Source organism: Microscilla marina ATCC 23134, assembly GCF_000169175.1.
In the GTDB taxonomy this organism is placed as follows: domain Bacteria; phylum Bacteroidota; class Bacteroidia; order Cytophagales; family Microscillaceae; genus Microscilla; species Microscilla marina.
Genome location: NZ_AAWS01000013.1, coordinates 1 through 57,671 on the forward strand (window position 1 = coordinate 1; position 57,671 = coordinate 57,671).

At 40.2% G+C, this 57,671-nt stretch carries 47 protein-coding genes and 1 tRNA gene (1 of these 48 running past the window's edge); 22 read left to right on the forward strand and 26 right to left on the reverse strand.

Annotated elements, in window-relative coordinates:
- Positions 1-426: 426 nt before the first annotated feature.
- Positions 427-2,214, reverse strand: coding sequence for an ABC transporter ATP-binding protein (locus M23134_RS13495; RefSeq protein ID WP_002696953.1), 1,788 nt, complete (start codon positions 2,212-2,214; stop codon positions 427-429).
- Positions 2,215-3,065: 851 nt separating this feature from the next.
- Between M23134_RS13495 and M23134_RS13500 the strand changes: the two genes are divergently transcribed.
- The 12 genes from M23134_RS13500 (at position 3,066) to M23134_RS13555 (ending at position 20,730) form a co-directional block, all read left to right on the forward strand.
- A complete protein-coding gene (locus tag M23134_RS13500; RefSeq protein WP_002696959.1) occupies positions 3,066-4,157 on the forward strand; it encodes a Glu/Leu/Phe/Val family dehydrogenase in 1,092 nt (363 codons plus the stop codon).
- Positions 4,158-4,237: 80 nt separating this feature from the next.
- Positions 4,238-5,659, forward strand: a complete 1,422-nt coding sequence (nusB, locus tag M23134_RS13505) for a transcription antitermination factor NusB (RefSeq protein WP_082226565.1) — start codon at positions 4,238-4,240, stop codon at positions 5,657-5,659.
- Positions 5,660-5,684: 25 nt separating this feature from the next.
- Positions 5,685-5,981: a YtxH domain-containing protein gene (locus M23134_RS13510; RefSeq protein ID WP_045113550.1), complete on the forward strand. Its 297-nt coding sequence runs from the start codon at positions 5,685-5,687 to the stop codon at positions 5,979-5,981.
- Positions 5,982-6,781: 800 nt separating this feature from the next.
- Complete coding sequence (locus M23134_RS42065) at positions 6,782-7,363, forward strand: DUF1573 domain-containing protein (protein ID WP_002696966.1); 582 nt, start codon at positions 6,782-6,784, stop codon at positions 7,361-7,363.
- Between the two features lie 72 nt (positions 7,364-7,435).
- The gene (gene yajC / locus M23134_RS13520) at positions 7,436-7,777 is read left to right on the forward strand and encodes a preprotein translocase subunit YajC (RefSeq protein ID WP_002696968.1); all 342 of its coding nucleotides are present in this window, start codon (positions 7,436-7,438) and stop codon (positions 7,775-7,777) included.
- An 11-nt stretch (positions 7,778-7,788) separates the two neighbouring features.
- Positions 7,789-8,799 carry a YbbR-like domain-containing protein gene (locus tag M23134_RS13525; protein WP_157558477.1) on the forward strand — a complete coding sequence of 337 codons (1,011 nt, stop codon included), beginning with the start codon at positions 7,789-7,791 and terminating at the stop codon, positions 8,797-8,799.
- The gene (gene coaE / locus M23134_RS13530) at positions 8,777-9,382 is read left to right on the forward strand and encodes a dephospho-CoA kinase (protein ID WP_002696970.1); all 606 of its coding nucleotides are present in this window, start codon (positions 8,777-8,779) and stop codon (positions 9,380-9,382) included. The genes M23134_RS13525 and coaE overlap by 23 nt, the downstream gene beginning before the upstream one ends.
- On the forward strand, positions 9,379-9,822 hold the full coding sequence (locus M23134_RS13535) for a hypothetical protein (RefSeq protein ID WP_053337304.1): 444 nt from the start codon (positions 9,379-9,381) through the stop codon (positions 9,820-9,822). Before coaE ends, M23134_RS13535 begins: the two co-directional genes overlap by 4 nt.
- 147 nt (positions 9,823-9,969) lie before the next feature.
- The gene (locus M23134_RS13540) at positions 9,970-12,912 is read left to right on the forward strand and encodes a CHAT domain-containing protein (protein ID WP_002696972.1); all 2,943 of its coding nucleotides are present in this window, start codon (positions 9,970-9,972) and stop codon (positions 12,910-12,912) included.
- An 18-nt stretch (positions 12,913-12,930) separates the two neighbouring features.
- Positions 12,931-15,522 carry a CHAT domain-containing protein gene (locus M23134_RS13545; protein ID WP_002696974.1) on the forward strand — a complete coding sequence of 864 codons (2,592 nt, stop codon included), beginning with the start codon at positions 12,931-12,933 and terminating at the stop codon, positions 15,520-15,522.
- Between the two features lie 18 nt (positions 15,523-15,540).
- Positions 15,541-18,129 carry a CHAT domain-containing protein gene (locus M23134_RS13550; RefSeq protein WP_045113553.1) on the forward strand — a complete coding sequence of 863 codons (2,589 nt, stop codon included), beginning with the start codon at positions 15,541-15,543 and terminating at the stop codon, positions 18,127-18,129.
- An 18-nt stretch (positions 18,130-18,147) separates the two neighbouring features.
- A complete protein-coding gene (locus tag M23134_RS13555) occupies positions 18,148-20,730 on the forward strand; it encodes a CHAT domain-containing protein (protein WP_002696978.1) in 2,583 nt (860 codons plus the stop codon).
- On the opposite strand, the gene M23134_RS38075 is transcribed toward M23134_RS13555, so the two are convergent.
- From M23134_RS38075 to M23134_RS13635, 16 genes are all read right to left on the reverse strand, one after another.
- Positions 20,727-21,878 carry a site-2 protease family protein gene (locus M23134_RS38075; protein ID WP_002696979.1) on the reverse strand — a complete coding sequence of 384 codons (1,152 nt, stop codon included), beginning with the start codon at positions 21,876-21,878 and terminating at the stop codon, positions 20,727-20,729. The two genes, M23134_RS13555 and M23134_RS38075, sit on opposite strands and share 4 nt — an antisense overlap.
- 63 nt (positions 21,879-21,941) lie before the next feature.
- Positions 21,942-22,433 carry a hypothetical protein gene (locus tag M23134_RS13565; protein WP_002696980.1) on the reverse strand — a complete coding sequence of 164 codons (492 nt, stop codon included), beginning with the start codon at positions 22,431-22,433 and terminating at the stop codon, positions 21,942-21,944.
- A 23-nt stretch (positions 22,434-22,456) separates the two neighbouring features.
- On the reverse strand, positions 22,457-24,586 hold the full coding sequence (locus M23134_RS13570) for a penicillin-binding protein (RefSeq protein WP_045113554.1): 2,130 nt from the start codon (positions 24,584-24,586) through the stop codon (positions 22,457-22,459).
- 12 nt (positions 24,587-24,598) lie between these two features.
- Complete coding sequence (locus tag M23134_RS13575; protein ID WP_002696982.1) at positions 24,599-25,000, reverse strand: FtsL-like putative cell division protein; 402 nt, start codon at positions 24,998-25,000, stop codon at positions 24,599-24,601.
- 185 nt (positions 25,001-25,185) lie between these two features.
- A complete protein-coding gene (locus M23134_RS13580; RefSeq protein ID WP_045113555.1) occupies positions 25,186-25,578 on the reverse strand; it encodes a DUF7009 family protein in 393 nt (130 codons plus the stop codon).
- Positions 25,579-25,989: 411 nt separating this feature from the next.
- A complete protein-coding gene (locus tag M23134_RS13585) occupies positions 25,990-26,739 on the reverse strand; it encodes a shikimate dehydrogenase family protein (RefSeq protein ID WP_002696984.1) in 750 nt (249 codons plus the stop codon).
- Positions 26,740-26,771: 32 nt separating this feature from the next.
- Positions 26,772-27,695 carry a DUF368 domain-containing protein gene (locus M23134_RS13590; RefSeq protein ID WP_002696985.1) on the reverse strand — a complete coding sequence of 308 codons (924 nt, stop codon included), beginning with the start codon at positions 27,693-27,695 and terminating at the stop codon, positions 26,772-26,774.
- Between the two features lie 127 nt (positions 27,696-27,822).
- On the reverse strand, positions 27,823-28,584 hold the full coding sequence (locus M23134_RS13595; RefSeq protein WP_002696986.1) for a phosphosulfolactate synthase: 762 nt from the start codon (positions 28,582-28,584) through the stop codon (positions 27,823-27,825).
- A 15-nt stretch (positions 28,585-28,599) separates the two neighbouring features.
- On the reverse strand, positions 28,600-30,000 hold the full coding sequence (locus tag M23134_RS13600; protein WP_002696988.1) for a tetratricopeptide repeat protein: 1,401 nt from the start codon (positions 29,998-30,000) through the stop codon (positions 28,600-28,602).
- A 432-nt stretch (positions 30,001-30,432) separates the two neighbouring features.
- Positions 30,433-31,419 carry an NAD-dependent epimerase/dehydratase family protein gene (locus tag M23134_RS13605; protein ID WP_002696990.1) on the reverse strand — a complete coding sequence of 329 codons (987 nt, stop codon included), beginning with the start codon at positions 31,417-31,419 and terminating at the stop codon, positions 30,433-30,435.
- Between the two features lie 37 nt (positions 31,420-31,456).
- Positions 31,457-32,197, reverse strand: coding sequence for a tyrosine-protein phosphatase (locus M23134_RS13610; RefSeq protein WP_002696991.1), 741 nt, complete (start codon positions 32,195-32,197; stop codon positions 31,457-31,459).
- Positions 32,198-32,208: 11 nt separating this feature from the next.
- Entirely contained in the window at positions 32,209-34,662 is a 2,454-nt protein-coding gene (locus M23134_RS13615; protein ID WP_002696992.1) for a polysaccharide biosynthesis tyrosine autokinase, read from the reverse strand.
- A 29-nt stretch (positions 34,663-34,691) separates the two neighbouring features.
- Positions 34,692-35,483 carry a polysaccharide biosynthesis/export family protein gene (locus tag M23134_RS13620; RefSeq protein WP_002696993.1) on the reverse strand — a complete coding sequence of 264 codons (792 nt, stop codon included), beginning with the start codon at positions 35,481-35,483 and terminating at the stop codon, positions 34,692-34,694.
- Positions 35,484-35,574: 91 nt separating this feature from the next.
- Positions 35,575-36,705 carry a glycosyltransferase family 4 protein gene (locus M23134_RS13625; RefSeq protein WP_002696994.1) on the reverse strand — a complete coding sequence of 377 codons (1,131 nt, stop codon included), beginning with the start codon at positions 36,703-36,705 and terminating at the stop codon, positions 35,575-35,577.
- Positions 36,706-36,886: 181 nt separating this feature from the next.
- On the reverse strand, positions 36,887-38,929 hold the full coding sequence (locus tag M23134_RS13630) for an OmpA family protein (RefSeq protein WP_002696995.1): 2,043 nt from the start codon (positions 38,927-38,929) through the stop codon (positions 36,887-36,889).
- 89 nt (positions 38,930-39,018) lie between these two features.
- A complete protein-coding gene (locus tag M23134_RS13635; RefSeq protein ID WP_002696996.1) occupies positions 39,019-39,996 on the reverse strand; it encodes a hypothetical protein in 978 nt (325 codons plus the stop codon).
- A 462-nt stretch (positions 39,997-40,458) separates the two neighbouring features.
- On the opposite strand from M23134_RS13635, the gene hflX reads away from it, so the two are divergent.
- The 7 genes from hflX (at position 40,459) to M23134_RS13680 (ending at position 47,387) form a co-directional block, all read left to right on the forward strand.
- A complete protein-coding gene (gene hflX / locus M23134_RS13640) occupies positions 40,459-41,604 on the forward strand; it encodes a GTPase HflX (RefSeq protein ID WP_002696997.1) in 1,146 nt (381 codons plus the stop codon).
- 41 nt (positions 41,605-41,645) lie between these two features.
- Positions 41,646-41,717, forward strand: a tRNA-Arg gene (locus tag M23134_RS13645).
- Between the two features lie 44 nt (positions 41,718-41,761).
- Positions 41,762-41,965 (forward strand): hypothetical protein, encoded by a 204-nt coding sequence (locus M23134_RS39825; protein WP_002696998.1) that lies wholly within the window; start codon positions 41,762-41,764, stop codon positions 41,963-41,965.
- 385 nt (positions 41,966-42,350) lie between these two features.
- Positions 42,351-44,420 carry a DUF262 domain-containing protein gene (locus M23134_RS13655; protein ID WP_002697000.1) on the forward strand — a complete coding sequence of 690 codons (2,070 nt, stop codon included), beginning with the start codon at positions 42,351-42,353 and terminating at the stop codon, positions 44,418-44,420.
- Between the two features lie 894 nt (positions 44,421-45,314).
- The gene (locus tag M23134_RS13670) at positions 45,315-45,770 is read left to right on the forward strand and encodes a helix-turn-helix domain-containing protein (RefSeq protein ID WP_002697005.1); all 456 of its coding nucleotides are present in this window, start codon (positions 45,315-45,317) and stop codon (positions 45,768-45,770) included.
- Between the two features lie 191 nt (positions 45,771-45,961).
- On the forward strand, positions 45,962-46,303 hold the full coding sequence (locus M23134_RS42070; protein ID WP_232296805.1) for a PIN domain-containing protein: 342 nt from the start codon (positions 45,962-45,964) through the stop codon (positions 46,301-46,303).
- Between the two features lie 685 nt (positions 46,304-46,988).
- The gene (locus tag M23134_RS13680) at positions 46,989-47,387 is read left to right on the forward strand and encodes a hypothetical protein (RefSeq protein WP_198145017.1); all 399 of its coding nucleotides are present in this window, start codon (positions 46,989-46,991) and stop codon (positions 47,385-47,387) included.
- Between the two features lie 72 nt (positions 47,388-47,459).
- Here the strand turns inward: M23134_RS13680 and M23134_RS13685 are convergent, their stop codons facing one another.
- Positions 47,460-48,242: a M48 family metallopeptidase gene (locus M23134_RS13685; RefSeq protein ID WP_002697009.1), complete on the reverse strand. Its 783-nt coding sequence runs from the start codon at positions 48,240-48,242 to the stop codon at positions 47,460-47,462.
- 333 nt (positions 48,243-48,575) lie between these two features.
- On the reverse strand, positions 48,576-49,580 hold the full coding sequence (moaA, locus tag M23134_RS13690; RefSeq protein WP_002697010.1) for a GTP 3',8-cyclase MoaA: 1,005 nt from the start codon (positions 49,578-49,580) through the stop codon (positions 48,576-48,578).
- A 373-nt stretch (positions 49,581-49,953) separates the two neighbouring features.
- On the opposite strand from moaA, the gene moaD reads away from it, so the two are divergent.
- Positions 49,954-50,196, forward strand: coding sequence for a molybdopterin converting factor subunit 1 (moaD, locus tag M23134_RS13695; RefSeq protein WP_002697012.1), 243 nt, complete (start codon positions 49,954-49,956; stop codon positions 50,194-50,196).
- 104 nt (positions 50,197-50,300) lie between these two features.
- The gene (locus M23134_RS13700) at positions 50,301-50,714 is read left to right on the forward strand and encodes a molybdenum cofactor biosynthesis protein MoaE (RefSeq protein WP_002697014.1); all 414 of its coding nucleotides are present in this window, start codon (positions 50,301-50,303) and stop codon (positions 50,712-50,714) included.
- A gap of 61 nt (positions 50,715-50,775) precedes the next feature.
- On the opposite strand, the gene M23134_RS13705 is transcribed toward M23134_RS13700, so the two are convergent.
- From M23134_RS13705 to dxs, 7 genes are all read right to left on the reverse strand, one after another.
- Positions 50,776-51,513, reverse strand: a complete 738-nt coding sequence (locus M23134_RS13705) for a 3'-5' exonuclease (protein ID WP_002697018.1) — start codon at positions 51,511-51,513, stop codon at positions 50,776-50,778.
- Between the two features lie 57 nt (positions 51,514-51,570).
- Complete coding sequence (locus M23134_RS13710; protein ID WP_002697020.1) at positions 51,571-52,179, reverse strand: DUF502 domain-containing protein; 609 nt, start codon at positions 52,177-52,179, stop codon at positions 51,571-51,573.
- A gap of 259 nt (positions 52,180-52,438) precedes the next feature.
- Positions 52,439-53,236 carry an alpha/beta fold hydrolase gene (locus M23134_RS13715; protein WP_002697024.1) on the reverse strand — a complete coding sequence of 266 codons (798 nt, stop codon included), beginning with the start codon at positions 53,234-53,236 and terminating at the stop codon, positions 52,439-52,441.
- On the reverse strand, positions 53,237-53,623 hold the full coding sequence (locus M23134_RS13720; protein WP_002697026.1) for a RidA family protein: 387 nt from the start codon (positions 53,621-53,623) through the stop codon (positions 53,237-53,239).
- Between the two features lie 103 nt (positions 53,624-53,726).
- A complete protein-coding gene (locus M23134_RS13725; protein WP_002697029.1) occupies positions 53,727-54,149 on the reverse strand; it encodes a helix-turn-helix domain-containing protein in 423 nt (140 codons plus the stop codon).
- Positions 54,150-54,580: 431 nt separating this feature from the next.
- A complete protein-coding gene (locus tag M23134_RS42490; protein WP_002697033.1) occupies positions 54,581-54,715 on the reverse strand; it encodes a hypothetical protein in 135 nt (44 codons plus the stop codon).
- A 239-nt stretch (positions 54,716-54,954) separates the two neighbouring features.
- Positions 54,955-56,877 (reverse strand): 1-deoxy-D-xylulose-5-phosphate synthase, encoded by a 1,923-nt coding sequence (dxs, locus tag M23134_RS13730; RefSeq protein ID WP_002697037.1) that lies wholly within the window; start codon positions 56,875-56,877, stop codon positions 54,955-54,957.
- Between the two features lie 510 nt (positions 56,878-57,387).
- Here dxs and M23134_RS13735 point away from each other — a divergent pair.
- On the forward strand, positions 57,388-57,671 hold the beginning of the coding sequence (locus tag M23134_RS13735) for a segregation and condensation protein A (protein WP_002697038.1). It continues 478 nt past the right edge of the window; the window shows 284 of its 762 coding nt (coding positions 1-284); its start codon is at positions 57,388-57,390; the stop codon falls past the right edge of the window.

Below are 57,671 nucleotides of genomic sequence, written 5' to 3' on the forward strand. Positions count from 1 at the left end.
CTTCGCCCAGCAACGAGCGTAGCAACAACAATTATCAATCATTGCTCACAAAACGGGTTAGAAGGGCTTCGCCCAACAATGAGCCACAGGCGACAACAAGCATAACAATCAGCGAAGCGGAACAATAGAATTACTAGTTTTCGGTTAACCATGCGGTAGTTATATCAATACTCCGCAGTGATTTTAGTCAAAGTTGTTTGCTGGTTATCAGTTATTTACGAATTTAAAAACTATTTAATTGGGTGTTTGGGCGTAAAACCGACACACTTTTAAAAATAAATTGAGTAAGCAATCTTAATATAAAACACTGATTAACTTCGTTGAGCTCACAAGTTCGGTTTACAGCATTTAACAAGGTAAACATTTACTCGAATCAGCTATCGACTATCGACTAAATACTATGGACTATTGTATATATAACACCCACTACTTCACTCCCTCTTCAGTTTGCAATTGCTTGTCATACAGCTCCTTATAAGCTCCATTTTGTTTAATCAACTCTTCGTGGTTGCCCTGTTCTACAATGACCCCATCGTCGAGCACCAAAATTTTATCGGCAAGCTTTGCCGATGACACCCGGTGCGAGATAATGATAGAAGTACGGTCTTTCATAATGCGTTTGAGGCTGTTCAAAATAGCGTTTTCGGTCTTGGTATCTACTGCCGAAAGGCTGTCGTCCAAAATCAAAATCTTGGGCTCGCGTACAATGGCGCGGGCAATAGACAAACGTTGTTTTTGTCCTCCCGAAAGGGTAATGCCCCGCTCGCCAATGCGGGTGTCGTATTGATGCTTGAAATCTAAAATATTATGGTGCAAGTCGGCATCTTTGGCAGCTTGTTCTACTTGCTCTTGGGTGAGTCCGCTGGTGCCAAAAGTAATGTTGTCTTTGATGCTGTCAGAAAACAAAAACACATCTTGTGGCACATAGCCAATTTGTTGGCGCAAAGTGGGTATGTTATAGTCTTTGATGTTGCGCCCGTCTATCAACACCTCGCCCTGGTGGGTGTCGTACATACGGGTAACCAGCGCCGCTACCGTACTTTTGCCCGACCCAGTAGTACCCAAAATAGCCAGCGTTTCTCCACTTTTGATGTCAAACGATACTTTTTTCAAGGCATTGATGCCCGAATCGGGGTAAATAAAATCAACGTTTTTAAAACTAATTTCACCCACTAATTCAGCTTCTATATTTTTTTCTGAGATAATATCCGTTTTGGTTTTCAAAAACTCATTGATGCGTTTTTGCGATGCTGCCGCCCTTTGGGTAATACTGGTGATCCAGCCCAAGGCTGCCACTGGCCAGGTAAGCATATTGACATACATAATAAACTCTGCCACATTACCCGCCGTAATAGAACCGTTCATTACCCCAATGCCCCCAATATATATGACCAATACACTGCTGAGCCCGATCAGACTTATAATCAAAGGGAAAAATAAAGCCTGTACCTTGGCTAACCCCAAACTCTTTTGACGGTAATCTTCGCTGGCAGCGTCAAAGTTTTTGGCCGAATCCTGCTCTCTTACAAATGCTTTGAGTACCCTGATTCCAGAAAAAGCTTCTTGCACAAAAGTAGACAAGCCCGAAAGACTTTTTTGAATTTCTTCGGAGCGTCGGTTAATAATATTATTGACATAATAAATACTGATAGACAGAAAGGGGAGGGGCAATAAAGTAAATAAGGCAAGTTTGGTGTCTACCATAAACATATAGGTGATGACCATAATACACAATGTACTTAGGTTGATGCCATACATAATGGCAGGTCCCAGATACATCCTTACCTGGCTTACATCCTCTGAGATACGCGCCATCAGATCACCCGTATTGTTTTTGCGGTAAAAGCTCAGGGGCAGAGTTTGGTAGTGCTCGTAAATCTCATTTTTAAGGTCATACTCTATATGGCGTGACATCACGATCATAGTTTGGCGCACCAAAAACAAAAAGAACCCGCGAATAAGTACCATCACCAAAATAAGTGCCCCATACAGCAATACTGTAGAGGCAAACATCCCATACATTTGAGTTTGGGCGTCGAACCCACTATACAATATATAAATGTCAATAGACTCTTTGATCAGGTCAAAGGCATGCCTTACAATTTGGGCAGGTAGAATGCTAAAAAAATTGGAGATGATTATAAAGATAGTACCTAGTATGAGGTGGTACTTATATTTAAGCAAATATTTGTTCAGATAGCTTAATTCTTTCATTCTTATACAAATGATTAATTACGAGTTGCGAATGAGCGTGAATTGCTGATAAATACGCAGTGATACCCACTCATTAGTTGTATTTGGTCAAGTAAGGGTGGGTTTTATAGTTCTTTGCCTTGCGGCAGATTGCAAGCACACCAAGTATGGTTATACATGATAAAACCAGCATCACACCCGTTAATTGAATGTTGTATGCATGCCCAACCAAGATCAAATTTAGACTTATAATCTGATATAATAAAGTAATTGGGTTGAGACTTACACTATAACCCGGTATGGCTGAGAATGGTTCATACAAAAGGCGCACGACTCTACCTGGTTTTTAATTTCATTGAACTTAGCACCGTAAAACTGCCCGATGAATCAGGGTTTAGAAATAACTTCGGTTTTTTAAAAGTACCACCCTTGCCTGCTCTGCACTTGATTTGGAGGCTGTGCGCTTTCATTAATATACATTGGTGTTTAAGGGTTCATAAACTCAGTTGTGAAGACACAAGTCAGGGCGAAAAATAGTGGGACAGCGTACAAGGTAGTCATAAGCTTTGATAAAAAAATAAAAAAAAAAGCGTCTTTTTGTTAAAAAATTCTGCCAAAGTAGTTTTTATAGATACTTGTATTTTCTTCTTTTTTTATAACTATATATAGAATTTGTTGAATAAAAATTTGGCTTTTTATCAAAAGGCTTCTCTTGACAAGCTGTTCAAATACGTCCCGATGTGTTCCCAAATGGAGCCTAAAGCCCTGTAAAGCATTACGATATAGTGGAAAGATGCCACAAAAACACTAATTTTGTCCGGTTAAAAATATATAGAAAGTACATTGTTACACAATTCAATTATTGTCATATTATGAGCGAAACAACATTTCAGGAAGGCTCAGTCTTTGGGCAGGTTGTAAAGAACGAACACGAACAAGTGGTTTTTTGCTACGATAAAGCAAGCGGACTGAAAGCCATTATTGCGGTTCACAATACTGTATTAGGACCCGCAGCTGGTGGAACCCGCATGTGGATGTATAAAAATGAAGCAGATGCATTGAATGATGTGTTGAGGCTTTCGCGTGGTATGACACTCAAAAACTCAGTGGCAGGCATTAACCTGGGAGGGGGTAAAGCTGTCATTATTGGTAACTCACGCACTGATAAATCAGAAGCGTTGTTTCGTTCTTTTGGTAAATATGTAAACAGCCTTGCCGGTAAATATATCACTGCCGAAGATGTAGGCATTGGAACGTCTGACATGGAGTATGTGGGCATGGAAACCGAGCATGTGTCTGGTTTGCCCGAAAGTATGGGAGGAGGGGGAGATCCTTCGCCTGTAACTGCTTATGGGGTATACCTTGGCATGAAAGCCAGTGCCAAAAAAGCCTATGGTTCTGACAGCCTCACGGGTAAAAAAGTATCGGTGCAAGGTGTAGGGCATGTAGGCGAGCATTTGGTAGAGCGACTTACCAACGAAAATGCTACAGTATATATATCAGATATTAACGAAGACAGCCTAAAGCAGGTCTCAGAAAAGTTTGGAGCTACTGTAGTCAACAAAGATGAAATTTATGATTTAGATGTAGATATTTACGCCCCTTGTGCCTTGGGAGCTACCATCAACAACGACACTTTGCAACGTTTGAAGTGTGACATTGTGGCGGGGGCTGCCAACAACCAACTCAGGGATGAAACAGTACATGCAAACGCCTGCAAAGACAAAAATATTATTTATGCACCCGATTTCTTGATTAACTCGGGAGGAATTATTAATGTATATTATGAGATCATCAAAAGTTACAACCGTGACCGTGCTTTTGCTCATACCGAAAAAATATACGATACTACTTTAGAGTTATTTAAAAAAGCGGAAGAAGAAAATATCAATACCCATGAAGCGGCTGTACGTATAGCCCTGAAGCGTATTGAAGATGTGGGTCGACTAAAAACGACATTTTAATTTACATAAGATAAGCAGTTAGTTTGTCATTATTGTGTATTTTTGGCAAACTAACCGCGACTCTTGAGAAAATCACCGAAATGCTGAACAGAAGATATCTAAGGATAAAAGTAATGCAGGGCTTATATGCCCTCGAACACTCCCGTAATGCCAACTACCTGCTCTCTCTTGATCTGATAGAAAAACAGTTCGATACTCGATTTAGCCAACTTGCCGAAGATGAAAAGCAAGTGGGGTGGATATTTGAAAAAAATCACCAAAGAAAGCCTGAAAACATACAAATAGGCAAAAAACTGCCTGAGAAAGTAAGGCAATTGGCATTGGATATTTTAGATGCCTACTGGAACAGCGATGAACAAGAAGCGTTGCAAGAGCAAAAGTTTGCCCCGTTGTTGCAGCAAGTACGAGCGTCGTACAAAGAAGACAACGATGCATTGACCGAAGAGAAGAAAAACATCATGGCTGTTTTTAAAGAGGTATATGAGCAAGAACAGCCCACTATTGATGTTGATGCGTCTGATGTGTCGAAAAAAACACTGGTAAAAGCCATAGACATTTACCACAATAAGCTGCAGGAAGATGTGAAAAACCTGGAAGCACGTTTGCTGCAGCAATCAAGAATTATTTATACCAACTACCTGATTGGCTTGATATGGGTAACCGAGATAGCCGAGCTGGTAAACCTCGAAAAGGCAGCCAAAGCCAGTAGTTTGTTAAAAGCCCCTATTTTTGAGGGTGACTATAAGATGGGGCAAAATGTAGTTTGCCAAACATTAAAAAACAGCGACGCGCTAAAACTTGCCAAAGAGCAACGTAAAATAGACGATGCGGTTTTGCGTACCACGGTGCGGGAATTGTACAAAAAGGTAATCAAAGAAGACGAAGAGTACATTAATTACCAGAAATTAGGGCAAAATAATGCAGAAGACGATAAAAAAATCGTCAATCATATTCTGAAAAATATTATCTTTAAACATGAAATTACCAACTCGTATTTCGAAGAGTTGGATTTGAGTTGGTCTGAAAACCGAAAGGTGGTACAAAGTATGGCTGTAAAAACAATTAAAGCCATTATGGGAGACACCGAAGAGGAAGATGGTGATGCAGAAGAAACGGAAATAACGATCAACAAAAACTTTGAACTTTCGCCATTGTCTAAAAACTGGGACGAAGATGTAGTTTTTTACAAAAACCTCTATAACTTTAATGTAGAAGGTAACCAAAGGTATGAGGACATTATTGCCAAAAAAACCAAAAACTGGGACATTGAGCGCCTGGCGCTGATAGACAAAGTGATTTTGAAAATGGCGATTTGTGAAATGATCAACTTTTATAGTATTCCTGTAAAAGTGACCATCAACGAATACATAGAATTGGCAAAAACCTATAGTACACCCAAGAGTAAAAAGTTTGTCAACGGGTTGCTTGATTCTATTGCTCAGGATTTGATAGAGCAGGGCGATATCAAAAAGAGTGGACGTGGATTGATGGATAATAAGTAAAAGACATCTATAAACTGAAATGATTATGAGTAAATTAGCGAACGCAATTACTGCTTTTGTTGCAGGTACTGCCGTAGGTGCAGCTGTTGGTATTTTGTATGCGCCTGAAGAAGGAAACAAAACCAGAGACAAACTCACTTACCGTTTGTCTAAGCTTAAAGATAAAGTTACCCAACTTACCGAAGAATTAACTCAAGGAAAAGAAGAGATTACCAGTGAGGCTAAGATTCAAGGCAAAAAAGTAGTGGGTGACCTGGAAGCAAGGGTAAAAGACTTAAACAAAGAGTTTGAGGAATTGACCAAGCAAATAAGAAAAGATTAAGAAGTAGCGAAAAAATAAGTAACCGATGTTGAGGGAGAAGTTTTGGTCTGAGACGAGGCGCTTTTAGCCAAAAGTAGTGCTCAGCCGACCTTTTCGTAGCTTCAGCTGTGGGGGTAGCTATAGAGGAGAAACTACCTCTAAACTGCTTACAGCCCCGACTGATCAGGAAAAAGATATTTTTGTCTGTTCCTATCAAACAGTATCGGTACTTTGCTTGTTTAAAAATACCCTGACAGAAGCACCTCATTGCAGGTAACTGACAGGCATATATTCTTTTAGTGACAATGTTCAGAGTACTAGTACAATGGGGATTAAGTAAATAATGAATTAATTTGGATGGATTTTGTTCTCTAACGAATCGTTAAAATGGCGGATAGCCATAGCTATCTAACTTTTTGGCGATGAAGTAAGAGGGCAAAAGTCGCTGAATAAATCATTAGGAATTTAGTTCCCGTTGTACTAGTTTTCGTGAAAAGTTTGTTTGTCAAGCAAAACCTAAGTGAAAACGGTCAATTGTTCTGGAGGGTTTTACCCGAAGTCTCACTCACGGGACAAACACGTTACTTAACTTAGGAATGGTGTAAAAATAAATTTCTATAGTTTAATAAAATATTTTGTTGCTAGACGCGGTACGGCAATATCCAGTGGATGTTGAGCGAGCTTGAGGGAAGGTCGGCTCATAGCATCGCTATTCGGCTATTTTTTAACAAAGTATAGCCTCAAAAGATGAGGTTAAGAATGTAAATTTATTTTGGTACCATTCCTTAATATTGTATAATCTATTTAAAATTTATAAACTGATGAAAAGAAATCTTTTATTGGTAGTGACGTTGTTGTGGGCGTTTACCGCCTGCGACAGCAAGTCAAAAGAGTCACAGACAGAAAATGGTGACACCACTGCAACAGTGGTAGCAGGCAATACTAAAGAAAGTGCTGCTAATAACAATACAGAGAATAACAACAACCAAACGGTAGTATCTACCACTGGTGAGAATAAAACTGAGAGCACCAAACCTACGAACGAAAATGATAACGGCCCTAAAGCCTCTATCAAATTTGAGAAAATGACGCACGACTTTGGCGAAATCACCGAAGGAACCGTAGCAAAACATACCTTTACCTTTACCAACAGTGGCGATGTGCCATTGGTGGTAAAGAGTGCGCGTGGCTCTTGTGGTTGTACAGTACCCGATTGGCCAAAAGAACCCATTGCGCCTGGTAAAACTGGTGAAATCAAAGTTCAATTCAACAGTCAGGGCAAGCCTGGTACTCAAGCCAAAACAGTTACTTTGACTACCAATACTGCTGCTGGTACAGAAGTATTGAACATTAAAGCCCAGGTAAAAGCAGTGGCTAAAGTAAACGGACCTGTAAAAAAATAAATCAGAAAGTTTTTAAAGCCTCCTCAGAAACCTGAGGAGGCATTCATTTATATTATAAAATATAGTTAGAAGATGTTGTTGTTGTTAGAAACGATTTTTTTGCAGGGCAAGGCAGCCGGTGGTGGTGGCAATGCAATGATGAGCCAGCTTTTGTTGATTTTTGGGATTTTGATTGTTTTTTATTTCTTTATGATCCGTCCCCAACAAAAAAAGCAAAAAGCACAGGCGCAATTTAGAGAAGGGCTCAAAAAAGGTGACAAAGTAGTAACCATTGGAGGACTACACGGCACCATTGCTCAAGTAGAAGGAGATGTTTTAACGCTGGAAGTAGGCGATGGAAAATCTATGAAACTTAAATTTGACGTTAACTCTGTATCTGTAGATGCTACCCGTAAGATAGGGGCAAATAACTAAGTCCTAAATCAATGTTCCGAAGCATGGTAAATAAACTGGTACAAGCATTCTTACTTTTTCGCGATAGTAACGCAAAGGTGATAGTTGTATGTTTGTTCTTATCTACTATGCTTTGGTTTACTTTAGAACTCAACAAAGAACAAAGCATAGAAGTGTCTTATCCGGTAAGCTTTGAATACAACGATTCTTTGTTTATTCCCACCACTCCACTCCCCAAGCACATTCGTATCATGATCAAAGGCACCGGCTGGCAGGTCTTATCCAAGTACTTTGGTTTAAGCGGCAAGTCAGTAGTATACGATATCAATGGCATGCTGCAAAGTTATGTGGATGGCAGTATCCACAAAAAAACCTATATATTACCTGCTTTGCCTCAGAGCCAGGCAAAAATACGCAAATCGCTGGAAACGGTAGAGTTGTTGGGGGTATTGTCAGATACTTTGTCTTTTACCTTTGACCGTCGCGCCAAACGTACATTGCCATTGAGCATTTACCATGAAAAAGCGTTGGCAGAGGACTTTCAAATAGATGGAAAAGTAACTATAGAGCCTCAGTTTGTGGTTTTTGAGGGACCCGAAAAAATGGTAAAGAACCTGGCAGACCCTTTTATGCTTGAGCTGCCAGAAAAAAATATTAAAACAGCCTATGACAATGAGGTGACAATTAGCTTGCCTGCCAACCAACAAAAACTCATTGTTCAGGATAAAAAAACCGCCAAAATACAGTTTGATGTGGCAAAGTTTATGTCCAAAACATTTAGAGTACCCGTAATGGCCAAAGGGTTTCCTTCCTCTACACAGTTTACATTGTCTAACCGGGCAGTTCAGTTAAAATTCCATTTCAAAGCATCAGACCTGGGGCAAATAAGACTCAAAGAATTTAAAGTGTATGCAGATTTTAGTGAGCTAAACCCTGCAGACTCTACGATTAAGCTTAAGTTGATAAAACCTGCAGTGGTGACTGACTATCAGATGGTGCCCAATAAAATCAAGCTAAGGAATGTCGAAAAAAAAGATTCTTAAAATCGGAATAACTGGTGGGATAGGTTCTGGTAAAAGCATCATCTGTCGTATTTTTGGTTGTGTTGGAGTACCCATATACGATGCCGACAGCAGGGCAAGGTGGATTATGAACAACCACCAAGCGTTGCAACAAGAAGTAACGGCCGAGTTTGGCACTGAAGCTTATGATAGCCAAGGGCAGCTCAACCGCCCTTATATGGCAAAACAAGTGTTTAACGATAGTAACAAAGTAAAAACTTTGAATCAATTGGTGCACCCCAAAGTAGGGCAAGACTTTGCTGCCTGGGTTCAGCTTTATCCAAACGCACCTTATTTGCTCAAAGAAGCAGCTTTGATGTTTGAATCAGGAAGCCACCAGGCGCTTGACCGTGTAATCACTGTTTTTGCGCCTAAAGATGTGAGAATCAAGCGAGTATTACAACGAGATCCTCAACGATCGGAGGAACAGGTAAAAGCCATATTTGGCAAGCAACTTGCAGAAGAGGAAAAAATAAAGCGTGCTGATTTTGTGGTATACAATGACGACCAACAAATGGTTTTGCCGCAGGTTTTACGGTTGCACGAGCAATTCTTGAATTTATGAACGCAAAACTTCTTTTATTTTCTAACCTCCTGATTACGTTTTTTTTAATGGGGCTTATTTGGCTGGTACAGATGGTACAATACCCTGGATTTGCCAAAGTAGGAGCCGAGGCTTTTCATACCTACCATCAACTACACGTAGAGCATATTGCCTGGGTGGTGGCGGTGCCTATGGTGCTAGAGCTACTACTTGCTTTGGGTATGCTTTTTATTCGCCCCAGCCAATTAGACTTAATACTAAGTGTTCTTTTGTTTCTTTTGGTAGGTGCTACCTGGGTCATTACTTTTTTTGTGGCAATGCCTTACCACGACCAATTGGCAAACCAGGGTTTCGACGCTGAAATTATTAAAAAACTAATCAATATCAACTGGGTACGCACGGCAGCCTGGACCCTGCGCGGAGGCATTCTGGCTTTTATTGTGTATCGGGTGTGGCATTAAAGCCTGATGGTAGGGGGCAACCTTGCCTCTCAAAAATACGGAACCTTCATTATTGCATATCAGTTTAAAATAAGAGTTAGATTTGTGTGTAAACTATACAGAACTCATCTCCATGAGTTTGCTACAACGACCTGATAACTTATTTTAATGAGCACAAGTATTCAAACATTCTTTTTCACCTTATTTTTTACTTTTTCTCTTGCCTTTCATCTTCAGGCAACCCCTGCTGACAGTCTCCGGGCACGCCTTTATTGTAAAAAAGCCGACGCTTTGATGCAGCATAACCGATATGTAGCCGCTATTTTGTTTTGGGACAAAGCAGCTGCAATATATGCCCAAAACCTGCGTTGGCAACGCCACCTCAATTGTCAAAATGAAGCCACAGAGTGCTGGTGGCGTTTGGGTAAGCTAACAGAAGCCCGCAAGCTTGCCCACAAAGTAATAAAAATGAGTAACGCGTATTTGGGACCTGGGCATTTGGTGGCATCAGTCGCTTACAATCATTTGGGGGTAGTAGACCAAATGAGCGGCCAATATGTAGAAGCCATCGTACACCATCAACAGGCGCTCATTATGCAGAAAAAAGCGCTGGGCATCAATGCGATACATTCCGAAATAGCCCACACCTACCGCAATCTGGGCGTTGTATCGAGGGTGGTACACAGGTATTACAAAGCAGAAGAGTATTTATTAAAATCTATTGCCATAGCGCGCACGTTGTATGGGGAGGGTGCCGCAATGGCAGGACTGGGCTACCATTACCTGGGCACTGTTTTTCATAGCAAATATGCCTATAGCCAGGCGCTGGATTATTATTACAAAGCAGCAGATATTTACCAAAAACAGCTCCCGGCAAATCATACCTATCAGGCAGACAATCTTCATAGTATGGGGCAAGCCCTGCAGCAACAAGGCAAATACCTAAGTGCGCGTATTGCGTTCGAAAAAGCATTGAAAATATACCGCAAAATATACCAGGTAGAACACCCTTCGGTAGCTTTGGTGTTGAATAGCCTGGCGCAGTCTTACCAAAAAGGACGCCAGTACAAGGCAGCCCGACAGCATCATCAACAAGCCCTGCAAATGTACGAGACCATATACGGAGACGCACACCCCGACATTGCCCAAACTTACCTCGACTTAGGCAGTGTGTTGATCTCGCAGCCGAACAAAAACTATCCATTGGCGCTCAAATACTTTGGCAAAGCCCGTGGCATGCAAATGACACTATACGGCGACCATCACCCAATATTGGCCAAAAACTATGTATATACCGGGTTAGCCTATTTTCAACAAAATAAATATCAACTGGCGTTGCGATGGTTTCAGAAAAGCTTGGTAGCAAACGTGTATAATTTCAAAGATACCACGCTGTTTACCAATCCACCTTTGACCTACTATTTTAACCGTAAATTTTTGTTGAAAGCATTGCGTTTCAAGGCTGAATGCCTGAATTACCTGGCTACCCAGGGGAAAAACAAGCAGCAATTATTGCTTGCTTTGGAAACCTTGCGTCTGTGCGACCGTTTGGCAGACCGGATGCAGTTTGACCAACAAAATCGACTAGACCAATTGCTTGCCGAAGAGCGTAACCAAAGCATTTACCAAAAAGCGTTTGTGATAAGCGCCCAAATAGCTTTGTCTTATCCCAAAGGCACTACCTTGCGCCGAAAGTTTATTACCGAAGCATTTTATTTTTCAGAAAAGAGCAAATCGCAAGTATTGCGTAAGTCTATGTCGGAGCTGGAAAACCAGCGGAAAAACCTGGTGGCAGATACGCTGAGGCAAAAAGACTTGAGCTATAAACAACAAATTGCTTTTTTTGAGCAAAAACTGGCGCAACGTTCTCAGGGCATACAGGCACAAAACTACCGCAATCAATTGTTTAAGGTAAAACAGGCGTATCGCCAATGGGCAACCGCCTTAAAAAAACAATATCCCCGGTTGCACGCCCTGCGCAACAAGGCAAACCTTGCTACCTTGCGGCAGATTCAAAACCGTTTGTACTCTAAAACTGCTGTGATAGCCTATACCCTGGCCACCGAGCAAAGTTATGCTTTTGTGATTACTGCGTCTCAAGTACGTCTGATTCGTTTGGGGAGCACTGCCCGGCTTACCACCTTGATCAATGATTTTTACAACGACATTCAAAACGAAAACCCGATGGACTCATTTGTCAAAGCAAGCCATCAACTGTATCTTGCCCTGATGCGTCCACTCATTCCTTATTTGGCGTATCAAAACGAGTTGGTGATTACAGAACCTACCTTATTGAGTGTGCCTATGGAGGCGCTCATTATGCGCAAGCCCCCGCGTTGGTTGATTCAAAAAGGACAGTTCAACGCCTTGCAATACCTCAACCGCCGTTTTCAAATGCATTACCATTATTCGGCGAGCCTTTGGTGGCTCAACCAAAAAGGCCCTACCCACCACCAGCCGCCTGCTCCGGTAAGGTTTTATGGGTTTGCCCCGTTCAATCAAAAACTGCCCGTGAGCAGCGCAGAGGGGCAGTTGCCCAATAGTGGGCTTGAGGTCAAAGCCATTGCTCAATTGTTCAAAAACAGGCGGCAAGCCAGTTATACCTATTTGTCTACCCAGGCTACCTTGGGGCAATTTGTAAATAGCCTGCAAGAAATGCCCGAAACCGAAGGCGTTGCCCACATCTTGCACATTGCCAGCCACAGTACCGCCAACCTCAACGAAGACCGTCTGGCACGCATTCATTTTGCTCCTCAGCCCCAGCCCGACTCTACCTATTTGTATGCCGAGAGTATTTATTATTTGCCGCTCAAGGCGCAATTGGTCGTATTGAGCAGTTGTGAGTCGGGCGTGGGCAAGTTTGTTCCCGGCGAAGGGGTAATGTCTTTGGCGCGGGGTTTTTTGCACGCGGGTGCCAAAAGTGTGATTTCGTCGTTGTGGGAAGCTGACGACTACTACACCAAAAAACTGATGGTATTGCTCTACCAAAACATATTGTACCACCGAAAAAACTATACCCAGGCGCTACACGCTGCCAAGAACCAATTGGTTGCCCAAGAGCCTTATTTGCACCCCAAATACTGGAGTAACTTTATATTGATTGGACGCTAAACAAACCTCACTCACTCTATGAAAACCTGGATCATTTTTTTACTCGCCCTTTTATCATTCAATGCCACTCATGGGCAAACCAAAGTAGATACTTTAGAGGCGCATCGATTAGTAAAGGAGGGGAAGAAACTACTCTTTACTCAGGAAGGGTATAAAGCTTTAAAAAAGCTTCAACAAGCCAGTAACTTATTTAAAGCGCAAGGTTTTGAGATACAACAGGCGAAGTGTATTATGTATCAGTTGTATTGTTATGGATGGTTAACTATTCATAATCCTAAGGTGCTATTGAAGGCGGAGTATGCTTTGAAAATATTTCAGAAACACAAAGATTTTTTTAATGTAGCCAAGACCTATGCTATCCTGGGGGGGCATTACGCTGATTCAGGAATAGATATTGACAAAGCACTCTTTTACTATCAAAAATCTATAGCTATTTATCAAAAAAATGGTTATAAAATGAGTGTGAATGTAGCTTGGCTATGGAATAGTATAGGTAATATATATATGGTTCAAAAAAAATATAAGAAAGCCGTTACTTGTTTTGAAAAAAGCCACCAAATGCTGCAAAAGTTGTTGCCCGTAGGAGATGCTCGTTTGGGTTACTACTTTTCGAATATGAGCCTGTGTTTTCGAGCGCAGAAAAAATATGATGTGGCAATTAAATATTTACGGCAAGCAGGCAAGTATAGTAAGGGAAGGAGGGAGGGGTATTATAGTAACTTGGGAGATTTATACCTCTTTCAAAGTAGGCTTATATTAAGTGAGCAGTATTACCTGAAGGCACTTGCACTAGCCAAAAAACGTTACAATGGAAGACATCAAAATATAGGAGGTATTTACGAGAGTTTGGCTCGTTTATCTATTGAAAAAAAAGATTATTTTTCAGCATTAAAGCGTGTACAGAAAGGACTTAGTTATTTAGTGAGTAATTTTATAGATACTTTGGATATTTATCATCATACCAGTGTGAGGAATAGTAAACATCCTTATATGTATTTATATTTACTACTACATAAGGCTAAAGCATTCTCCTTGTTTTCTGATAGCTTAAAAGACCTCAAAGCCTCTCTATATAATTACCAATTGTATGATAGTGTCACCATAGAAGTGCAATCTCAGAGCAACCATCGAAACTATTATTTTTCCCAAAAGATATATCCTGAAGCCATTCAAGTATGCCAACGATTGTACGCCAAAACCCAAGACAAAAAATACCAACACCTGGCGTTTTATTTTGCCCAACGGAGTCATGTTAATGTGCTTGCCAAGTCAGTGCAGACGCGCCGGGCTCAGGCGGTGGCACAGTTGCCCGATTCCTTAGTCAATCAAGAGATGTATTTGAAACAACAGCGGGCGTACTATCAGCAAAAAGCATTGACGGCAAGCAATGCTCGGCAAAAAACAGCGTACCAGGATTCTATTTTTAGAGTGCTCCGCCAACAAGATATGCTCAATGAGGCTTACGCCCAAAAATTCCCCAAATATTACCGTTTACGGTTTCAGAGCAAGCCGGCAACCGTGCCCCAGATCCAGCAAAAACTAGACAGTCAATCGGTGGTGTTGAGCTATGTTTGGGGCAAGGAGCAAAGCCATGTGTTGGCCATTACCCGTGACAATTTTCAGGTATACACTTTGCCTCCCCAAAAACAGGTAACCGCGGCTTTAAATGCCTACTACAATGCCCTGCAACAAGCGCAACGTTTGCCAGTTTTTGCCCGCAAGAGTTATCAAGCGTACCAATGTTTGCTGGCGCCCCTGCAAAAGCTATTGCGCACCAAACAAAAAATAATAGTAACCAACCCTACCTTATTGAGCGTGCCTCTCGAAGCCCTGGTTACCCAACCTTATCAATCTACCTGGGGGGCTTTTGGTCAGTTGCCTTATTTGGCGAAACAACATACCCTAAGTTACCATTACTCGGCGAGCTTGTGGTGGCAAAACGAGCGCCGCCCTTCTTTGTCTATCAAGCGTCAACGCCTCCATTTTGCGGGTTTTGCCCCGTTTAGCGGGGGCAAGGGGCAAGTCATGACCACCCGCGCCAACGAGGGCTTGTTGCCCGAAAGCAAGGCAGAGGTAAGCGCTGTGTACAATTTCTTTAAACAAAAAAAGCACGAGGCGGCTGCCTATTTGTCTAAGGCGGCTACCCGGCGGGAGTTTTTACGCCAGGTGAGCAAATTAGACATCTTGCACATTGCGAGCCACAGCACCGCCAATCTCCGCGAGGCACGCCTGGCGCGCATTCATTTTGCTCCTCAGCCCCAAGCTGACTCTACCTATTTGTATGCCGAGAGCATTTACTATTTGCCGCTCAAGGCGCAATTGGTGGTATTGAGCAGTTGCGAGTCGGGAGTGGGTAAGTTTGAGGCGGGCGAAGGGGTCATGTCTTTGGCGCGGGGTTTTTTGCACGCGGGTGCCCAAAGCGTGGTTTCGTCGTTGTGGGAAGCCGATGATGTGTACACCAAAAAACTGATGATTTTGTTTTACAACCAGGCATTGTTTGGGCAAGTGCCCTACAGCCGCGCCTTGGGCTTTGCCAAACGCCATCTGCTCAGCCAAGAACCCACGCTCCACCCCAAATACTGGAGCAACTTTATATTGATTGGACGCTAAACCAACAAGATGCACTATATGAAAACACTGATCATTTTTTTACTCGCCTTTTTATCATTCAATGCCACTTATGGGCAAACCAAAGCAGACACTTTAGAGGCACATCGGTTGTTTGAGGAGGGGGAGAGGTTATTATTTGCTTACAAAATGCATAAAGCCTTGCTGAAATTTCAAAAATCAGCTAAAATATTTAAGGCACAAGGTTTTGAGATACAACAGGCGAAGTGTATTACATATCAGTTGCATTGTTATTGGTTGCTATCTATTTATAGCCAACGGGTGCTATTGAAGGCAGAGAGTGCCTTGAAATTATTTCAGAAGCACAAAGACTCTGTAAATGTAGCCAAGGCCTATGATATCCTTGGGGATTATTATTCTGATTCAGGGATAGATATTGACAAAGCACTCTTTTACTATCAAAAATCTATAGCTATTTATCAAAAAAATGGTTATAAAATGAGTGTGAATGTAGCTTGGCTGTGGAACAATATGGGTTATATATATGTAGATCAAAAAAAATATAAGAAAGCCGTTACTTGTTTTGAAAAAAGCCACCAAATGCTTCAAAAGTTGTTGCCCGCAGGAGATGCTCGTTTGGGTTACTACTTTTCGAATATGAGCCTGTGTTTTACGAAACAAAAAAAATATGATTTAGCAATTAAATATTTACAACAAGCTGGTAAGTATAATAAAGGAAATAGGGAGGGGTATTATATAAAGATAGGAAGGGTATATTTTTTTCAAAATAAATTATTATTGAGCGAGCAGTATTACCTGAAGGCACTTGCAGTAGCTAAAAAACGTTACCAGGGAAAACATCAAAACATAGGGGAAATGTACGGTAGATTAGCTCGTTTATCCATTGAAAAAAAAGACCCTTTGATAGCATTAAAGCAGCTACAAAAAGGTCTTAGTTATGTAGTGAGCCATTTTATAGATACGCTCAATATTTATCAACACTCTACTGCTGAAAATAATAAAAACGTCTTAAGACATTCAATCTTGCTTCGTCATAAAGCCCAGGCCTTTTCTTTACTTTCTGATAACCTGAAAGACCTCCAAGCTTCTTTGTATAATTACCAATTGTATGATAGTGTCACCATAAAAATACAATCTCAGAGTAGCCATCGAAACTATCATTTTTCCCAAAAGATATACCCTGAAACCATTCAAGTCTGTCAACGATTGTACGCTAAAACCCAAGACAAAAAATACCAGCACCTGGCGTTTTATTTTGCCCAACGTAGTCACGCGAATGTGCTTGCCAAATCAGTGCAGACGCGCCGGGCTCAGGCAATGGCTCAGCTGCCCGATTCTTTGATCAACCAAGAGTTGTATTTGAAACAACAGCGGGCATATTATCAACAAAAAGCACTGAGGGCAAGCAATGCCCGGCAAAAAACAGCGTACCAGGATTCTATTTTTAGGATGATCCGCCAACAAGATATGCTCAATGAGGCTTACGCCCAAAAGTTTCCCAAATATTACCGTTTACGGTTTCAGAGCAAGCCGGCAACCGTGCCCCAGATCCAGCAAAAACTAGACAGTCAATCGGTGGTGTTGAGCTATGTTTGGGGCAAGGAGCAAAGCCATGTATTGGCCATTACCCGTGACGATTTTCAGGTATACACTTTGCCTCCCCAAAAACAGGTAACCGCGGCTTTAAATGCCTACTACAATGCCCTGCAACAAGAACAACGTTTGTCAGTTTTTGCCCGCAAGAGTTATCAAGCGTACCAATGTTTGCTGGCACCCCTGCAAAAGCTGTTGCGCACCAAACAAAAAATAATAGTAACCAACCCTACCTTATTGAGCGTGCCTCTCGAAGCCTTGGTGACTCAAGCTTACCAACCTGGTTGGGGGGCTTTTGGTCAGTTGCCTTATTTGGTGAAAAAACACCGCTTGACTTATCATTATTCGGCGAGCTTGTGGTGGCAAAACGAGCGCCGCCTATCTTGGTCTGCCACGCACCGCCTCCGTTTTGCGGGTTTTGCCCCGTTTAGCGGGGGCAAGGGGCAAGTAATGACCACCCGCGCCAACGAGGGCTTGTTGCCCGAAAGCAAGGCAGAGGTAAGCGCCGTGTACAATTTTTTTAAGCAAAAAAAGCATGATGCCGCTGCCTATTTGTCTAAGGCGGCTACCCGGCGGGAGTTTTTACGCCAGGTGAGCAAGTTGGACATATTACACATTGCGAGCCACAGTACCGCCAACCTCCGCGAGGCACGCCTGGCGCGCATTCATTTTGCTCCTCAGCCCCAGTCCGACTCTACCTATTTGTATGCTGAAAGTATTTATTATTTGCCGCTCAAGGCGCAATTGGTGGTATTGAGTAGTTGCGAGTCGGGGGTGGGCAAATTTGAGGCGGGCGAAGGGGTCATGTCTTTGGCGCGGGGCTTTTTGCACGCGGGTGCCCAAAGCGTGGTTTCGTCGTTGTGGGAAGCCGATGATGTGTACACCAAAAAACTGATGATTTTGTTTTATAATCGGGCGTTGTTTCAAAAGGTACCCTACAGCCACGCCTTAAGCTTTGCCAAACGCCAGTTGCTCAACAAAGACCCCACGCTACACCCCAAATACTGGAGCAACTTTATATTGATTGGACGCTAAACAAACCACGCTCACTCTATGAAAACCTGGATCATTTTTTTACTCGCCCTTTTATCATTCAATGCCACTTATGGGCAAACCAAAGTAGATACTTTAGAGGCGCATCGGTTGTTTGAGGAGGGGAAGAAGCTATACTTTGCTTATAAAATGCATAGTGCTTTGCTGAAATTTCAAAAATCAGCTGAAATATTTAAGACACAAGGTTTTGAGACACAACGGGCGAAGTGTATTAGATATCAGTTGTCTTGTTATCGGCTGCTAGCTATTTATAGCCAACAGGTGCTATTGAAGGCAAAAATCGCTTTGAAATTATTTCAGAAGCGTCAAGACTCTGTAAGTGTAGCCAAAGTCTATGATTACATCGGGGATTATTATTCTCGCTCAGGGGTAAACACTGAAAAAGCAGTTTTTTACTATTACAAAGCCGCCAAGATTTATCGAAAAAATGGTCTGCGGCTACGTTTAGCTTGGTTGTGGAATGGCCTAGGTGGGCTGTATCAGTCTCAAGGAATGTATGCAAAAGCGATAGAAGCTTATAATAATAATTATCAATTGCTCAAAAAAATGATTCCCGAAGGAGATACTAGATTTAGTGTTTATTTTATAAGGATGGGCATTTGTTTTATGAAACAAAAAAAATATGATTTGGCACTTAAATATTTACAACGAGCCCGTAAATACATTCAAAGAGGGTGGGAAGGTTATTACACCAATATGGGATATTTATATTTGAGTCAAAATAAGCTTTTATTAAGTGAGCAGTATTACCTGAAGGCGCTTGTGGTAGCTAAAAAACGTTATAATGGAAAACATCAAAATATAGGGTCTGCTTACGGAAACTTGGCTTGGTTATCCATTAAAAAAAAGAACTATTTGGCAGCATTAAAGCGTGTACAAAAAGGACTTAGTTATGTAGTGAGTCACTTTACAGATACTTTGAATATTTATCATCATACCAGTGTAAAAAACAGTAAGTATCCTCATAAATATTTATATTTACTACTACGTAAGGCTAAAGCATTCTCCTTGTTTTCTGATAGCTTAAAAGACCTCAAAGCCTCTATATATAATTACCAATTGTATGATAGTGTCACCATAGAAGTGCAATCTCAGAGCAGCCATCGAAACTATCATTTTTCCCAAAAGGTATACCCCGAAGCCATTCAAGTCTGCCAACGATTATACGCCAAAACCCAAGACAAAAAATACCAACACCTGGCGTTTTATTTTGCCCAACGTAGTCACGCGAATGTGCTTGCCAAGTCGTTGCAGACGCGTCGGGCTAAAGTAATGGTGCGTTTGCCCGATTCCTTAGTCAATCAAGAAATGTATTTGAAACAACAGCGGGCGTACTATCAGCAAAAAGCATTGACGGCAAGCAATGCCCGGCAAAAAACAGCGTACCAGGATTCTATTTTTAGGATGATCCGCCAACAAGATATGCTCAATGAGGCTTACGCCCAAAAATTCCCCAAATATTACCGTTTACGGTTTCAGAGCAAGCCGGCAACCGTGCCCCAGATCCAGCAAAAACTAGACAGTCAATCGGTGGTGTTGAGCTATGTTTGGGGCAAGGAGCAAAGCCATGTATTGGCCATTACCCGTGACGATTTTCAGGTATACACTTTGCCTCCCCAAAAACAGGTAACCGCGGCTTTAAATGCCTACTACAATGCCCTGCAACAAGAACAACGTTTGTCAGTTTTTGCCCGCAAGAGTTATCAAGCGTACCAATGTTTGCTGGCACCCCTGCAAAAGCTGTTGCGCACCAAACAAAAAATAATAGTAACCAACCCTACCTTATTGAGCGTGCCCCTCGAAGCTTTAGTTACCCAACCTTATCAATCTACCTGGCGGTCTTTTGGTCAGTTACCTTATTTAGTGAAACAACATACCCTTAGCTACCATTATTCGGCGAGCTTGTGGTGGCAAAACGAGCGTCGCCTATCTTGGTCTGCCACGCACCGCCTCCGTTTTGCGGGTTTTGCCCCGTTTAGCGGGGGCAAGGGACAAGTCATGACTACCCGCGCCAATGAGGGCTTGTTGCCCGAAAGCAAGGCAGAGGTAAGCGCCGTGTACAATTTTTTTAAGCAAAAAAAGCATGATGCCGCTGCCTATTTGTCTAAGGCGGCTACCCGGCGGGAGTTTTTACGCCAGGTGAGCCAGTTGGACATTTTGCACATTGCCAGCCACAGCACCGCCAACCTCCGCGAGGCACGCCTGGCGCGCATTCATTTTGCTCCTCAGCCTCAAGCTGACTCTACCTATTTGTATGCCGAGCGCATTTACTATTTGCCGCTCAAGGCGCAATTGGTGGTGCTGAGCAGTTGCGAGTCGGGGGTGGGCAAGTTTGAGGTGGGCGAAGGGGTCATGTCTTTGGCGCGGGGTTTTTTGCACGCGGGAGCCCAAAGCGTGGTTTCGTCGTTGTGGGAAGCCGATGATGTGTACACCAAAAAACTGATGATTTTGTTTTACAACCAGGCGTTGTTTGGGCAGGTGCCCTACAGCCACGCCTTAAGTTTTGCCAAACGCCAGTTGCTCAGCCAAGAACCCACGCTCCACCCCAAATACTGGAGCAACTTTATATTGATTGGACGTTAGTACCTTGTGTTTTCTAAAGCCTGAATAAATTGTTGGAGGAACTCTTCTTCGGCAATGGCCCCACCTTTATCGGTAGACTGACTCAGGGCTTCCAGTGCTTGATAGGCTTCTTGTAGTGCGGCTTGGTGGGCACCTTCTGCCCACCAAATGGCTGCTTTGCTTTTGTGTATCAAGTGAGTGGGAGTTACTGCATTTATTTTGGCTTTTTGCAACGTTTCTTGTGCCTCTTGAGGTTTTTGTAAATAATAGGCCTGATAAAAAGCCAGGTCTAGCCAAAGCATTGCCTGGTACCCGGTAGGTATGTGGTGCCTGCCTGCCAATGCCTCTAATAAGTAAGGATAGGCGGCGGCTGGTTTTTGCTGGTCTATCAGGTGGGTGTACATGTACAGCTGTAAGTAAGGAATAAAAGGGTGGGCGCGTTCACTTTCGAGTATTTGGGCAATGGGGGCTACATTTAAATGGCGAGGACGAATGCCCGAAGAAGAAGCTACTGTGGTAGTAAGTACGACTAAATCTATGGTGGTTTCTTTTCCGCCTCTTACCAGGTTTAGTATGCGGGCACCATCAGAAAAAAAGCCTTTAGAGCGCATAGGGATAATGGTAGTAAAAAATATCATGCCTGACAGGGTGCCGCTCAATAACCAAAAACTGGAGAGTGTTCCCCCTTGAGCGTGGTGATTGGTAAAGTAATACGCACTCAGGCAAAACAGAGCAAATAATAGGCTGGCTATGGGACCACCTGCCACAAACTTAATGAAATTGTGCCTTAGGTTTTGCTCTGTTTTGGGTAGGCACAGGGCAAGCCCACCCGCAGCATTGAGGCGGGTATTCCAGCGAAAGCGAATTTTTTCTCCTTCTTTTTGGAGCATAAAAGGACCAACGGTGACCATACGAAATTCAAATCCTACCCACCATCCGGCAAGCACATGCCCCCCTTCGTGTACGATGAGTACCAGTAATACAACGCCCAGCAAAACAGGCAACAAGGCAAGTTTATGATACAGCGATGGAGTGTAGAGGTTGTCTTGCAGAAGGTAGGAAAAAAAATAACCGCCCAAGGCACCAGTGAGTAAAATAATGGAGAGTTTGACCCAGGCAGTCAGGCTGCGTTTGGGGGCTTGGGGTACACCACGAGAAGAAGTATTCATGAGCTACCGAATAAGGCAATGAATAAATCAAAACAAGGTACTTCTCCTAGGGTCAATGTCATATCAGTTTAAAGTAGTATGGCGGTTTGCTTCGTCTTTACTGCGTTTGGTGAGGTAGTCGAGCACTTTGTATTGTTCGCCCGCCTGCAAAAAATGTACTTGTTCGTAACGGGTAGAGTCGCCGTACTGAACCGAGGTATACACCAGTCGCTTATTGTTTTGGCTGTCACTCAATTTAGATACTTGATTGAGCTTGTACCCATTGATTCCGTTGTATTGTTCGTTTCGTTGTTTGAGCCACTGAATCCACTCTTCTTTGGTGCGTTGCTTAAACATGTTTTTGTCAAACATAGCCACTGCTTGCTCATAGTTTTTGCTTTGCAAGTGATTGTAAAAACTAATGGCGACTTTGATTGAAGGGTCAGTTTGTGGGTTGAGGTAGATATAGACACCTCCTCCTATACCTCCAACCAAGACAATAAATAACAAAAAACGGGTAAAGCCACCTCCTTTTTTCTTGCTGGGTGTTACTTGTTGCTTTTTCTTGTTCGACATAGTGAGCTAATCTGTTGTGGTGGTTATTTTTTAAGTATGAGTAATATTTTGCCATCAGAAGGAATAGAAGCGCCCGGCATGACCGATTGGCTCTTTACCCTGCCTCGTCCGGCAAATGACACCTTCATTTTACGGTTTTCGAGCACATAGAGCGCGTCGCGTAGGGTCATTCCTATGACGTTGGGCACTCCTTTGCTTGACAAACGGTGTTTTTTCCATTGTACAGCCAGCTTACGACGAAAAGGTCTTACCCAGTCCATAGTACCACTGCTGTCTACAGTAACTACATTCAATTCTTTGGCTATCACGTTCAAATCTTTTTTATGACCAATGTGTTTTCTGGGAAAGTTAGATACGTCTGCCATTGTAAAACTGCCTGAAGAACTCATCTGGCGCATTTCTACGTCTCTGGCGTGTAACTGGTCAGCTATTTTTCTAAATACAGGAGCGGCTATGCCACCACCCGAACGTTTGCCTCTGCGAGGGTTATCTATCACTACAATGCAGCTATACTTGGGATTGTCGGCCGGAAAGTAGCCCACAAAAGACGTCTTATACTGTTTGACATATCTTTTGCGTCCTCCTCGGTTTACTACTTTTTGCGAAGTACCGGTTTTACCCGCAATTTGGTAAGCCCTGCTATTGATAGAGCGGGCAGTACCTCGTTGAACCACTCCTCTTAATATTGTTTGAGCTTTGCGTAAAGCCTCTGGCGAGCACATTTGTTCATTGAGAATGATAGGGACATATTGTTTGATGCGACGATCAGCTTTGCGAATTTCTTTGACAATTTGTGGCTTCATCAATTTGCCATTATTTGCTATGCCATTATACAGGGTAAGTATTTGTAAAGGCGACACCTTACACTCGTAGCCTATAGACAACCACGGAATAGTAACCCCACTCCAGGTAGGGTCAGTAGGGCGTTTGATGATAGGTTGTGCCTCCCCTACAATCTGAAAATTGAGTGGTTTGGCTAACCATAATTTTTCAAAATAATCAATCAATAAATTTCTTTGGGGGTCGGTCTGGTTAAAGTACTTGTTCATTAATTTAGATACACCAATATTTGACGAGTACTCAAACGCCTGTTGTACAGTTAAGCGTCCCCCGGGACCATCATCAGTCATTACTGCGTCGGCATAGCGAAACCTTCGGTTACCTGTTTCTACCGTATCGTTTAGTTTTACATCGGTATGCTGAAACAAAGCAAGCGCCGAAGCAAGTTTAAAAGTAGAACCTGGGTCTATGCTTCCATAGTCGCCAATGGCATAGTTATAACGTTCCGAAAAAGTGCTGTCTTCTTTGGTTCGGCTTAAGTTAGCCATGGCTTTTACATACCCGGTTTTTACATCCATGATTACTACACAGCCAAAGTCTGCGTCTGTAGTAATCACCCTGTTTTCCAAGGCGTTGGAGGCCATTTCTTGCATATTTACATCAATAGAAGAGTAAATATCGTAGCCATCTATTGGGCGAATTCGAGAGTTAGTCTGAATAGGTTTCCAATCGCCCCCGGCAATTTTTTGATACAAAGCCTCTCCATTGATTCCGGCAAGTGTATCATTAAAGCTTTTTTCCAACCCTACAATTCCACTTCCCTTTTCATCAATTCGCCCAATCAAACGTTCGGCCAGGTCACCAAATGGGTAAGTACGTTTAGATATTTTTTCAAACAATACTCCTCCTCTGCGTTGTCCCTGATTGAAAATAGGCCACTTGGCAAGGCGTTGTTGTTCGTAGTAATTAATGGGGCGATTGGTCAATACCAAATAACGTCGTTTGGCAAGTCGGGCATCGTTTATTTTTCGGTAATATTCTTCTGAGGTTTTGTCTTTGAAATGCTTCGAGAGCGAATCACACAAAACCGCGATGCCATTTTTATAAACCGAGTCAGCCGCTATCATAGGGTCAAACGATAGCTTAAAACTAGGTACAGAGGTAGCAAGCAAGGCATCGTTTTCGGCGTATATATCTCCTCTGATGGCCTTTGTTACTTTGTAGTCCAGGGCGTTTTCTTTAGCAATTTTTTGCCATTTATCTTCTTCTACAAACTGAATGTACACCACCTTGGCAATGATAGCGGTAGATACAACAATAACCGCCAAAAACGACAGTTGTACCCGTATCAATATGTCACGTTTTATACTCACTTTTTTGCTTTTTTACTTTTCGGTGTTTTCTTCTTGATTTTTCTTAAGCTTTATTTTATACAAGTTTTTATTGCTTTCTTTTAGCCTAAGTTGCTTTTCTTCTACTGCTTTTATAATTTCTGATTGCTTGCTCGAATACATAAACTCTACCTTACGCGAAGTATAGTTAGAGCGTAGGTTTTCTACCTGAGACTCCAGTTTGTTGGTTTGGCGGATCATGCTTTCGGCATAGTGAGAGTTGCCGATGTAAAATATACCCAATACTGCCAAAAATACCAGGTGGGGAATATAGTTGGTTGGAATACCGTTTTCTACCAAACTGTCGATTCGGTTGATGGTATTGAGCAAACTAATGTTACTTCGTTTGCGTCCTTTTTTTTCTTTTATAGGTTTTTTGGGCGTATTTTCTGCCATTGTTTTGTCAGGTTAATAGTCATTGGCAAACTACAGGTATTTGCCAATTTTAAAAGCCTCAAAGCCTTATAATGCCTGTTTTAACTAAGTCTATCCTACAAGTTTAACCAAAAAATAGAAATAAAAAAAGTAAATACAAGGGCTTGTGCCAAAACCCATACAATGGTTTCCAAAACCACTGCCAATCAGCAAATATTAGGGTTTTCCGGGTCTTTTGCCAGTTCCCAGAAGGTGTCAGCCTTGTCTTCTTCCTCACGGTCGTTGCAGGGAAAATCTTTTTCTATCAACACATGTAAATGTTGTGCGGTTTCGGGCAGCTCCTGATGTACTTCAATGCCTACTTGTGAAGTATTGATCCAGGTGTTGGCAATGTTTGCTGGCAAATATACAGTAATGTCGTTTTGCTGCAAAGTAGCACTTACCTGAGTACTATCTGCCACTATTTGTAGAGAAAACGTAAGCGTTGTTTGAGGAGAAAACTGCACCGATTCGCTGACTATTTTTTGTTGGCGAAGTGTGTCTAAATCCGATTTTCTCACCCTTATTCGCAAGCTGTTATGTGTACAACGTAATTTCATTATTTTATTGGTTTTTAATGATCCACAGCGTTAAGTAGGTACAAGCTTCAAGCGACAAGTTCTTAGATACCGATGCATATCGGTGCCTCGCAAGCGGGATGTCGGCATAGTTCCTACTAGGCAGGTCCTGTTTAACTATGTTGAGCTCATTTGTAGTACATTGAGGGTCAAATAAGTATACTATTAATTTACTATCTTAAGTTTTTTTCAACTTAAGCCCTCAAATAGAATAAAGTTTTTAACTTTCGTTCACAAGCAAGCTAAAAACTTGCCTCTATTCTTAGGTATTAAGTCAGAAGACTTAAACCAGGAGGGTTTACAATTAACTGAAAATAAGTATACTATAATTTGTTAGTTGCCTATAGAACAGGGTGTGCCTAGCGCCTAGTCGCTAGAACCTTGTTAGGCTTTCTAACTATTCCAAATTTCCCAGGCTTTTTCGGCCTGAAGGTGCAGCATTTCCAACCCATTGACTGCCTTGGCACCTTGTGTCCCCCCCTTTTTCATAAACAAAGTTTGTTCAGGGTTATATACCAGGTCAAACAGCAAGTGTTGAGTGCCTAGTGCCTCATAAGGTAGTGCCGGGCAAGCATCTGTATGAGGATGCATCCCCAATGGCGTTGTGTTTACTATAATCTGATGACTTTCAATTAAGCTGGGGCTCACCTCTTGATAACTTATTTGCTGGGGTTGGTCAGTTGACGGCTTACGCGACACCACCTGGTACTTCAGGTGTAAGTCATCAAAAGCTGCCATGACAGCTCTTGACGCTCCGCCCGAACCCAAGACCAATGCCTGAGTGGTGGGCTCAAGGAGAATACTTGTATTGAGCAACGATTGTTTAAAGCCAAAGTAGTCAGAGTTGTACCCGGTTTTTTTTCCGTCCGCATCAATTTTAATCACATTTACAGCACCCACTTGTTTGGCTGAAGCATCTAAGTGATCCAACAAAGGGATTACTGTTTGTTTATGAGGGATGGTTACGTTTAACCCTACCAAATGAGCTGTCTGATCAATCAACTGAGGCAAGTCATCTACTGAAGGCAACGGGTATAACTCGTAATTTGCCTGAGCAATTTGTTCCCGCTCAAACTTTTCGCTAAAATACTTTTTCGAAAAGGAGTGGGAGAGGGGGAAACCGATCAAACCAAACTGACGCATATTTTTTATTTTACTCGTTTGTTACTGTTCTTTTAATTCACTTGCTTAGGAGCCAATCGCTCTATAATATATACCAATGCAAAGCCTACTACTGCAAATATGATGGCATACATTAGGTAAGGGTCACCCTCAAATTGTGATGGTAAAATGCTTTTTTCAAGCAATGGTTTTACTTTGCCATGACTATCTGTGTAGGTTTCCAACACCTTTTTCCAAGGCCAAACCTTATTGAGTGAGCCAATCATAATACCAATTAAAAATATAATGGTAAGGTTGTAATACCTTTTCAACATCCAGCCCAATAAGTGAGAAAACGATAAAATACCTACAATACATCCGCTCATAAAAACAGCTATAATGCTGATTTTAAACTCTTTGAGTGCCGCTAGAATAAAAGTATACTTGCCTAGCAATACTAATATAAAGCTACCCGATATACCTGGTAAAATCATAGCACAGATGGCAATCATGCCAGCAACAAACACAAACCACATTGCTTCACTGGTTTGTGCCCCTGACGTAATAGTAATAAAGTAGGCAAGTACAACACCTACAATACCAGCCAGGATGCCACCCATCGACCATTGAGTGACTTGTTTGCCTACCAAGAGGGCAGAGGCAATGATAAGTCCAAAAAAGAAAGACCAGAGTTGGATGGGGAAGTGCTCTAACAAGTAGGTGAGCAACTTAGCCAATGACAACACGGCTATCATAATTCCCCCAAATACCGCAGCAAGAAAATTACCGTTGATTTTTTGCCAAAAATCACCAATTTTAAACTTAAGTAATAAGCCAAGTGCTTGTCCGTCTACTGAGCGAATAGAGTCTAGTAACTCTTGATAAATACCTGTAATAAAAGCTATAGTTCCTCCCGAAACTCCAGGTACTACATCTGCCGAGCCCATTCCTACACCTTTTAGAAGTAACAGCAGATAATCTTTGAGTGTTCTTTGCATGATTGCTTACAATGAGTGCATACCTAGCCCAAATACTATGGGTGTTTTGACTAGGTATGTATAATAAAGGTTTGTTAAATAAACAGAAGGGTAAAAGCAGTGAAACTATTCACTGCTCTCAATTTTTTTATACATCCAAAAAATGATTGAATGTATCGCCACGTAAACCTAAACGGAGGGTTTCTAAGGGGATAATATCGTTAGAAGCGATGTTACCCAAGTTTACATTGCTGCCAATTAACTTGATAAACCAAGCTTGTTGGGCTTTTTGGGGTGCTTCCCAGATAATTTTTTCATAAGGGATTTTGGTAAGTATCTCCTGTACCAATCCTGAGCGAACCTCGCCAGAAGAACGAAACAAGCCTACACTACCACTTTCGCGGGCTTCACCTATCACTTTCCAGGCGCCAGCATCCAATTCTGCCTGCATTAATTCAATCCATTGGTAAGGAGGAATAATTTTCTCGACATCTTTTGAGCCAACTTCCGAGAGCACTGTCACTTGTTGGGCAAGTGTGCTTACATATTTACACTTTTCTTCGTGTGGCAACTCTATCGATCCGTCAGATACTTCTGCCAACGAAAGGTTATACTTGTCCAATACCCTACGGTAGTCGTCAAACTGACCCCTTACAAGGAATGCTTCAAACAATGTTCCCCCAAAGTAAACCGGAATACCGGCACTTTGATAGACTTCTATTTTTTCTTTGAGATTGGGAGTTACATAAGAAGTTGCCCACCCCATTTTAACCATGTCGATATGAACACCAGCAGTCTCGAGCATATCTTCTACCTGTCTGATGCTCAGACCTTTATCCATAATCATGGATAACCCAATTTCGCGAGGTTTTACAGTACGTTCGGGCAGATTATTTAACGTATAATTCATGAACTAAGATATCAATTAAAGAGTCTTATATTGATCAATAATTTGATACAAAGCTTTTTGCGTCTCTAAGTCAGAGAAAAAGTCAAAAAGCATTGTATGTTTATCAAAGTCCAAAATTAAAGCATTTTCTAATAAATTAAAGGCTTGCTTGTATTTTCCTGTACTTATAAGGTAAGCTACTGCCCGATAATGTATTTCAGCGTTTTCGGGGCATTCATCCAGTGCATCCAGCACTACTTCGGTGGCTTTGTCTATGTAACCGTGATCATACATAGTGGTTGCCCACTTAAGCCATACTATGGGATTGTCAGGGGCAAGGTTACTGGCTTCTTCGTAAGCATCCAAACTACTGAGGATATTGCCCATGGCAAATTCAGCGTCAGCAATGGCCAACCAGTAGTTTTCGTTGATACCATTGATTTGAGTAGCTTTTCGAAAATAATGGAGTGACTCATAATATTTATTGAGCGAAAACAGGCATAAACCCGCCCTAAACCAGGCATCATCCCATAGTTTATCTACCTCCATTGCTTCTTTATAGTGTGTAATGGCAGCGTAATACTCTTTTTTGAGCTCAAAAGTATAGGCAAGCTTACAGTATAAATCAGCTGAGAACGTTTCATGTAACAAAGCCGTTTCAAAAGCTTTTTGTGCCTCGTCGTACCGTGAAAGTGTGATATAAATATTGCCTATTTCGATATACCCTGGGGCAAAATCATCCTTAATCAAAGTAGAATACTCATAAGCATTCAGGGCGTCTGTCATATTACCCAATTTGGCATAAGTCATACCGAGGTGGTACCAAGCCAAAAATGAATAAGGGTTTTCATCTATAAATTTTTTATAGTATTCCAGACCATCTTCCAGGTTTCCGGTAATATCTAAACAATAGGCAAGCTCAAGTACTGCTGCCTCATTGTTTAAGTTGTGTTTCAAGGCTTTTTTATAAAACGCAATTGCCTTGTCATAAAAACCCATACTTTGGTAAGTATAGCCTATGTTGTACAGTAACTCGTCTTTTTCGCTGGCAAACTTTAGCAAAAAGCCATACACATCTATTGCTTCCTGATAATTGCCTAACTGCACATAAATATTTGCTTTCAAAAACAAAGTATCATAGTCGGTAGGTTGGAAGGTGCTTATTTTTTCTACTAATTCCAGCGCTTGGTTATATTTGTCAAGGTGGGTAAGTAAGTGGGCTTTTTCAAGTAATAACTCCATCGAGAAGGGGTACTGATGGCTGGCTATATTACAAACCTGCAGAGCTTGCTTTATTTTGTTTTCCTGGCGATAATAGGTAATGACCATTTCATACACCTGAACATCAAAAAAATGTTGCTCATCATTTTCGAGCATCTGTTCAAACCTCTCGACCACCTCTAAAACATTGTCGTCATTTTTGAAATCATCTACCATATTGCTAATAAATATTTGCTCATAGAATTGTTGATAACTTATTCAAAGATAGCTAAAAGAAATAGAATTTACTTACTGTGTGTAATAATATTTAGATTTAAAGAGCATTCTATAAGTGCAAATTTGCAAATGTGATAATTAAAACTATTGCTTTAAAATATATGAATATTGTTAGAAAAGAATGAGTGATTATACTGTAGTACCCAAAGTATGCCAGTTTTGATAATTGAAAATATTAATACTTTTATTATCAGTGCTTTACGTAGATAAATCTGATTCATTATAAATAGGTAGCCTGGGTTGTCTCTTGTATACTCATAGTGTGCTTATATCACACAAAAATGCTTGCAATATCTCTCTGGAATGCTGCAAATGGAGTAATCATTGGTTACAAAATGGCGTTTTTTTGATAAGAAAATTACCACTATCCAATCAAACACTTAAATGATTGTACTGAGCTAATTCTGTACACGCCCAGTCTATACTTTCCTGAAGAGGCTTGAACTTAAAGTTGAGGGTGTCAATGATTTTATTATTTTTATAGTAAAAATGTTTTTGTGACATATAAGCAGTTTCTTTGCTAATGAAAGGGGGCTTACGGGTAAAAAATGATTGTAATAATGCTCCACGCCAGGCGAACGCGGCAATAAGTGGGGTAACTTTTATATAAGGCGCACGCTTATTGAAAGTTTTTGCAATCTTCTCAAACAATTCTTTGAACGAAATATTTCCAGCGTTTACTATGTAGCGTTCTCCAGTATGCTCTCCAACAAACAACTGATATACTATTTCTGCTACATCCCTTACATCTACATAGTTGAGACTACCAGCTGCATAAAACTTCTTCTCGTCCCAAACATACTTAAATAACTGAGTACTGCTGCGTTCCCATGGGCTGGGTCCCAATATCAACGAAGGATTTACCACAATACTGTTTAAACCCTCTACATGTCCACGCCATACTTCCATTTCTGCCAAGTATTTGGTTTGGGCATAGTGCGTATTAAATTTTGAAGGTTCCCATTGAGCTTTTTCGTCTATTACCTCAGTATTTTTTCTTCGTCCCAATGCTGCTACTGAGCTTATAAATACTAGCTTGTCTACGCCTAATTCCAGGCTGATATTTACAACATTGGCGGTACCCTCTATATTCACCTTATACATCAAATCCTTGGTCTTAGGAGTAAAAGACACAAGCGCGGCACTATGAATTACCTGTTTTGCTCCCTGCATTACATCATACAGTCGTGATACATCCAGCACATCACCCTCTACCCATTCTATTTGGTCTTTGATATCTGTCAGGTAATGCAAATTGCTATCCTTACGGCGTAAAGCCCTCACAGAGTGCCCGGCAGCCAATAACCGCCGGGCAATAAAACTCCCTACTAAACCGCTGCATCCGGTAATAAAAATCATAGATTAACTTATAATGGTTTGAATGCCGGAAAGTTAATTAGAGTTGGTTATTAATTAAAGTAAGGTGCTGTAATTTTTGGTAATATTTCTTTTTTTGTATTCTCCTTAGGCTTTCTATATGGCGTTTGCCATGGCAGTCAGAACCTGCCAAGTTAACCATTTTGTTGTCTATCAGCTTTTCTGCTAGTTTTTGGGCAGGTTTGCCATAATAGCCTTCCAATGAGTTGAGGTTAATTTGTAGAAGAATTCCTTGTTTGTGTATTCTTTTCACAAGGTCAAAGTCATTATGTAGGTAAGTGTAACGCTCTGGATGCGCCATTACTGGTTTGTATCCTTGAGTTTGCAGCTTGAACAAGACATCAAAAAACTGATTAGGCTTATTCATAAAAGAGGTCTCAAACAATAAATATTGTTCGCCAAAGGTAAGCAAAGGTACCTTTCGGTTTACCTGATGTATAAACCAGTCATCCATATAATATTCCGCCGCAGCGTCTATTTCAATGTTAACCTGGTGTTCCTTGGCTTTGCTTCGTAGTCTTCTGAGTTTTGAATGAATTATCTCAGGAGTATTCCTGTAAAAGTCGCTCATAATATGAGGAGTAGTAATGACTTTTTGATAGCCCAAGGCTACAAATTCTTTCAATAACTCAATTGATTCTTCATAAGTTTTCGAACCATCGTCTATAGCAGGCAAGAGGTGTGAATGGATGTCTGTATGTATAAAAGGTTCAGACTTTTTTGAGCGGATGGTTGATTTATGTTTCCATAAATTCAGCATAAATTTTATTATTATTTCTTTCGCTTAAATATTGATAATAACCGAAGAAGGAAGCTTTGTTTGTTAGATTTATCTTCATAATAGCCACCGCCATAGTATCTACCATAGCCATAACCATATTTGTATCCTCCGTATCCAGTCAAGTGTTTTACTGAGTTCAGAACGATTGATAAGTTGTGGAAATTGTTAGACTGCACCAATTTGTCTATTCCTTTGCCAAATATTTTGCGTGAATAGTGGGCTTTGACTACGTACAATGGTACGTCTACTCTTTTCATAATCAATACTCCATCTGTTACCAAGCCTACTGGAGGAGTATCAATAATGATAATATCATAAATTTCTTTCAATTTTGCCAGTAAATCGTCAAAATCATTTCTTAAAATTAGTTCTGAAGGGTTGGGAGGAGTAGGACCAGCTGAGATAAAATCAAGTGTATCGATGGGTGTTTTTTGAATACAATCTTCAATGACATTTTGCTTGATCAGGATATTGCTTACCCCTTTCTCGTTTTCTACATCAAAGGCTATATGTAACTTGGGTTTGCGCATGTCGCAGTCTATCAAAATTACTTTTTTGTCAGACATGGCAATAATGCCCCCTAGGTTAGTAGCTACAAATGTTTTTCCTTCCCCACTGATGGTAGAGGTAATAGAGATGATTTTAGCATCTTTGATATCATATAAGTTTTGTCCTTCGGGCAAAATAAACGCCAGGTTTGTTCTTATCGAGCGTAGTGCCTCATTGAGCGATGACTTAGGGTTGAGGTGTACCAATAGCTTGGTATACTTAAGTTTACGGTGTTTGTACCGGGGGATAGTACCTAGGATAGGGGCTTTGGTTACACGTTCGAGTTCTCTTAAATTTGTTACTTTGTTGTGTAATAAATAACGAATCACTACTAAAGCCAAGCTCAAAAACAGACCAAAGCCACCTGTTATACCATATATTAGCAGGTGTTTTGGAGAGATAGGTATTTTAGGTAAATTGGCGTTAGATAAAATGACAAACTCAGGAACAATACCTGCTTCTGAAATGCCAATTTCTGCCTTTCTGTTGAGCATTTGCAAGTAATACCCCTCATAAATCTTATATAATCGTTCTACCCTTTTATACTCAGCTTCTTGAGCTGGCAGTCCCCCAAAGTCAGCCTCAAGCTCATTGATTGTTGATTGAATAGCAACTATTTTTTTGTATATATTTTTACGCACTCTGGCCAGCAGTTTTTGTACTTGAGTGCGTTGTAGTTCAAGCTTTTGATTAATGTCTTTAACAACAATGGATGAACCAGTGGCTTTGAGTGCCAATATTTTTTTGTTTTCCTGTAGTTGATTGAGTTTACTTATTAGTGGTTGTAGTTGGCCTAAACCTTGAATGGGGGTGGTTAAAGTGGGTAAAAACTCAGATAAATCTCCTTGTTTGTTTACCAAATCATCCAATTCTTTGATGGCAGCCAATTGCTCATTAAAAACGATTTTTTCTTTGATCAGTTTCTCAATTTCTTTGACAGATTCTTCTAATTTTTTGTTTACATCATTGGTTTTAAATTTCAGCATGAAACTTTGTATTTTAGCTTCATACGTTCTCATGCTGTCTTCTATTTCTCCCAGGCGTCGGTTAAGATATGCCTTTTGCTGAGTATTGGCTCTTTTTTTATTTTCAAGTGTTTTATGCAAATAAATGGTGTCTATTACATGTACAATATCCCGTGCTTTTTGAGGGTGATGATCTCGAAAATTTATCCCTATAATCCGAGCACTTTTATTAAGTATACCTACTTGCAAATTGTTATTTAGATAGCTGATAAGAGCCTGCCGACTGTTAATTTTAAAGTAAAAGGGGATTTGTCGAAAAGCAGGTTTGTAAAAAGAGGTTTTGATTACCTTGAATGAGTAGTAAGAAGTAACTATTGGCTGGTCAAACCGATAAGTTTTTTTGACTGTTTGGGTTCCCAGTACATAAGAAAGCTGAAAACGTTGATCATCGATAATCTCAATGTTGATGTTTTTATCTAAAAAAGCGTCAGATTTTACTTGGTGGTCTATTACTTTAAATGGAGGGTTTTTGTAATATTCAGCATCAAGAATATTGCCTTGTTGATAGTAACTTATCCATAAATCCATGGCATTGATTACATCATTGAAAATAATCTGAGATCGGATAAATTCTATTTCTCCTACAAGATTTCCCCCCGAATAGCTTCCACCTGGGATCAATCCCTTGATTCCCAACATACCTACTCCTTCGTCCTTAATCGCCAGTTTTAGGGTAGAGCTAGACTTATATACTGGCTTGGTATAACGCAACCATAAATGGCCTATACTTATGGTAAATAGGGGTAATAAAAGCATCCAAATAATGCTTTTACGAAATATTTCCCACACTTTCTCTAAATCCAATGCGTTGAGAAAATCATCGTCTTCTGAAGGAGTATTGATGTTTGGTATGTTACTTTGATCTGTCAAAATAGAGCTTATATAATGTTATAAACCAATTATCTGCTTAATGAAATAACCAACAAAATAGTGGTTATCAAGCTTGTAAAAACAGTTAATACAGAACTTACGTCGCGAAAGGACTCTATAAATGGGCGGCGAATAGGCTCAATATATATGATATCGTTAGGCTCAAGTGTAAGGTTGTGATAGGTTAACCCATCTATTGTTGATAAATCAATAAGAAAAACCTTAGGATTCTGAAGGTCTCCTCTGATCAGGCGAATGTTATGAGTTTTTAAATCGCGACTCATGCCTCCTGTAGCAGCAACTACTTCTACCAGGTTTACTTTTTCGTTGCGTAGAGGGTATAATACTCCTTGATTACCCTTTAGTACAATCACTCTTTTATTGGTATAGTTGGTCAAGACAAAGGGTTTTGCATAAAACTTACTGTATTTTGTTTGTAGCAAGCTATCCGCTTGGTTTAGGGTAAAGCCTTCAAGGTGTACATTACCCACCATAGGCAGTTTGGCAAAACCATCTTGTTTGACAAGAAAGCTAATATCTTTGAATTGATTCTGGAGTTGATTGTTTGGGTTATTATTGTTGTTGTTAGTAATATTTAGCTGTTGTATAGAAGGGGGCAACACAATGATTTCTCCATCATTAGTGTAAACACTTACACTAATGAAATCATTTTTTTGTATGGTATAATTTTTTTCAACTTGCTTTGTAAGCTTAGTTAAATGTTCTGATAAATTTTTTGACTCTGTTCTAAATAGTTTAGGGTTGTAAGAACGACAAGCTCCCAAAAAAGCTAGAATCCCAATTAGGTAAAGATTTTTCATAAACAATCACTCTTAGCATAAATGCGAAATTAGCTCATTCATGAAACAATACCAACTTATTAAACAAGGCTTTACCTAAAATGTAAGAAGGTTAGTTTAAAACAATTTTTTTGCTATTTCCAAAATGTCTGATGGTGTCCATATACTTTTGTACCACTAGTTTTTCATCAAATTCTCTTTCTGCTTTTTTTCTGCTTTCTTCTCCCATCAACATCAACTCTTCGTCGTTTAACAAGGTCATTTTTTTCATTTTTTCCGCAAAATCTTCGGCATCTTGAAGCCTGCATAAAAAACCGTTGACTCCATTATCAATAGTTTGCTTACAACCTGGCACATTGGTGGCAATCAAGGGTTTAGACATGCTTGCGGCCTCAAGTAAAACCCTGGGGGTACCTTCACGGTAGGAGGGAAGTACTACACAATCGGCCTTCACTATCATCTCTTGTACATTATCAGATACTCCAAGGTATTCTACTAAACCTTCGGCTATCCAGGTGTCCAGTTGTTTTTTAGGTACTCCCAGGTTGGCGTCTTCTTCTATAGCACCCAGCAACTGAAAACGAGCGTCAATGCCTTGGGCTCGCAAAAGCTTGACGGCTTCTATATACTCTAAAATACCTTTGTCATAAATTAAGCGAGCTATCAGTAAAAAAGTAAACTGATTATTTCGGTTAAAGTCGCCTGCTTTGAACTTGTCTAATGGAATACCCGAACCAGGAACAAGGTCGGTAAGTCGGGGGTTGATGTATTTTTCTGCTATAAATAATGAAAGGTCGTCTTGGTTTTGGAAAAAAACTTTTTTGGGAAAGCGAAAGGAGAATTTGTATAGCATGCGGGCTACCTTCGACGAAAGGCGTTGTTTTCTTAAAAACACAGTGCCCAAGCCACACACATTGTTTACTACTGGTATATTGAGCATAGAGGCAGCCAAGGTGCCATAAATATTGGGTTTTATAGTAAACTGGAGTACAACATCAGGCTGCGTTTTTTTATAAGTATTATAAAGCCGCCTCATGTACTTTAGGTCTTTTAATGGATTTGATCCTTTTTTTTCAAGGGCAACCGGGTGAAATTCACACCCTATATTTTGTAAGTATTCAGAATATTTATCGGTAGGGGCTATGGCCAACACAGTGTGTCCTTCTTTCAGAAAAGCCTCTATTAACCCTCTCCTGAAGTTGTAGATGTTCCAGGAAGAATTCAGTACAATTGCAATTCGCATGTGTCCTTTTGGGTGATAGTTCGAGTAAGAAATGAAAATGAATAAGTTATAAAAATCAGTAATACATACGAAACGTATGAAATAGTGTTATATTTTTTGATGGTGCTTCAAAAATTAATTAAGCTTTTAAAGCACCATGTAATGTTTGGAATAAAAGATGTGAAAGTTTAACTATTTAGGTTTAATCTTTTAGGTTTACTTTGATTACTATGCCATCTACTCTTCGGTTTAGCGCCCTGCCAGTGACAGTAGTGTTGGTGCCTAATGGTTTGGAGTCAGCATACCCTTTGAACACCACCTGAGCGGCTGGAATACCTTTTTTGTTGATAAGGTAGTTTATAACAGCTTGTGACCTTCTCTTTGCCAAAAGGTTGTTGTACCAGCGGTTACCTATATTATCTGTATGGCCTGATATTTCTACTACCATTTCTGTATATTCTTTTAAGTAGTTTGCTATACTATCGAGATGCGAAATATACCGAGGTTGAATTTGATAACTGTCGAAACCAAACAATACTTGCAAACCTAGTTTATCTCCTGGCTTTATTTTAGTAAGCGGGATATCTTCTTTTACTGGTGTGGTAATATTAGTAGGAATATTTACTTCTTTTTTGTATTGGTAGAACCCTTTCTTGCGAACAAGTACCATGTAATTTTTACCCGTTTTTATCATAGTAGCTTTATAAACACCATTGTCACGGTCAGAACTTACTTCTTCTGATACACTTGTGTTGTTTTCTTCGGCAGTTTGGGTGCTGCTTTTTTCATAAAGCCTGACCACAGCCTTGATCTTATCTTGGTTATCTTTATTGCTTATTACCCCCATTAGCAGCACTTTGGGCTGGGTTTGCAATATGCTATCTCTTTTCTTCTTTTCGGGTTTAAGTGCTAATATATTGTCACCTGTAGGATGGTAAATTTCATAAATATCTTTCTCTCCTTCTGTGTCTCCTTTTACCGAGGCATAATACCCCCTCATTCCGTCGGCTGATATTACAAAGTAAATATCGTCAGCGCTGGTATTTATTGGGTACCCCATGTTATACACTTCGCCCCATTTACCTTCTTTGTTTTTGTTGGTAAAAAAAATGTCATACCCTCCCATAGACGAGTGCCCTTCAGAGCTAAAATACAAGAGTTTACTGTCTGGCATAATATAAGGAGAGTCTTCGTTATAAATCGTATTTACTTGTTTCCCAAGGTTTACTGCGTCACCCCATCTGCCTTTTTCATCTTTTACACTCATGTAAATATCTAACCCTCCAAAACCGCCTGGGCGATCGCTGGCAAAGTACACAGTGTCTTTGCTGCGAGTCATCGTGATAGAAGTTTCACGATATTTAGAGTTAATGTTTTTACCCATCGACTTTGGTTTTTTCCAGGTACTGTCTGATTTATCCAGCTCCGACTCATAAATATCACCTGCCCTGCGGTCTTTGTATAGAAACAGCGTATTACCATCTTGCGATAACGAAATACTGGCATCGTGGTATTTGGTATTTATTTTATTGCCAATATTTTTTGGGGGGCTCCATTCTTTCCCATTTTTATAAGCAATGTATACATCTTCAAAGAAGTGATCGTCAGTAGCATCTTTTTTTCCTCCTGTGGTGCCTTTACGGCGAGAGGTAAACACCAAAAATTTTTCATTTTCAGGAAAAATAGGAGCATAATCAGGAAACTCGGAATTAATCTTTTTACCTACATTGCGAATCTTTACATACATAGGTTGTTCTATATAAGCTGCGCCATAAGTACACTCTTTGATCCTCTTGTCGCAAGCTTTTATGCGTGCTTCCAGTTCGTAATTGTTAATAGAGCTCTGACCATTTTGTACAAGTGTTGCATACTCTTTTTTGGCAAGATTATAATATTTAATTGCATCAGCAAAACGATTGTTGTAGTGGTATGCTTTGCCTAGTACAAATTCTATGTGTGGGTCGTGGTTGTTGTCTTTGGCATACACGTTTTCCAGATAAAAAACAGCGGAGTCTTTTTTGAGCGTACGAAGGTAACATACCCCAAGTTGATACTGAATTTCTAAATCACCAGGTTTCTTTTTGAGTAATTGAAGGTAAGCGCGTTTGGCGGCTTCGTAAGACTCATATTCATATAAGTTTTTTGCGTCTAAAAACTCACGGTCACGTTGACTGTAGGCAGAAGTTTGCCATAGTAAGGTAACTAAAATACTGAGTATGAAAATATTTTTGTATTGACCTTTCATTGCTTAAATGTTTTAGCTATTAGTTGTGGCTAAGCTAATTAAGTAGATATTTTTTAAAGTAACGGTTGAATGATAGGGCATTGTTTGTGTTAGAATCTGCGTCGTCGGTCACGATCGAAGCGTGGGCGACGGAAAAAGTTACCCAGAATATAGTATATATGAAACCCTGTGACAAGGTAAGTATCTTTTTCCTGAGGGTTGCCTCTTATTTCGCGGTCTGAAGCAGCCAGAATAAACGCCCGCTCTTTGCCCGTAACGGCTGACCTGACCTCTAAAGTACGGTTGGACATGGCTCTAGCCAAATCGCTCTGAAGCTCGGCTGCTACTGGATATTTTCCGCTCACGTCGTCCAGGTAGTCTGTCAGTGTAATGCGTAAACCTATTTCGGCAGCTATATCAATGCGTTGGTTGATTTTCCATCTAAACCCAATGCCTACCGGAAACACTGGTTGGATGAGCTTATAAGGCGACTCATAACCGGGCTGCCCCGATTGCTGCCCCTCTGTGCCCAGTGGTTGCAAAGCTACCCATTCGTTGCCAAAGTTTAAGGTGTCAGGTGTTTTGCCTTTAGGGTTGTGTCTAATCAGACCTATGCCTGCAAAAATGTAAGGAGTCCAGCGTCTGCGTTCGCGGATCATACGGCCACGTGCCCTTGGCGATTTGGAGCGTATGACAGTGCGTCGTGAACTAGGGAAAATATCAAACATTCCTATTACAGAGAATTCGGTAATGTCATTGCGAAAGTGTAAATTTCTGGCATAACGTGGTCGGTGCTCTGGTTTAAAAACTGCAGCTGATATAAAGTCGTCACCTCGTAAACGTGCCCATCCTAAATTTGCCCTGACATGGATGCGACGTCCAAATTTTCGAGAAACATGGATCATAAAACTAGGACGGGTAAACTTAGGGTCTGCGCCAGCGTATTGAGTCCAGGGGTTAAGGTCTCCAAAATAATTCACTGCATTTACCTGTCCTCCTATAGCCCAATAATTTTGCGATTGAACATCAACAGATAAAATGCCTATGAAGAATAAGGCAAATAAAAATGCTTTGTAAAATAAATTCATGACATTTTTGTATTAAGGTAACGCTTTAACTTAGGTATGTAAGAAATTGAAGGTTATGAGGAACTAAAAGTAACAATAAAAATGAATAATTACAATACTGTATTTATTCTTTGCACTTCTTTTGTGTTAAAGCGAAAATTGTTTAATTTACTTATTTTATTCATTACTATGCATTTAAGACATACATAATAAAAAAATATTTTGCTTATTTTGCAAATGATGAAGCATATTTTTGCAAATCGTGTGTGTGTATGATTACTGTATAAATTACATCAATATTCATATATTATTATGCAAAGATGAGCATTTATAACGTTATTTGAAACATTCAATATGTTAAAATATTTGGTTGCCAGAGAAAAAATAGAGATTTAGATTTTTTTTAGTATCTCTTTACAATACAAACGCCTGCAAAGGCCAACAACAACATTAGTATTTTATAAATTAAACAACTATTACTGCGTGAAAGGACCTTATTCAACTACCAAATCACAAGAAACTGCCGTATTAGTGGCAGTCATCAGAACCAATCAAACCGAAGAAGCCACTCAAGCCTATCTGGATGAATTAGAGTTTTTGGCAAAAACTCTGGGTGTTAAAACCCTTGCCAATTTTACCCAGCGTTTAGAGACCCCCGACAAAAAAACCTTTGTAAGAAAAGGAAAACTTGAAGAGATCCATGCCGTAGTTGAAGCCGAAAAAGCCGATATGGTTATTTTTGACGATGATTTGAATCCTTCGCAAGTACGTAACCTTGAGCGTGACCTGGAGTGTAAAATATTGGACAGAAGCTTACTTATTTTAGATATTTTTGCGCTGCGAGCCAAAACCGCCCAGGCAAAAACTCAGGTAGAACTGGCTCAGTATCAATATGTATTGCCACGCTTGACCAATATGTGGACTCACTTGTCGAAACAAAAAGGGGGGATTGGAATGAGAGGCCCTGGTGAAACAGAACTTGAAACAGACCGGAGGATTATCAAAGACAAAATTACTTTGTTGAGAAAAAAGCTCGACAAGATTGACTTGCAAAATGCTACCCGACGCAAAACCCGTGGACAACAGGTAAGGGTGGCCCTGGTAGGGTATACCAACGTAGGCAAATCTACCATTATGCAACTTTTCTCTAAGGCTGATATTTATGCTAAAAACGAACTGTTTGCCACAGTAGACTCTACCGTGCGTAAGGTCGTTTTTAACAATATTCCTTTTTTGCTGACCGACACAGTAGGTTTTATCAGAAAACTGCCCACTACCCTCATCGAGAGTTTTAAATCTACCCTTGACGAGGTACGCGAGGCAGATATATTGATTCACGTGGCAGATGTGTCTACCTCGTTTTGTGAAGAACAAATAGAAACTGTAAACAAAACCTTGTTAGAAATTGATGCGATCGACAAGCCTACTATTTTGGTGCTTAATAAAATAGACCTGGTAGACGAGATGCCTGCTTGGGTATCTTCTCTAGAGTACGACAATACCGAAGTAGTGGTAGTGTCAGCACAGGAAAAGCAAGGGATAGACGAACTCAAAGCAAAAGTTTTGGCCTTGGTAGAAGAGAAATTTTACAAGATATTTCCAAACTATACAAAAGATTCGCAATTTTGAGTGACTGATTGACTAGCTCACCTGCAAAGGTGGGCTTCAATGGCCCCGTAGTTCAATGGATAGAATAGAAGTTTCCTAAACTTTAGATACAGGTTCGATTCCTGTCGGGGCTATTTTTTATTACCAACACAAAAGCAAACAAGAAAAAGCTACCATTATGGCAAGCCTACAACCTGCCACCCTCAACCCCGATTATTTATTGGCTTTGCTGCACCGTGCAGGGGTGTCTACAGTAGAGCTTTTGCAACAAGCCCCGCAAGCTCAATTAATACCAGTAGCTAATGAATCAACAGCCCGATGTACCCAACCCGACCCCCAACGAACCAACAGCCAGCGAGCCACCCCAAAAAGCAACCAGTAGCTAATGAACCAAAGCCCAATGTAACAACGCCCCAAAAAGCACCCGTGCACCGTCCAAAGGAAACTATGAGTGTGTGTATGAATTGATTGATCAAGGGGGCTTAACTAGTGCTGACATAGCCACCCTTTGCAAATGTTCTGAGAGTACAAAAGGAGCGCAAGAAGGGTAACAAATGATAGGCAGCAAAACGGCAAATTGTAAGGGCAATTCGCTGGTTTTGAGGCAGAACATAATAACACAAAGAAAAAAAACGATAAGTGATAAAAAAATAGTATCATTGTGCAATTAGCTAATCAATGGTAGTTCTTTGTTATGATTTTGTTTTAATCAAGAATAGTTAGGCAAGCACGAAGAGCACTAATATTATTTATTAATACTTAATGTTATGGAAAATACTCAATCAATCCGAAAACTAGTAGAAGATATTGAAAATGGTTTTAGTGTATTGCCAGAGTTTCAAAGAGATTTTGTCTGGGAGTTGGGTAAGACCCTTGATTTATTTGACTCCTTGGTAAAAGATATTTTTATAGGTGCTATTATTTATGGTATTCCCAGCTTTGACATTACAGTAAGAGAAATAGATAGTAGACCACGTAAGGTTAAAGGTAAAAAAAGAAAATCCTTAGAAACTACCAACTACCTCAAAGAAGATATAGAAGCAAAACAAAAAATTTCTAATGATGCCTTTAAGTTGATTTTGGATGGACAACAAAGGGTAACATCCTTATACAGGGCTTTATCAGGGATAGACGAAATCTGGTTTATTGTAAAAAATGATGAAGATATTACTTCTGACGAGGTTCAAAAAAAGAAGTTTGAAGATAGGATTTTAGAGGAGTTGTTATATGCCTTTGATGATAGTTCAGATGCTCAGAGAATTTCTGTTAAACTATCTCATGTTTGGGATCAGGTAAAAAAGAACTACAGAGAGTCAATAATAGAAAAAGATTTTTTTCATCCTACTAGATACTACACAAATTATGAAGATGATCCAGGTTTTAACTCAAATGATGCTTTTGAGAAATATTTAACTGTTACTGACAAATTAAAAGATTTATTCAAAGCAGAAAAGCTTCTATCTTTTTATCTACTAGATATGTCAATGGATAAGTTTGTATTATTCTTTGAAAGAAGCAATAGTCGAGGGGTTCAATTAAACTTTATCGACATTTTAACTGCAAAGTTATATATTGGCTTTAATCTTAAACAACATATCAACGATTTTAAAAGTGCTTATCCTAAATATAAACTAAACGAGGAAATTATTGTAAGAACTATTGCATATTTGGTCAGCAATGAGCAAAAAGGTAGTACAGAGATTAATCGTAGTTTTATTCTTACCAAACTTACAGCCGAAAATTTTGAAAAACACTGGGGGAGTATTACAAACTACTACAAGTTAGTTCTTGACTTTTTATATCAAAACCATTACATAATTTCCCAATCTTGGATACCTTATGAAAATATGTTGATACCACTAATGATCTTCTTAAGAGAAATTGGAGGTGATTTTCATTTAATGACTCAAGAACAGCAAAAGTTTATTCGTTATTGGTATTGGGCTTCTATTTTCTCACAACGTTACACAGGTTCATCCAATGAGAAAATCATTTTAGATGCTACTACACTTTCTAAAATTGCACACAACAACAAAATTACTACACGAACATATTTAAATAAACTTGCTAAATCACAGGTTACAAATGAAGAAGACTTATTTTCTTATAATAAGAAGGCAAGTTCTGTTTACAAAGGTGTTTTAAATATTATAAACTTTCATAATAAAGGTTTTCTTGATTGGAATAACACTAATAAACTATCTTTCAATAGCCAATTGGAAGATCATCATATTTTTCCAAAAGACTATATAAAAAAGAATTATGCTCCTGAAGATGATGCACAAGATCAAATTGATTTGGTGTTAAATCGCGCTTTAGTGCCTAAATTATTAAATATTAAAATTGGTAATAAAAAACCTTCAGAGTATTTATCAAAAATTAAAGAAAAAAATACAAACCTTAAGGCTAGCCTACAAAGCCATTTAATTGACAAGGAAATTTTGACGGGTAGCTATGACAAAAACTTCAATTTTTTCTTAAGCTTGAGAGCAGAAGCAATTTTTAAAGTTATCAAGCAAGAGATTTTAGATAAAAAAGAGGAAATCCAAAAGGAGTTTTATTCAATACCTCAAGTTGATTCAACAAAAGAAATAGCCATTTTTGGTAGTTATTACAAAAAACGTATAGAAGCTCGTTTTAATACCAAAACAGGTTCAGTTTTTTACAATGGTAAGCTATATGAAACACCTTCCAGTGCAGCAAATCAAGCAAAAATTGATTGTGGCGCACATAGTGGTATAACATCCAGCGGTTGGACTTTCTGGAAATTTATAAATGAAAATGATAATACTGAAGAGCAAATAGATGTACTAAGAAAGATTTCTGAGGCGTACTAATTAAACAATAAGTACCTACTCTAACCCATAGAACAGGTACCTAAAAACCACAAGGCAAAAGTTTAGTAACTTGATACAATTTTTCAATGTCCCCTAAGAATTTAGGTTCGCAAAACTTTTGCCTTATGCCAAAACTACCAACATTCCCCACCTTATACGACAATGCATTGCAATTTTCAACCATTGATTTAAAACGTTTGGGTATACTCAACCCCAACAGCTTACTTTTTAAATCGCCGGGGGGTAAGCAAACAAGCCAGTATTTCTATTTTTTGCCCCCCAACCATACGTTGATCTTAGCTACAGCATTAAACAAAGAAAATATGACTACAAAATAAATCTAGTGGCATTGCAAAAGCTTATAGGCTCATTTATACGAAATAAAACGAAGCTATAAGGCTGCAAGGGGTGGGTGCTGGTTGGTCACAAAAGGCAAGTTTTTGAAAATGAAAGCTTGCCTTCTGCCTTTTTTTGAACGGTTATCAAAAATTTTTGCTTTTTTTTGAATTAGCCAGTACCTATTACAAAAAATAGGGTTATTTCGTACCCTTATTCGTACCCCTATTTTTTTAATGCCTACATAACACATTGACTTTTAATGTATTGTGAAATAAGGTGTTAGCTCTGTCGGGGCTGTTTTTTATTTTACCTACCTTTCCTTACCCTTACAAAAAAACCTCTCAAATAGCTTTAAACGTTGTTTTTGCTTTTGTGCCCTATTTGTAAATAAATAATAGTGTAGCATTCTCTGAACTACCTTAAGTAGTGCTTTGATTATAGTCAACCTCCCCTTTGCCTAACTTTTGGTTATTACTGTTTTTTGTACACACTAATTATTACCCCTTGTAAAAAAACATTGTTTCGTTTATTTGTAATTAAAACAACAATAAAATTATGGCAAATTTTCAAAAAATTGACAAGCCTTCAAAAGAGGAGCAGACAACAGCATTACATTCATATGATGCCCTTACCACGATGCTAAAGCAAGTAAATTCACGCACAGTAGAAGTAGAGGTAGAAGAAACCAAGCAGAAGGTTCAAATTCCTTTGAGGGCATTAAAATTATTGGTTAAAGTACTCAAGGCAATGGGAGAAGGAAAGGCGGTGTCTATAGCGCCAGTCGAGGCAGAGGTTACTACCCAGTCAGCAGCCGAGATTTTGGGTTGTTCACGCCCACACTTGGTTAAGCTACTCGAGACAGGTGAGATTAAATTTACTAAGGTGGGCAGGCATCGGAGGATAAAGATTGAAGATGTGATGGAATACAAAACAAAGATGAAACAAGACCAGGAAAAAAGAATTTTGGAAATGATGAGGCTAGATGAGGAGGACGGATTATATGATTCATAGCCAAAAATTCACTTGTGTTTTAGATACCAATGTAATTTATCCAATCACAATACGAGACCTGCTATTCTGGCTTGCCTACTTTGACTTGTATACTCCAAAGTGGAGCAAGCATATATTTGATGAGTGGCAAGATGTTATGAAAAGAAATAGCCAAACGTATAGAGAATGCAAATAAAGCATTTCCCTTTGCGTTGGTTGATAATTATGAGTCTTTAATTGAAACTCTTACACTGAAAGATGAAAAAGATAGACATGTTTTGGCAGCTGCAATCAAGACGAATGCAAACCTTATTGTTACAAACAACATCAAAGATTTTCCAAATGACTATTTGGCTACTTTTGGTTTGGTAGCCAAAAGTGCGGATGATTTTATTACTGATACCATAGACTTAAACCCAGACAAGGCTGTACAAGCGTTTTTGAAATTGGTCAGTGGCAAGAGAAACCCACCCATGGATGCCTACCAAGTGTTAGATAATTTTCGGAAAGTGGGGTTAACGCAATCAGCGGATTACTTGCATTCTCAAATTTGAATATCCAAGACGGCTCAATGTTCTTTTTGTTTAATTGCCTAAGGCATTAGTTTACTTTCTGGCGTACATTTTAATGGGTATATATTTTCTTAGCCAGGAGGCAAGCCTTGAAGTAAAACATAAGTAAGAAAACGCCTTACTTTCAGCAGCCTACAGCACCGCATATACAAGCATGGGGCAACCTAAGCAGTTTGTCTTTATTTTATGACTTCAATGGAACAGCTTAAGTTCAATGGGGGAGGGGCGACTTACGGTTCAGGATGTGCAGCATACAACCAAATATTTTAATTAAAAGCAGGGATAGAATAGCTTCTTAAAAAAAAACTTGTATTTTTGCCGCCCTAAAAAAGTTTAAACTATGCTTTAAACTATATCCAAATACCAACTACCATATCAAATACTAAATAAATATAAGTAAAGAGTATTTTAACAGCCTTTTGCTATTGATACTTAATTTTGTTAAATTTAGAGAGTATTGTTATGGCAGTTTGTCAACCAAATAGCCTTATCAACAATTCAATCATAATTCATTCCTTCAATTACTCTTTGCTAATAATAATTCCACGTAAAAAACGTATCAACAACAAGAGCTAAAGTTTGACTAAAGCATATTTTAGTTTGTTAAACATATTTACAAATACAAACTTTTGGTTTAATCCTAAATTGAAATTTGTTAGAGTAAGCTATGAGACGTACTAGACAAAGAAAACCCCGCACAGTTACTGTTTTGCAAAAGCTTTATGAAAGTGGCTTAGACTTTACAATGACTGACTTAAAACATTTGAATGGAAGTTTATACTACCTTGATTGGACCAATAACTATCCTAATACAGAGTTGCCGGAAAAGGAGGCTGTGTTTCAGGAAAAAACAATTAAGTTATTTGAGTTTCCCCCTATGTTTGAGAAAAAGATAGAATCGAAAATCTTTTTCCATTTTAAGCGTAAATCAGAAAATCTGCGCAAGCATGGATTATTTGCCGATGAGGTAGATCCTAACCTTGCCCAGTTAGAAAGACTTGAGCACTTGGAGAATCAGCAAAACCAACGCTCCCAAAGAAACCCAAGAAATTCTTACCGAGATTAATATTCGCTGTTGAGTTTGACTGGTTACCTTCTATTTTTTTATTAGGTGCCAGCAGGCCTTTCAAAATTTTTATTAACGTGGAGGCAAAGAGTTTTTAATCTGCGCCAAACTTTTGCGGTTGCCAACGGTTTGACAATTAATTTTCTGAGCCTTCTTATTTATATTCATTACCCTATCTTCTGATGCGGGGTGAGTGCTCAACCAAGCCGCTTTTTTATTACCCCCCTCTTTTGCCATTCTGTCAAAAAACTCAGACAAAGCATTGCATTGATAATGAGTGTCTGCCAGGTACATCACCGAGTAATTGTCGGCTTCGCGTTCTGCCGAACGGCTAAACGTAAGTCCCAGGAGTGTGTTGGCAAGGTTGGCTGTACTGCCATTGCCCAACAAAATAGTAAGCGCTATAGTAGTACCTATGCGTTTGTTTAGGTTTTTTATCGAGTGACGTCGCTCTGCATGGGCTATTTCGTGCCCTAACACCCCTGCCAACTGGTCTTCGGTTTCAAGATAGCGGATTAACCCCGTATACACAAAAATATAGCCTCCTGGTGTAACAAAGGCATTGATGGTATTGTCGTCGTGCACAATGTACAGTTTCCACTCAAACTCGCTGCGAAACCTGATTTCTTTAGACTGTAAAATAGTATTGGCCATTTTGTCCAGGTGTTGGTAAGCCTGGGCGTATTGGGAGCGGTTAAGAATCCGCATTTTAGCTACTACCTCGTCTCGCACTTGTTTGCCTATGCGTACATCACGGGTAACATTGGGCTTATATGCCTGCCCTTTCATGGTACAGTCAGACAAGCCTAAAATTAAAAGAAAAGCAACAAAATAAGTCGCAAGTTTACTGTTCATAACGCGGTGTAATTTTGTGAATAAAACCTATAACGACAAGGTGTGTTTTTTGAAGTTAAAATTAAAAATAGTTAAAATAACTTAGGAACATGTTCAAAATAAGTGTCGAGATTGAGGACATAAACTCAAGGCTAAAAGTAACGAAAGTCAGTAAAGAGAACCGCAGAACGAAGTTCAAGCTCTGCGAAGCTAATTTGTTCTAAATCGGACACTTATTGTTGAGGGCTACGCCCGAAATCCCGTTTACGGGGCGATCACGTTCCTTAATGGTCTACCAATATACAGCAGCAATAAATAGAGTCCTTTGTTGAGTGAGCATAATAACGAACATAACTATCCGCCTATAGTAGACATCGACTCAGACACAGGCAGTTGGTTTTTACGTTTTTGCTCTGCTTCATACCCATCTTTGGCTCGTTGGTTAAAAGCCCCCAGCAATGCCACAGCAAGTGCCTGGTCGGTAGCTCCTGCCCGCATCAACTGCTTTACATCAAGCACCCCCTGGTCATACAAACACGTTTTGAGCGTACCCTGTGCCGTCATTCTTATGCGGTTGCAACTACCACAAAAAGTACGCGAAAATGCGGCAATAATGCCTAATGAGCCTTGGTGTTCAGGAACTTGGTAATTGACCGAAGTAGCGTGAGGCGCCGTTTTTACCCTTTCGATGGTGGGGTAAGCCGCCTTTAGGGTAGCCAGAATTTGTTGGTGGTTCCAGGCAAGTTGCTTGGTGCGTTGTCCCTCACCATTAAAAGGCATTTCTTCTATATACCTCACCCCTATGGCATGAGTACGGGTAAGCTCGGCAAGAGGTACAATGTCTTCAGTATTTTGTCCTGCCATGACCACCATATTTATTTTGGTTTTGATTCCACTTTCAATCAGGGCATCGAGACAACGCATGACTTTGTCAAACTCGTTGCGGCGGGTAATTTTTAGAAACCGTTCTTTGTCAAGCGTATCCAAACTCAGGTTTACCGACGATATGCCCATTTTTACCATTGCCGGAATGTATTGTTCAGTCAGCACCCCATTGGTAGTAATATTGAGCTCATTGATCCCTTCTATGTTACGAATGGTTTGCATAAAGTTGATCAGGTCTTTGCGCAAGAAGGGCTCCCCTCCGGTAAGTCGTATTTTGTTTACCCCCATGCTTGCCAATAGCCTCACCAAACGCTCCATCTCTTCGTAAGAAAGCAGGTGTTTTTTGGGCAAGTACTTGATGCCTTCTTCAGGCATACAATAAAAACAGCGGAGGTTACACCGATCGGTGACCGCCAGACGCAGGTAGTTGATAGGACGCCCATGATTATCTATAATTTGAGAAGGTAACTGCATTTTGAACTCAATATTGGTGTTTATGGTTTATTTTCTAACTTTATTGTCTGTTTATCCAAACAAAAGTACCCTTTGAAAAGACCAAGGCAGGGTTTGGGTAGCCAGCAATTGATTGTTGATAGTCCTCAATACTTGTGCATCAATGCTTGCTTTTAAGCAGATACTACAAGTGTGTACGGCTGGCTAAGAAAATTAAAAACACTTAAAAATAAGCGATTTATGAGTTTATTAGTGGCTGGCAGGGTGTACCTAGAACCTAGAACCTAGAACCTAGAACCCTGTACCTTGAGCCTGTCCAAGTTGTGGACTACCGAACAAAGATAACACATACAAAAACTAATAATAAACTAAATAGTTCAATCACATACCTGGTATGAAGTTAAATATACTATTATTTGGCATTGCCCGCGACATTGTTGGAGGGGCATCACTTGCGCTGGAAGTAGAAGAAAAAACCACTGTAGAGGCATTGATCGTGCATTTGCATAAAGTATACCCGGATTTTGACCGCTTGACAAGCTTGATGATTGCGGTAAACTCTGATTATGCAAAAGGAGAAGTGGTATTGAAAGAAAACGACGAAATAGCCCTTATTCCCCCCGTAAGCGGAGGTTAACCCGGCATAAACCTTCGGCAGGCAATGCTTTGCTTTTTGTCGGGAGGCAAAGGTTTTTGAGCAAAAAAACGTTATTTTGAGCAATCCCTAATAAAACTCTCTTTATGGAATTTAAAATCACCGACCAACCCATCAACGAACAAGAAGTAATAGACCTTGTCCGTTCGCCTCATTGTGGAGGTTTGTCAGTGTTTGTGGGCACCGTACGCAACCAAACCAAAGGCAAAAAAGTGATTTCGCTAGAGTTTGAGGCTTACGAAGCAATGGCCATGAACAAGATGCGCGAAATAGCTGAGCAGGCACAAAAGCGTTGGAAAACCGATAAAATAGCCATTTATCATCGGGTGGGCAAGCTAAGCGTAGAAGAAACCGCAGTAGTGATTGCGGTTTCTACTCCCCATCGTAAAGAATCGTTTCAGGCGTGCGAATACCTCATAGACACGTTGAAGCAGGTGGTACCTATTTGGAAAAAAGAAATTTACGAAGATGGCGAAATATGGGTAGCAGCCCACCCCTGAGTGACCAATTGTTTGTGTAGGGAGGTACTCTACACAAACAATACATTGACACAACATCCGCTTATGATTGCAGCAATTCCTGTAAAATCCGCTTGGTATCTGCCGGAAACCCGCCCTTAAGCATCCATTCGGCATAGCCCCGATTATCCCGTACCCGTTCTCCTTTATGTTTGCCAAAAGCAAAAATTATTTCCCCCTCCTTGTCACGAGCCAACCGACGCGAAAAGTCTACATGGCGGCTGGAAAAACAAAGGTTATGAATTTCGTTTATGCTGGGTTCCTCGTCGAAGTGGGTAGCCAGTTGGCTTTCAAAAATTTCAAGCGTTGCCTGAGTGTCTGCCATCGCATTGTGTGCATTCTCTAGTTCTTTGTGGCAATACAACTGATAAGCCGCTGACAAAGTACGTGGGTGAAAATGATAGTAAACCTTCATTACATCTATATATTGCACATCTGGTTCAGGAAAAACAACCCCAGCCCGGGCAAACTCCTCAATCAATAGGGGCATGTCAAAGTTTAAATGATTGTACCCTGCCAGGTCGCACCCCCTGATAAACTCAAACAAACTCTTGGCTACCTGATGAAAAGTAGGGGCATCTTTGACCATTTCATCACTTACCCCATGTACTTTGGTTACCTCCGGAGGAATAGGAATGGTAGGGTTAATCAAGCGTTCTTTCTCTACCTTTGTGCCATCAGCGGCAAGCTTGATAATAGCAATTTGCACAATACGATCGTTCAGGGTATCAGTTCCGGTAGTTTCGAGATCAAAAAATACAATAGGCTTTTTGATTTGCATATTTTAGTATTGGTTTATTGAAAATATGAGATTGAGTAAAATAAAGGCGGTGGTGTGTTACCTTATTCTAAAACCCTCCAGGTCGGCAATGCCCCCCGAAATAATAAAGTTCATCGCATCTAAGCCAGAAGTATCCAAAGGTTTAACATTTTCGGCAAGGGCAATTACCAGTGTACCCGAAATACCATAAGAACCGGGTAGGTACACCGCTACCTTGCCCGCCAGGTGTAGCCGTGACAAATCGTCTTGTACCATAAAACCCACCCTTTCGAGGTTTGATGGGTTCATTTTTACCAATACTGGACGGTCAAATTTGCGTTTGCTGCCCACAAAAGCAGAGGTAAAACCCTGGAGGGAGGAATAAATAATACGAATAATGGGGATTCTGAAAAGCAATTGGTTAAACCACTTAAACATCGCTTTGGTAATAAAACCCGAAGCCAGGTAGCCGATAATGACCAAGGCGACAAGGTCGATGGCTACATACACCAGAAAATGTACTTCTACTGGTAAATAGGTATATCTTTTTGTCAAACGAATGGCCGAAAGCGTATAGTTGATAGAGAAAGTAAATACAAAATATACGGCATACGCGGTAAAAAAAATGGGGACTACAAAAAGCAAACCCTGTAAAAAATAGCGAATCAAGCGTTTGAAGATGAACATAGTAATATTGAGTTTTTGAGTATTAGATGATGGCAAATGGTTGTATAATACTTGGCAGAAGCGTCAAGCAATTCTTGAAAAAGCTAAAAACGCTTACTTTGAGTATTATATTTGCAAATATAAGAAAAAAACTTTCATTTTATGAAATGAGCCTATAAAGCTTTGGCAAAAATGAGTACTTATTACATCAAAAACTTGGGTCAGGCTAGGCAGTCATAGAGAGGGCAGGGCTGGCAGGCTGGCAATGGTGAGTGATCTTCTATAAAACTTTACCTGTTTGGCAATAATGGACAAAGTGCTGGAGAATGGCACTGGTTTTTTGGGGGCGTTCCCAAGTGCCCATGTGTGCGGTGTGGTCTAGCAAGTGAATGTGGGCATCTTTTGGCAACACTATTTGGGGCAGGTATTGACTCATGGGAATGGCAGGGTCTTGCTTGCCAATGAGAAACAAGACCGGGCAAGAGAGTTGCTGTAACAACTCACTGCGATCGGGGCGTTCACGCATGGCAAGTGTGACCTCTATCAGCGATTTTTGGGGAGTGTGCAAGGCCATTGTTTTAGCTTCATTGATTGCTTCAGCGAGTTCGGGTAGCCTTTCGGCTAAAAACAAGGCTTGTACAAAGTGGTGGGCAAAGGGAGTAACCCCACGTTGGCGCACAATAGACACAATGCGGTTGCGTATTGCCTGGCGGGGTGCCGAATCGGGCAATGCACTGGAGTGAACCAGCCCTAAGCCCTCCAGCAAAGTAGGGTGTTGTGCCGCCATTGCCAGCGCCACATAGCCCCCCAACGAATGCCCCAACACAGTGCAGGTATGGACATTTAAACTTTGGAGCAATGCCAGTACCTGCGCCGCCAAGGTGTCCATCGTTACCACAGGGGGCAGCAGATGCGCACTTTGACCAAAACCACCCAAGTCTATATTTACTACCCGATACTGAGCCGTCAACACAGGCACAAGGTGTCGCCACATCGTACGGTTTTCGCAAAATCCATGCAACAACACCACTGTTTTTTGCCCTTTACCCTCGCTGTCATACGCCAGTAACCGATCCATTTAGTCAATATAAGCAGTGGCCTCTATCTCTACCAACAAGTCAGGGTTGATCAAAGCGCTCACTTCTACCATAGAAGTCGCCGGATTAATGGCGCCAAAAAACTCATTGTGTGCTTTGCCTATAGCTTCCCATTGGCTAATGTCGGTGACATACATGCGAGTACGCACCACATCTTTGAGCGTGGCTCCTGCTTGATTGAGCGCATCTTCTATTTTTTCAAGCACAAACCGGGTTTGCCGATAAGCATCGTCAATGCCTACAATACGGTTTTCGTCTTCTACTGCCGTAGTACCCGATACCTCTATCAGGTTGCCTATTTTTACAGCACGCGAATACCCTACTTGCTTTTCCCACATAGTACCAGAAGTAACATTTACTCTTGTCATTGTATTTGAGGTTTTGTTGAAAAAATATGAACCCATCCTGCCGCATACACCTGTGGCTTTACAACCCAGAAGCAAGCCCAGGACGAAATCTGTAGCTATAATTTTAGAACAGTGAGTTACTACTGTTGCTTTGTTCTTCTAGTCGTTGAATTTCTTTTTTTAGCAAAGCATTTTCGCTTTTTTGGCTTAAAATAGTTTCTTCTTTGGCTTTGAGTAATTCTTCGTAAAGTGCAATTTTTTCGTTTTTTAAATCCAGCTCAGATTTTGACAAAACCAATTTTTCCTTTTCGTTACTCTCTATCAACATATCGCCTTCGCCCATTAATAACCAGTAAGCGTTTACATTTTTAAACGTAGTCACAATTTTGTGCAACACCTCAAAACTAGGCTTGCTACCCCTGCCATCGATAATATTATGGATAATGGTAGGGCTTACTTCCAGCTTTACACTGAAAGAATTTTTATTCATGTTGAGCCTCTCAATGAGGTTTTTCAGCCTTTCGGCAAAGTCATTTTGATTAGCCATAACATCAGCATATTTTTTTCTAAAAATTTCAAAAGAGTAAATAAGTCTTTACAAATCAGTATATATCTGTATCATTTATACAAAAATGTAAAAAAAAGCCATTTTTTGAAATAATTTTCTCAACTAATGTATATAAAACTATCTTAAGGCTACTTAGTACGAGGGTAAAACGACTGTCATTCGATGATATGGACGAGCGCATAGTGGATAATTTGGGTAAAAGACAGTTTTTTTAAAACAATTGCTCCTACGCATATTAACAATTGATAGTATATGCGGGCTTGTTTAACGGTAGGAGCAGTGGCAACAAAACACAAATAGTAAATAAAAGCCCCTTACAAAAAATCGCATAAAAAAAGGCACTCTTTGATAAGAGCGCCTTTTTTTCCATGGGTTTGTTCAATCAATACTGTCTGTTGATTGTTTTCAACTTATTTTTCGTCGTTCAATCGTTTTTCTATTTCCTTCATAAAGTTACGTCTTAAAGCAACTTTTCTTTCTATCGACGTGCTTAAATTTTTTATTCGGGCAGAGTAAGTACCATCTTTTTCTTCAATCATTTTCATTATATTCTCTGATGTTTTAAATAATAGCGTATTGCAAAATATTACAATATAATGAGGGCAAAGCTAGATTATTTTTTTGTTAAAATCAACGAGAAATGAAACCTAAAAATGATTACTTCGTAGAGGTATTTTTTAATAACTTTGATTGTTTTATTGAAGGAGTTAGTTGCAATGAAAAAGCCCTGAAAAACAGGATTTTCAGGGCTTAATATTTGGTGATTTATTACTTTGTTAAAATCTTACTTAAAAACTACTTCTGCTATTTCGCGAACAGATTGTGCGATGCCTTTAGCGTCAAAACCACACTCTGTCTGTAGTTCAAGTTGAGAGCCATGTTCTACAATACGGTCAGGAATCCCCAGACGTTTTACTTTGGCAGTGTAGCCGTGTTCTACCATAAACTCTAGTACAGCCGAACCAAAGCCCCCTTGTAAGCAACCATCCTCTACGGTGACTACCTTGTCAAACTTCTGGAAAATCTCGTGCAACATTGCCTCATCCAAGGGCTTTACAAAACGCATATCGTAGTGCCCTATGTTGAGACCTTCTTCGGCCAGAGTTTCGCAAGCCTCAGTAGCATAGTTGCCTATATGCCCTATAGTCAATATAGCGGCGTCACTGCCATCGCGTAGTTTACGCCCTTGACCAATGGTTATTTTCTCTAGGGGAGTTCTCCATTCTGGCATTACCCCTTGACCACGAGGATAACGAATGGTAAAAGCTTTGCCTTCTTCTTTAAACTCATCAAGCGAAGCAGTATACATTAGGTTGCGCAACTCTTGTTCGTTCATAGGCGCCGATACAATCATATTGGGGATCAATCGCATATAAGCTATGTCATACGCCCCGTGGTGAGTAGGTCCATCGGCTCCGGCAAAACCAGCCCGATCTAAACAGAAAATTACGGGTAAGCCTTGAATACATACATCGTGAATGACCTGGTCAAAGGCACGCTGCATAAACGTAGAGTAAATATTGCAAAATACAGTAGATCCCTGAGTAGCCATACCTGCTGACACAGTAACGGCGTGTTGTTCGGCTATGCCCACATCAATGGCACGATCAGGCATGGCTTCCATCATAATGTTAAGCGACGAGCCCGAAGGCATGGCGGGAGTAATGCCCATTATTTTGGGGTTTTCCTGGGCAAGTTCCAGTATTGTGTGTCCAAATACTTGTTGGTATTTGGGAGGTTGTGGAGCGGTAGGCACCGATTTGTGTATTTCTCCAGTCACCTTGTCGAACAAACCGGGCGCGTGCCATTTGGTTTGGTTTTTTTCGGCATGAGCAAACCCTTTTCCTTTCACTGTAACACAATGAAGAAGTTTAGGTCCTGGTATATTTTTTAGGTCATTGAGTACGTGGGTCAAGTGGTTGATGTCGTGACCATCTACCGGACCAAAATAACGCAAATTCAATGACTCAAATAAGTTGCTTTGTTTTAATACTGACCCTTTTACTGCACCCTCTACTTTAGAGGCAAGCTCTTGAAAGCGGCCAAAACGATTGAATTTGCCCAACATTTTCCAAACCTCATCGCGTAGTTTGTTGTAAGTTCTAGAGGTTGTAATATCGGTCAGATAATCTTTGAGTGCTCCTACGTTTGGATCAATAGACATGCAGTTGTCGTTCAAAATAATCAACAAATTGCTGTCTGATACCCCCGCGTGGTTCATTCCTTCAAAAGCAAGTCCCCCAGTCATGGCACCATCTCCAATAATGGCGACGTGTTGACGGTGGTTTTCTCCTTTTTGCTTAGAAGCAAGCGCCATTCCTAAGGCTGCCGATATAGAAGTAGACGAATGTCCTACCCCAAAAGTATCGTATTTGCTCTCTTTGCGCTTAGGAAAACCCGAAAGTCCTCCATATTTGCGGTTGGAGTGAAAGTTTTCGCGTCTTTCTGTCAAAATTTTGTGACCATAAGCCTGATGCCCTACATCCCACACCAACTGGTCGTCTGGCGTGTTAAATACATAATGTAGTGCCACTGTAAGCTCTACTACACCCAAACTTGCTCCAAAATGTCCTCCGTGAATCGAAACAGTATCGATAATAAATTGTCTCAACTCAGTGCATACATCAAATAACTGCTCTGGCGAAAGCTGACGTAAGTCTTCTGGGTTGTTGATCTGCTTTAGTAACTTACCCGGCTCTATTAACATAATAAAATTTTGATTTATGTCGGTTAAACAAAATATGATTAATAACAATCAATGACTATGCAATGTTTTGACACCGATTGTTTTTATTTTTTAGGCCACCATTTTCACTCAAGATCATAGTCTTGCTACAGGTACACAATCTTGGTTTAACTTACCTGTGGTTAATTTAGTTTTGCAAAAATTATGAGTGAATAAACAAATGATATTGTGTATGGTGTTAGTAATATCAAATATGGTTTTGCTACCATACTTACGTCTGAGTGTCAAACTTTGGATTTGCAATATATCTAAAATAAGCTATATTGATGCACAAATGTTTGTTTTATGGTTAATTTTAACCGTTTTTAACTAAGAGCTCGCCTTGAGTGTAAATCTTTATATGAAAAATCAGGGTTTTTGTTTTCTAAGGCATTAGAGGTAAAGTATGGCAAATCCGAACTCGTATTTGGGGGAGGTTTTGTCGCCCAGAAGATAATCTAAGGTGAGTTCCTGTATTAAACTTTCTTTAAAGTGGGTTTTGAGATCAAGTTACCGTTATTTGAAGGACCATTCGATTTGCTGCTTTTCTTTATAGAGCGACAGGAAGTTGATATTTATGATATTCCTATTTCTACAATTACGCAGGATTTTCTGGACTATATGCATCAAATGGAGCAGATGAATATAGAACTTGCCAGTGAGTTTATAGTAGTAGCAGCCACGCTGATGCGTATCAAAGCCAAAATGCTGTTGCCACGCGACGAAGAAAGTGATGAGGATGACGACCCACGCCAAGAGCTGGTGGATTTTCTGCT

Excerpts from the sequence above, each read along its gene's own strand:
- M23134_RS13715 (WP_002697024.1), bottom strand. The coding sequence starts at position 53,236 with ATGGATCGGTTACTGGCGTATGACAGCGAGGGTAAAGGGCAAAAAACA.
- dxs (WP_002697037.1), bottom strand. The coding sequence starts at position 56,877 with ATGTTAATAGAGCCGGGTAAGTTACTAAAGCAGATCAACAACCCAGAA.
- M23134_RS13595 (WP_002696986.1), bottom strand. The coding sequence starts at position 28,584 with ATGAATTATACGTTAAATAATCTGCCCGAACGTACTGTAAAACCTCGC.
- coaE (WP_002696970.1), top strand. The coding sequence starts at position 8,777 with ATGTCGAAAAAAAAGATTCTTAAAATCGGAATAACTGGTGGGATAGGT.
- M23134_RS13600 (WP_002696988.1), bottom strand. The coding sequence starts at position 30,000 with ATGGTAGATGATTTCAAAAATGACGACAATGTTTTAGAGGTGGTCGAG.
- M23134_RS13535 (WP_053337304.1), top strand. The coding sequence starts at position 9,379 with ATGAACGCAAAACTTCTTTTATTTTCTAACCTCCTGATTACGTTTTTT.
- M23134_RS13605 (WP_002696990.1), bottom strand. The coding sequence starts at position 31,419 with ATGATTTTTATTACCGGATGCAGCGGTTTAGTAGGGAGTTTTATTGCC.
- M23134_RS13580 (WP_045113555.1), bottom strand. The coding sequence starts at position 25,578 with ATGAAATTACGTTGTACACATAACAGCTTGCGAATAAGGGTGAGAAAA.
- M23134_RS13575 (WP_002696982.1), bottom strand. The coding sequence starts at position 25,000 with ATGGCAGAAAATACGCCCAAAAAACCTATAAAAGAAAAAAAAGGACGC.
- M23134_RS13585 (WP_002696984.1), bottom strand. The coding sequence starts at position 26,739 with ATGCGTCAGTTTGGTTTGATCGGTTTCCCCCTCTCCCACTCCTTTTCG.
- M23134_RS13670 (WP_002697005.1), top strand. The coding sequence starts at position 45,315 with ATGGCAAATTTTCAAAAAATTGACAAGCCTTCAAAAGAGGAGCAGACA.
- M23134_RS13680 (WP_198145017.1), top strand. The coding sequence starts at position 46,989 with ATGAGACGTACTAGACAAAGAAAACCCCGCACAGTTACTGTTTTGCAA.
- M23134_RS42490 (WP_002697033.1), bottom strand. The coding sequence starts at position 54,715 with ATGAAAATGATTGAAGAAAAAGATGGTACTTACTCTGCCCGAATAAAA.
- M23134_RS13590 (WP_002696985.1), bottom strand. The coding sequence starts at position 27,695 with ATGCAAAGAACACTCAAAGATTATCTGCTGTTACTTCTAAAAGGTGTA.
- M23134_RS13610 (WP_002696991.1), bottom strand. The coding sequence starts at position 32,197 with ATGCTGAATTTATGGAAACATAAATCAACCATCCGCTCAAAAAAGTCT.
- M23134_RS13620 (WP_002696993.1), bottom strand. The coding sequence starts at position 35,483 with ATGAAAAATCTTTACCTAATTGGGATTCTAGCTTTTTTGGGAGCTTGT.
- M23134_RS13550 (WP_045113553.1), top strand. The coding sequence starts at position 15,541 with ATGAAAACACTGATCATTTTTTTACTCGCCTTTTTATCATTCAATGCC.
- M23134_RS13720 (WP_002697026.1), bottom strand. The coding sequence starts at position 53,623 with ATGACAAGAGTAAATGTTACTTCTGGTACTATGTGGGAAAAGCAAGTA.
- M23134_RS13685 (WP_002697009.1), bottom strand. The coding sequence starts at position 48,242 with ATGAACAGTAAACTTGCGACTTATTTTGTTGCTTTTCTTTTAATTTTA.
- M23134_RS13555 (WP_002696978.1), top strand. The coding sequence starts at position 18,148 with ATGAAAACCTGGATCATTTTTTTACTCGCCCTTTTATCATTCAATGCC.
- M23134_RS42065 (WP_002696966.1), top strand. The coding sequence starts at position 6,782 with ATGAAAAGAAATCTTTTATTGGTAGTGACGTTGTTGTGGGCGTTTACC.
- M23134_RS39825 (WP_002696998.1), top strand. The coding sequence starts at position 41,762 with ATGGCAAGCCTACAACCTGCCACCCTCAACCCCGATTATTTATTGGCT.
- M23134_RS13630 (WP_002696995.1), bottom strand. The coding sequence starts at position 38,929 with ATGAAAGGTCAATACAAAAATATTTTCATACTCAGTATTTTAGTTACC.
- moaD (WP_002697012.1), top strand. The coding sequence starts at position 49,954 with ATGAAGTTAAATATACTATTATTTGGCATTGCCCGCGACATTGTTGGA.
- M23134_RS13495 (WP_002696953.1), bottom strand. The coding sequence starts at position 2,214 with ATGAAAGAATTAAGCTATCTGAACAAATATTTGCTTAAATATAAGTAC.
- M23134_RS13700 (WP_002697014.1), top strand. The coding sequence starts at position 50,301 with ATGGAATTTAAAATCACCGACCAACCCATCAACGAACAAGAAGTAATA.
- M23134_RS13540 (WP_002696972.1), top strand. The coding sequence starts at position 9,970 with ATGAGCACAAGTATTCAAACATTCTTTTTCACCTTATTTTTTACTTTT.
- M23134_RS13725 (WP_002697029.1), bottom strand. The coding sequence starts at position 54,149 with ATGGCTAATCAAAATGACTTTGCCGAAAGGCTGAAAAACCTCATTGAG.
- M23134_RS13705 (WP_002697018.1), bottom strand. The coding sequence starts at position 51,513 with ATGCAAATCAAAAAGCCTATTGTATTTTTTGATCTCGAAACTACCGGA.
- M23134_RS13655 (WP_002697000.1), top strand. The coding sequence starts at position 42,351 with ATGGAAAATACTCAATCAATCCGAAAACTAGTAGAAGATATTGAAAAT.
- M23134_RS13710 (WP_002697020.1), bottom strand. The coding sequence starts at position 52,179 with ATGTTCATCTTCAAACGCTTGATTCGCTATTTTTTACAGGGTTTGCTT.
- M23134_RS13545 (WP_002696974.1), top strand. The coding sequence starts at position 12,931 with ATGAAAACCTGGATCATTTTTTTACTCGCCCTTTTATCATTCAATGCC.
- M23134_RS13625 (WP_002696994.1), bottom strand. The coding sequence starts at position 36,705 with ATGCGAATTGCAATTGTACTGAATTCTTCCTGGAACATCTACAACTTC.
- M23134_RS13565 (WP_002696980.1), bottom strand. The coding sequence starts at position 22,433 with ATGTCGAACAAGAAAAAGCAACAAGTAACACCCAGCAAGAAAAAAGGA.
- M23134_RS13500 (WP_002696959.1), top strand. The coding sequence starts at position 3,066 with ATGAGCGAAACAACATTTCAGGAAGGCTCAGTCTTTGGGCAGGTTGTA.
- nusB (WP_082226565.1), top strand. The coding sequence starts at position 4,238 with ATGCTGAACAGAAGATATCTAAGGATAAAAGTAATGCAGGGCTTATAT.
- M23134_RS13635 (WP_002696996.1), bottom strand. The coding sequence starts at position 39,996 with ATGAATTTATTTTACAAAGCATTTTTATTTGCCTTATTCTTCATAGGC.
- M23134_RS13510 (WP_045113550.1), top strand. The coding sequence starts at position 5,685 with ATGAGTAAATTAGCGAACGCAATTACTGCTTTTGTTGCAGGTACTGCC.
- M23134_RS13525 (WP_157558477.1), top strand. The coding sequence starts at position 7,789 with ATGTTCCGAAGCATGGTAAATAAACTGGTACAAGCATTCTTACTTTTT.
- yajC (WP_002696968.1), top strand. The coding sequence starts at position 7,436 with ATGTTGTTGTTGTTAGAAACGATTTTTTTGCAGGGCAAGGCAGCCGGT.
- moaA (WP_002697010.1), bottom strand. The coding sequence starts at position 49,580 with ATGCAGTTACCTTCTCAAATTATAGATAATCATGGGCGTCCTATCAAC.
- M23134_RS38075 (WP_002696979.1), bottom strand. The coding sequence starts at position 21,878 with ATGAATACTTCTTCTCGTGGTGTACCCCAAGCCCCCAAACGCAGCCTG.